Genomic DNA, 57,187 nt, shown 5'->3' on the forward strand with positions numbered 1-57,187 from the left:
CCTGGTCGAACTCGGCAAGTTCGACCGCATGCTGATCGACCCGCCGCGCGACGGCGCCATGGCCCTGGTGCAAGCCCTGGCCGCCCTGCGCCTGAGCCATCCCGAGATGCTGCCCAAGCGCATCGTGTACGTCTCGTGCAGTCCATCCACCCTGGCGCGCGATGCCGGCATCCTGACCCACGAGGCGGGCTACCAGTTGAGCAAGGCGGGCGTGGTCAATATGTTCCCGCACACCTCGCACGTGGAATCGATGGCCGTGTTCGACCTGGTGTAGCGGCCAGGCAGGGAAGGGGCGGCGCCGTTTGGGATAATAAGAATCATTCTCATTTCCGGCCGCGCGGCGCGCTGTTCCAGATCGACAAGGGGCTTGAATATACCAATGCCGCCAAGCTGTACGTGCAGGATGGCAGCGAGCTGCACCAGGGTGTGGAAGTGACGCTGGGCGGGCCGTTGACGCGCAAGCTGCGCCTGCTCGCGGGCGCGGCCTGGCTCAAGGCGCGGGTGGAGGAGACGGCCAACCTCAGCCTGATCGGCAAACGGCCGCAGGGCGTCCCGCCATGGCAGGCCAAGCTGTTCGCCGATTACGCGCTGGCGGCGCTGGCGCCGGGGCTCTCGCTGAACGGCGGTATTTACTACAGCGGCAAGAAGGCGGTCGACCTGCACAATACCTGGCTGGCCAGCGGCTACGTGCGTCTCGATGCCGGCCTGCGCTACGACCAGGCGCTGGCATCGGGCCAGCGCCTGGTGTACCGCCTCACGGTCGAGAACCTGGCCGACAAGCGCTACCTGGCCAATACCAATGGCGGCGCCTCGACCTTCGGCGCGCCGCGCAGCGCCAAGGCGTCGCTCGCAATCGATTTCTGAGTCGCGGCTACTCGCCCTGGAGTTTTTCGGACGTAAAAAAACCGGCCCGCAGGCCGGTTTTTTATTGACCGGGAAAACGCTTATTCGCGTTCGCCGCCCAGGCCCAGCAGGGAGAGCACGTACTGGAAAATCATGTAGACGTTCAGGTACAGGCTCAAGGTGGCGCTGATATAGTTGGTTTCACCGCCGTTGACGATACGCTGCACGTCGTACAGGATGTACGCCGAAAAGATCGCGATACCGATCACCGAGATGGCCAGCCACAGGGCCGGCATTTGCAGGAAGTAGTTGGCCAGGGTGGCGAGGATCAGTACCACGACGCCGGCGAACAGCCACTTGCCCATCATCGAGAAATCGCGCTTGGTCACGGTGGCGATACTTGCCAGAACGGCAAATACGCTGGCCGTGCCGCCGAAAGCCATCATGATCAGGGTGCCGCCGTTGGAAAAGCCCAGGGTGCGCGTAAGCAGCGGCGTGAGCCAGATACCCATGAAGAAGGTAAAGCCCAGCAGCACCACGACGCCCATGGCGCTGTGCTTGGTTTTCTCGATGCCCCAGATAAAACCCCAGGACAGGGCCAGGAACAGGCCGAAACCGAGCAAGCCGCGCGGCACCGGCAGGTTGAACATCACGCCGATGACGGCGCCGAGCACCGTCGGAATCATCGACAGGGCCAGTAGCCAGTAAGTGTTGCGCAATACGCGATGACGCACTTCCTGGCTTCCCGCCAGGGTGTAGTCTTGCATGCTGATTGACATAGTGCCTCCGATTGATAAAAAGTAATGCTCACTAAAAGAATAGCACGGCGGGAGAAAAGCGCGCAAAATCGCGCTTGCGCCCGCGTGTATTTGCTGGCGTCACTCTAACACTTCTGCGGGCGGCCGTGCAATATCCCTCAAAAAGGGGTGTTGTATGGTAAAATCGAAGGTTGATTGGGTCTCATCACCCAACATTAAACCTTTCTTTTTATTGGAGTTTTTACAAATGGCAATCGAACGCACCCTGTCGATCATCAAACCAGACGCAGTTGCAAAAAACGTCATCGGTCAAATCTACAGCCGCTTTGAAGGCGCTGGCCTGAAAGTGGTTGCTGCCCGCATGACGCACCTGTCGCGCGCCGAGGCAGAAGGCTTCTACGCCGTTCACCGTGAACGTCCATTCTTCAATGACCTGGTCGAATTCATGATCTCGGGTCCTGTCATGGTGCAAGCGCTCGAAGGCGAAAACGCCGTCTTGAAGCACCGCGACCTGATGGGTGCGACCGATCCGAAGAAGGCAGAAAAAGGCACGATCCGCGCCGATTTCGCCGATTCGATCGATGCCAACGCTGTTCACGGCTCCGACTCCGCTGAAAACGCTGCTGTGGAAATCGCTTACTTCTTTCAGAAGTGAACGCGTACTCGCGTTAATCAGTCATCCGTGACTGTTTGACCTGCATCACACCGCTTGTCCGGTTCGCCGGGCGGGCGGGACGCTGTTGAAGCATGCTTTTGAAATAACTTTGTCCTGACTTAATAAAGAATACATATGACGACTCTCACCAACCTGCTGGACTTCGATCCCGCGCAACTCGTCGCTTACTGCGCCGACTTGGGTGAGAAGCCGTTTCGTGCCAAGCAGCTGCAGCGCTGGATACACCAGTTCGGCGCCAGCGAGTTCGACACCATGACCGACCTGGCCAAGTCGCTGCGCGACAAGCTGGCCACGCGCGCGGAAATCCGCGCCCCGGCCGTGATCAGCGACCACACCTCGACCGACGGCACGCGCAAGTGGCTGGTCGACGTGGGCAATGGCAACGCGGTCGAAACCGTGTTCATCCCGGAAGAAAACCGCGGCACCCTGTGCATTTCCACCCAGGCCGGCTGCGCCGTAAACTGCCGTTTCTGTTCCACCGGCAAGCAGGGTTTCAACCGCAACCTGACCGTGGCCGAAATCATCGGCCAGCTGTGGATGGCCGAATTCGAGCTGCGCCGCACCAAGGGCATCGAACCCGGTCCCAAGGGCGAGCGCCAGATCACCAACGTGGTCATGATGGGCATGGGCGAGCCCCTGCTCAATTTCGAGCCGACCGTTACCGCCCTCAAGCTCATGCTCGACGATAACGCCTACGGCCTGTCGCGCCGCCGCGTGACCCTGTCGACCTCGGGCGTGGTGCCGATGATGGACAAGCTGTCGCAGGAAGTGCCGGTGGCGCTGGCCGTCTCCCTGCACGCGTCGAACGATGCGCTGCGCGACGGCCTGATTCCGCTGAACAAAAAATACCCGCTGCGCGAGCTGATGGCCGCCTGCCGCCGCTACCTCGAATTCGCCCCGCGCGACTTCATCACGTTCGAATACTGCATGCTCGACGGCGTCAACGACAGCGACGAGCACGCCCGCGAGCTGGTGGCGCTGGTGTTGGATCCGGCGGTCGGCGTCTCGTGCAAATTCAACCTGATTCCGTTCAATCCTTTCCCTGAGTCCGGCCTGTTGCGCTCGAAGAATCCGCGCATCAAGGCCTTCGCCCAGGTGCTGATGGATGCCGGCATCGTGACCACGATTCGGAAAACACGCGGCGACGATATCGACGCCGCCTGCGGCCAGCTGGCCGGCGAAGTGCAAGACCGTACCCGCGTACAGGAGCGCATGGAAAAAATGGCTGAATATCAGAAGAAGTTCGGCGCCGACTTCGGGCGCATCGTGGAGATTACTTCTTGAGCGCGCGCCTGCCGCGGCAATCGTCCCGTCCCTTGCGCAGCCTGCTGGCGCTTGCCGCCGCCGGCATGGCGCTGTCGGCCTGCGTGAGTACCACCAGCACCCGCAACGACACCGCCAGCGCCATCGGCCTGCAGGGCAGCAAGACGGAACTGAAAACCAGCTCGGACCAGACCAGCAAGGACAAGCGCGCGTCGATCCGCATGCAGCTGGCTATCGGTTACTACCAGGAAGGCAATTACACGGTTGCCCTCGACGAGATCAAGCAGGCAATCGCCATCGATCCCGAGATCGCCGACGCCTACAGCGTGCGCGCGCTGATCTACACCAGCATGGGCGAGATGGTGCTGGCCGAAGAGAATTACCAGCGCGCGATGCGCCTGGCGCCGCTCAATCCCGACCTGAACAACAACTATGGCTCCTTCCTGTGCCAGACCGAGCGCTACGCGGCGGCGATGGCCCAGTTCGAGATCGCCCTGAAAAACCCGCGCTACCAGTCGCCGGTCAAGGCCATGGTGAACGCGGGCGGATGCGCCATCAAGCAGAAAAATTTCGACGCGGCCGAGCGCTACCTGCTCGACGCCCTGCGTTTCGAGCCCGACTTGATGCCGGTCAATGCGGGTCTGGCGCGGATCTACTACGAGCGGCGCGACTACGTGCGCGCCGGTAATTATATCAACCGCGTGAAAACGGTCGCGAAACCGGAAGTCTTGCCCGCCGATGTGCTGTGGCTGGCGGTCCGCGTCGAGCGCAAGCTGGGCAACAAGGATTCGGAGACGAGCCTGGTGACCCAGCTGCGCCGGCGTCATCCCGGCTCGCCCGAATTCGCAGCCTTCCAGCGCGGTGCATTTGATGAGTGAGACAGGAACGACGATGAGTTCAGAGCGGGCAGAACAACCAGCAGCGGGCGCGAACGCGGGGGCGAACGCCGGAGCGAACCATGGTTTGCCGGGCAAGACCCTGGCCGCCCAGCGTGAAGCGATGGGCTGGACGGTGGAGCAGGTCGCCGACCAGCTGAAAATGGCGGTGCGCCAGGTTACCGCGCTGGAAGCGGGCGATTACGCCAACCTGCCGGGACCGGCCGTGGTGCGCGGTTTCGTGCGCGCCTACGCCAAGGTCGTCAAGCTCGACGCGGCGCCGCTGGTGGCCATGATTTCGCTCGACACCCCGGAACTGGCTGAGCCGGGCAGCCGCACCGTGCGGCGCGACAAGCCGGCCACCTTTTCCGAAGTGCGTTTTCCGACCAACGGCAAGCGCTCCAGCCTGCCGCTGGGCCTGATCGGCGCGGCCGTGCTGGTGGTGGCCGTCGCTGCCGGGGCCTGGCATTTCGGCCTGGTGCCGTCGGCGCTGCTCTCCAGCAGCGCCCCGGCTACCGCGCCGGCCGCCGCCTCCGGTTCGCAAGCGAGCGTGACGGTGCTGCCGGCGCCGGTGGTGGCCGACAAAGCGGTCACCGCGCCGCTGGAAACGACCCTGGTCAAGCCGGACGAACGCAAACCGGTCATCGCACCGTCGCCGCCGCTGGTGTCGGTACTGCCCCCGGCTACCGCGCCGGTCGCCACAGCAGCCGCCACCCCGGCCGCCACCCCGGCCGCGCCTCCCGGATCGAACACCCTGGTGCTGAACGTGCGCGCCGATTCCTGGGTCGAAGTACGGCGCGCCAAGGGTGCGCCATTGCTGTCGCGCCTGCTCAAGGCCGGTACCGTCGAAACGGTCGAAGTCGGCGAACCGGTCACCCTGATCGTCGGCAAGCCCGACGGCGTGAGCGCCACCCTGCGCGGCGATGCGGTGGCCATGCCGTCCACCAACGGCCGCGTCGCCCGAGTCAACCTCAAGTAATAGGTCTTTGTTCATGTCTTCTTCGAATCTGGCGATCCCCTCCGGGCCCCTCGCGCGGCGCAGCAGCCGGCGCGTGCTGGTGTCGCATGGCGAACGCAAAATCTGGGTCGGCGGCGACGCCCCCGTGGTGGTGCAGTCGATGACCAACACCGACACGGCCGACGTGATCGGCACCGCGATCCAGGTCAAGGAACTGGCCCGCGCCGGCTCCGAAATGGTGCGCATCACGGTCGACAAGCCCGAAGCCGCCGCAGCCGTGCCACTGATCCGCGAACAGCTCGACAAGATGGAAATCGACGTGCCGCTGGTGGGCGACTTCCATTACAACGGCCACACCTTGCTGCGCGACTTCCCCGAGTGCGCGCGCGCGCTGTCGAAGTACCGCATCAATCCGGGCAACGTGGGGCAGGGCGCCAAGCGCGACAGCCAGTTCGCCCAGATGATCGAAGCGGCCATCACGTACAACAAGCCGGTGCGCATCGGCGTGAACTGGGGCAGCCTGGACCAGTCGCTGCTGGCGCGCATCATGGACGAAAACGCCCAGCGCGCCGAACCCTGGAGCGCGCAGGCGGTGATGTACGAGGCGCTGATCACCTCGGCCATCGACAATGCGCTGCGCGCCGAGGAAATCGGTTTGGGACGCGACCAGATCATCCTCTCGTGCAAGGTGTCGGGCGTGCAGGACTTGATCGCGGTGTACCGCGAACTGGCGCGCCGCTGCGACTATCCGCTGCACCTGGGCCTGACCGAAGCGGGCATGGGCAGCAAGGGCATCGTGGCGTCGACCGCCGCGCTGTCGGTGCTGCTGCAGGAAGGCATCGGCGACACCATCCGTATTTCGCTTACGCCCGAACCGGGGGGCGACCGCACGCGCGAAGTCATCGTGGCGCAGGAAATCCTGCAGACCATGGGACTGCGCAAATTCGCGCCAATGGTCATCGCCTGCCCGGGATGCGGACGCACCACCTCGACCACGTTCCAGGAATTGGCCGACAACATCCAGACCTATTTGCGCGAGCAGATGCCTGAATGGAAAAAGTCGTATCCGGGCGTGGAAGGCATGAACGTGGCCGTGATGGGCTGCATCGTCAACGGTCCGGGCGAATCGAAGCACGCCAACATCGGCATCAGCCTGCCTGGCACGGGCGAGTCGCCCGCCGCGCCGGTATTCGTCGATGGCAAGAAAACCGTCACCCTGCGCGGCGATAAAATCGTTGAAGAATTCCAGGCGATCGTCCTCAATTACGTACAAACCACTTACGGCAAGAAGTTAATCGAACATGTCTGAAAATAAAAAAGAAAAAGCAACGAAGATCACGGCCGTCAAAGGCATGAACGACATCCTGCCGGCCGATGCGCCGCTGTGGGAATTATTTGAAAATACCGTGCACTCGGTCCTGAAGAGCTACGGCTATCAAAAGATCGTCACCCCGATCGTCGAAGACACGGCGCTGTTCAAGCGCGCCATCGGCGCGGTGACCGACATCGTCGAAAAGGAAATGTATTCGTTCAAGGATGCGATGAACGACGACGAACTGACCCTGCGCCCTGAAGGCACGGCCGGCGTGGTGCGCGCGGTCATCGAGCACAATCTTGTCTACGACGGCCCGCGCCGGGTCTGGTACGCCGGTCCCATGTTCCGCCACGAGCGTCCGCAGCGCGGCCGCTACCGCCAGTTCTTCCAGGTCGGCGCCGAAGCGGTCGGCTTTGCCGGTCCGGATATCGACGCCGAGCTGATCATGCTGTGCCGCCGCCTGTGGGACGACCTGGGCCTGGAAGGCATTCGCCTGGAAATCAATTCGATCGGCGACGCGGCCGAGCGCCAGCGTCACCGCGCCGACCTGATCACCTATTTCGAAGCGAACGCCGAGCTGCTCGACGAAGAAGCCAAGCGCCGCCTGCACGCCAATCCGCTGCGCATCCTCGACACCAAGAACCCCGCCATGCAGGACCTGGTGAACAATGCGCCGAAGCTGCTCGACTACCTCGAAGGCGAGTCGGTGGTGCACTTCGAAGGCTTGAAGCGCATCCTGGACCACAACAATATCCAGTACACCGTCAACCCGCGCCTGGTGCGCGGACTCGATTACTACAACCGCAGCGTGTTCGAGTGGGTCACCGACAAGCTCGGCTCGCAAGGCACCGTGTGCGCGGGCGGACGCTACGATCCGCTGATCGAAAGCTTCGGCGGCAAGCCGACCCCGGCCGTCGGTTTCGCCATGGGCATCGAACGCCTGGTGGAGCTGATGAAAGAGGCGGGAGAACCGAACGATCCGTCCGAATGCGATGTCTATATGGTGCACCAGGGCGAGGAAGCGCGCATGCAAGCCTTCGTGCTGGCCGAGCGCATCCGTGATGCCGGCCTGGATGTTGTGTTACATTGCGCCGCTGCGAGCGGTCCCGGCAGCTTCAAGAGCCAGATGAAAAAAGCCGACGGCAGCGGCGCGGCTTTCGCCGTGATCCTGGGCGACGATGAAATCGCCAAGCGCACGGCGGCGGTCAAGTCGATGCGCGGCGCCGAGGGCGAGCAGCAGGCCAGCGTGCCGTTCGACGACGTGGTCGACTACCTGGTCAACCAGATCATCGGCGCCCACGAGCATGACCACGAGCACGTGCACTACCATCACTAGACGCAAGGCGGCACCCCGCTCTACCCGATTAATCAGTATTTAACTACGTTGAGAATGACATGGCATACGATCTCGAAGAACAAGAACAACTGGCCGCGATGCAGGCCTTCTGGAACAAGTACGGCACCATGCTGATGGTGCTGCTGATCCTCGCCGCCGGTTCCTACTCGGGCTACACCTGGTGGAAGCGCCAGGAGCGCGTCAACGCCGCTGAAGCGTCGGGCCTGTACACGCAGATGCAAACCGCGGCCGCGGCCAAGGACAACGCCAAGGTGCAGCGCATCGCCGGCGACGTGCGCACCAAGTACGCCAAGAGCGCCTACGCGTCCATGACGGCGCTGACCGCCGCCAAGAGCGCGTTCGACGCCAACGACCTGAAGGCGGCCAAGGCCCATCTGCAATGGGTCGTCGACAACGGCAACGACGAGTACAAGTCGATCGCCAAGCTGCGCCTGTCCGGCGTGCTGCTCGACGAGAAAGCCTACGATGAAGGCCTGAAACTGCTGGGCACCAGCTTCCTGCCGCAGTTCAGCGGCGCCGTGGCCGACCGCAAGGGCGATATCCTGGTAGCGCAGAACAAGATCGCCGAAGCGCGCACCGCCTACCTGGCCGCGCTGGCCACGATGGACGACAAGCATCCGGGCCGCGCCGTGGTCCAGCTCAAGCTCGAAGCCATCGGCGGCAGCGTGCCCGAGACCAAAGCGGCCGCCTGAGCGGCCCGCTAGGTTCGTTCGGTCCGCATCAACAAGTTACCCAGAACAAGGTCAATGACTATGCGTATTACCCAGAAACTTATCGGTGTGAGTGTGCTGGCCCTGATGGCCGGCTGTTCCACCCTGAGTTCGCTTAATCCTTTCGCCTCCAAATCCAAGGGCAACGTGCCCGCGCCGCTGGTCGAGCTCAAGGGCACGATGGCCGTGCGCACCGCCTGGAAGCTCGACATCGGCAAGGCCGAGGATTATGTCTTCGCGCCGGCGCTGGTCAACCAGTCGCTGGTGGTGGCCGGTGCCGACGGCGCCATCGCGCGCGTCGACGCCGCCAGCGGCAAGCAGCTGTGGCGCATCAAGGCCGACACCGGCCTGACCGCCGGCGTCGGTACCGACGGCAACATGCTGGTCTTCGGCGGCGCCAAGGGCGGCGTGCTGGCCTACGACCTCGAAGGCAAGCTGCTGTGGAAAGCCCAGGCGTCCAGCGAAGTGCTGTCGAGCCCCGTGATCGGCGAGGGCGTGGTGGTGGTGCGCTCGGTCGACAACCGCATCGTCGGCCTCGACGCCAAGACGGGCGAGAAAAAATGGACCGTGCAGCGCGTCTCGCCGCCGCTGACCCTGCGCAATGCGCCGGGCATGGTGGTGGTCGGCAAGGATGTCATCATCGCCCAGCCGGGCGGCAAGCTGCTGTCGCTGAACCTGGCCACGGGCGCCGCGCGCTGGGAAGTGGCGGTCGGCGAAGCGCGCGGCGCGACCGAACTCGAACGGGTCACCGACATCGGCGGCACCCCGGTCGTGATCGACCAGGAAGTGTGCGCCGCGTCCTACCAGGGCCGCGTGGGCTGCTTCGACATCGCCACCGGCGCCGCGCGCTGGACCAAGGAACTCTCGTCCGACGTCGGCGTGACGGTCGACCAGCGCTTCGTGTTCGCCGCCGACGACAAGGGCGCCGTCTCGGCCTTTAACCGCGAAGGCGGCGTGAGCGCCTGGAAAAACGACAAATTGAGTTATCGCCGCCTGTCCACCCCCGTGTCGTATTCGCGCACGGTGGCGGTCGGCGACTACCAGGGTTTCATCCACTTCCTGTCACGGGAAGATGGTTCCTTTCTGGCGCGCGCCGCCACCGACGGGAGCGCCATCACGGCGCCACCGATGGTGGCCGGTTCGAACCTGATCTTTCAAACACAATCTGGGACAGTGACCGCCATCGCGGTCGAATAAAAACACCATGAAGCCGGTAATCGCATTAGTTGGTCGCCCCAACGTCGGGAAATCGACACTCTTCAATCGCCTCACCCGCTCGCGCGACGCGCTCGTGGCCGACTTGCCTGGCCTGACGCGCGATCGTCACTACGGCGAAGGCCGGGTCGGTGAACGCCCCTTCCTCGTCATCGACACGGGCGGCTTCGAGCCGGTCGCCAAGGAAGGCATCATGTTCCAGATGGCCCTGCAGACCAAGCAGGCCGTCGCCGAAGCGGACGTGGTTGTCTTCATCGTCGATGGCCGCCAGGGCCTCACGCCGCACGACAAGACCATCACCGACTTCCTGCGCAAGTCGGGCCGCAAGGTGATGCTCGTCGTCAACAAGGGCGAGGGCATGAAGTACAGCTCCGTCGTGGCCGACTTCTACGAACTCGGCATGGGCGACCCGTACGTCATTTCGGCCGCCCACGGCGACGGCGTGACCGACCTGGTCGAGGAAGCGCTCAACGAAGCCTTCGCCCAGCGTCCGGACGACCAGGAAGAACTGGAACCGGCCGCGCGCGGCATCAAGATCGCCATCGTCGGCCGCCCGAACGTGGGCAAGTCCACCCTGGTGAACACCCTGATCGGCGAAGAGCGCGTGATCGCCTTCGACATGCCGGGCACCACGCGCGACTCGATCGAAGTTCCGTTCGAGCGCGACGGAAAGAACTACACCCTGATCGACACGGCCGGTATCCGCCGCCGCGGCAAGGTGTTCGAAGCGATCGAGAAGTTTTCGGTCGTGAAAACCCTGCAGTCGATCTCGGAAGCGCACGTCGTCATCCTGCTGCTCGACGCCCAGCAAGACATTTCGGAGCAGGATGCGCACATCGCCGGCTTCATCCTGGAATCGGGCCGCGCGCTGGTGGTGGCCGTCAACAAGTGGGATGGCCTGCGCACCGACGAGCGCGACGAAATCAAGATCGACATCGACCGCAAGCTCGATTTCCTCTCGTTCGCCAAGACGCACTTCATTTCGGCCCTCAAGGCGCAAGGCATCGCGCCGATGATGAAGTCGGTCGACTCAGCCTACGCCGCCGCCACCGCCGACCTGTCGACGCCGCGCCTGACGCGCGCGCTGATCGAAGCGGTCGAGAAGCAGGAGCCGCGCCGCAAGGGCTCGATCCGTCCTAAAATGCGCTATGCGCACCAGGGCGGGCAGAATCCGCCGATCATCGTCATCCACGGCAATTCGCTCGACGCCATCGGCGAGCCGTACAAGCGCTACCTCGAAAAGCATTTCCGCGACACCTTCAATCTGGTAGGTACGCCGCTGCGGATCGAGCTGCGCGTGGGTAAAAACCCGTTCGCGCGCACGTCCAAGTAGGTGCGCACGTCCGACAGACAATTGCAAAACAGGTTACAGTAACTCAGGGACATCATTGACCTCACAGAATGATGGTCCCGGCACTTGAAAAACCAGCGAGTCGCCTCCAATTCTTTACTACAACAACATCACGGAGCTGTTATGAGCAACAAAGGGCAACTGTTACAAGACCCATTCCTCAATGCCTTGCGCAAAGAGCATGTTCCCGTCTCGATCTACCTGGTCAATGGGATCAAACTGCAGGGCCACATCGAGTCCTTCGACCAGTACGTGGTCTTGCTGCGTAACACGGTGACCCAGATGGTCTACAAGCATGCAATCTCCACCGTTGTTCCGGCACGCGCGGTTAATCTCAATCTTGATTCCGAAGCTGAGTAAGGCCATGGGCGCCGCCACCCCGGGTCGCCTGGCCCTGCAGGGAGGCCTATGCGCGCAGCACTAGTCGGCATCGATTTCGGCGCTGGCGACTTCAACGCGAGCGTGGAAGAGCTGTCCCTGCTCGCCCGTTCGGCAGGCGTCGACCCGATCACCACCATCACCGCCAAGCGTTCCAGTCCGGACGCTGCCTACTTTGTCGGCAGCGGCAAGGCCGACGAAATCGGCCTGGCCTGCGTGGACCAGAACATCGAGATCGTGATTTTCAATCACGCCCTGTCTCCGGCCCAACAGCGCAATCTGGAAAAACGCCTGAATATCCGCGTCCTCGACCGCACCAGCCTGATCCTCGATATCTTCGCGCAGCGCGCCAAGAGCCACGAGGGCAAGCTGCAGGTCGAACTGGCGCAGCTGCAGCATCTGGCCACGCGCCTGATCCGCGGCTGGACTCACCTCGAACGGCAAAAGGGCGGTATCGGCCTGCGCGGTCCGGGTGAAACCCAGCTCGAGACCGACCGCCGCCTGATCGGCGAACGCGTCAAGGCCCTGCGCGCGCGCCTGGCCAAGCTGCGCAAGCAGCACGAAACCCAGCGCCGTTCGCGCGGGCGCAGCCATACCTTTTCGGTCTCGCTGGTCGGATACACCAATGCCGGCAAGTCGACCCTGTTCAACGCGCTGACCAAGGCCGGCGTGTACGTCGCCAACCAGTTGTTCGCCACGCTCGACACGACCTCGCGCCGCGTCTACCTGGGCGAGGAAGTGGGCAACGTGGTCATGTCCGACACGGTCGGCTTCGTGCGCGAACTGCCGCACCAGCTGGTGGCGGCATTTCGCGCCACGCTGGAAGAAACCATCCACGCCGACCTGCTGCTGCACGTCGTCGATGGCGCCAGCCCGGTGCGCATGGAACAGATCGAACAGGTCAACCTGGTGCTCAAGGAAATCGGCGCCGATCATATTCCGCAAATCCTGGTGTGGAACAAGATCGACGCCGCCGGCCTGGAGCCTGCGGTCGAGCGCGATGAAGCGGGCAATATTGCGCGCGTCTTCATCAGCGCCCACACCGGCGCCGGCCTCGATATGCTGCGCGACGCCGTGGTCGAAGCGGCCAAGGCCGCGCCGGAACGCAGCCACCTTTTTGAAGAGCAGGACGATGCCGAACCGGTTGACGCGCCCGATGGCGACGACGCAGACGATGCGTCCGACCTTGATGATGCCCACGACGCAGACGATGCGGACCAGGCGCAGGACGCGCAACCGGCCGAAATTCTAACCTCCACCATTGTCGGACCTCGATAGCATGCTTGCTTCATTACTCAAACGCGTCGGCATCCGGCCGCCGCCCACTGTCCTGCTGCAGGACAGCAAACGTCCCGGTGACGGCCCGCCCGATCTCGACCAGATGTGGCGCGACTTCAACCAGCGCCTCAACCGCCTGTTCGGTCCCAAGGGACCGGGCGGCGGCGACACGGGCGGTGGCGGTTACCGCCCCGACATGAAGGGCGCCGGCGTCACGGTCGGCGCGGCGGCGGCGGTGGTGGCCTTCATCTGGCTCGCCAGCGGCGTCTTCAGCGTGCTCGAAGGCCAGGTCGGCATCGTCTCGACCTTTGGCAAATACGCGCGCACCACCGGTCCGGGCTTGAACTGGCGCATGCCGTATCCGTTCCAGACCCACGAAAAGGTCAACGTCTCGAACCTGCGTACCGTCGAAATCGGTACCAGCGGCACCGTGCGCGCCAAGAATCCGCAAGAAGCGCTGATGCTCACCGATGACGAGAACATCATCGAGATCCAGTTCGCGGTGCAGTACACGCTCAAGGATCCGAAGGCCTGGCTGTTCAACAATTACGACACCGACGACACCGTGCGCATGGTCGCCGAAACGTCGATGCGCGAAATCGTCGGCAAGAGCAAGATGGACTTCGTGCTCTACGAGGGCCGCGAAAAGGTCGCCCTCGACACCCAGCTGCTGATGCAGAAGATCATCGACCGCTACGCCCTGGGCGCGCAGATCAACAACGTCACCATGCAGGTGGTGCAGCCGCCGGAGCAGGTGCAGGGCGCTTTCGACGATGCCGTCAAGGCTGGCCAGGACCGCGAACGGGCCAAGAACGAAGGCCAGGCGTATGCCAACGACGTGGTGCCGCGCGCGCGCGGTAACGCCTTCCGCCTGATGCAGGAAGCCGAAGCCTACCGCTCGATGGTCACCGAAAACGCCACCGGTAACGCGGCCCGCTTCACGCAAGTGATGACCGAGTACCAGAAGGCGCCTGCCGTTACCCGCGACCGCATGTACCTCGACACCATGCAGCAGATTTTCACCAGTGCCAGCAAGGTCATGGTTGACGCCAAGTCCGGCAGCAACCTGCTGTACCTGCCGCTCGATAAACTGATTGCGCAGACTGCCGCCAACGACGCCGCCGTCGGCGCCAAGTCCGGGCCGGTGCAAGCCGCGCCGCTGCCGCTGCCGGCAGAGGTGATGCAGCCGCTCGAACAGGTGCGCCAGCGCGACAACCGCAGCCGCGAATCCTCACGTGATCGGGAGATCCGCTAATGAACCGCTTAGTTTCCATTCTTGTTGCGGGCTTCGTCGCGCTGATGCTGCTGTCGTCGACCGTGTTCGTGGTCGACCAGCGCACCTTCGCCGTGGTGTTCGCGTTCGGCGAAATCAAGGAAGTGATCAGCGAGCCTGGTCTGCACTTCAAGCTGCCGCCGCCGCTGCAAAACGTGATCTACCTCGACAAGCGCATCCTCACGCTCGATACGCCCAACGCCGACCGCTTCATCACCTCGGAGAAGAAGAACATCCTGGTCGATACCTTCGTCAAGTGGCGGATCATGGATCCGCGCCTGTACTACGTCAGTTTCAGCGGCAGCGAGAAAAGCGCGCGCGCCCGCATGGACCAGATCGTCAAGGCGGCGCTGAACGATGAAATCACCAAGCGCACCGTGCGCGACGTGATTTCCGGCCAGCGTGGCAGCGTGATGGAAGCGATCCACCGCAAGGTCGAAGCCGAGGCCAAGCAGATCGGCGTGCAGATCGTCGACGTGCGCCTGAAGCGCGTCGATTACGTCGAGCAGATCAACGCCTCGGTGTACGACCGCATGAAGGCCGAGCGCCTGCGCGTGGCCAACGAATTGCGTTCGACCGGTTCGGCCGAATCGGAAAAAATCCGCGCCGACGCCGATCGCCAGCGCACCGTGATGCTGGCCGAAGCGTTCCGCGACGCCGAGAAGATCAAGGGTGACGGCGACGCCAAGGCATCGCAGATTTACGCCGAAGCGTTCGGCAAGAACCCGGAGTTCTACAAGTTCTATCGCTCGCTGGAAGCGTACCGCGCGACCTTCAAGAGCCATGGCGACGTGATGGTGCTCGATTCGAATTCGGAGTTCTTCAAGTATTTCCGTAGTCCGGGCGGGGCTGCGGCGCCTGCCGCCGCCAAGAAGTAAGCACCGGCGGTTGGATGAATAACGGGCGGGTCTGCGTTGCAGGCCCGCCCGTTTGCTTTTGGGGGACGTTTGTAAAGCGGTCGCGCGCTGCCAACGGTTATCCACCGTTCTCAAGACCGTCGTTCCCGCGCAGGCGGGAACCCAAGTCCGCGGATCCGCCAGTGGCATTGGTGCGAACTTGGGTTCCCGCCTTCGCGGGAACGACGATGTAGTGGTGAGAACAACAGGGTAGTAGTCCTGGGATTGACTTGTACGTAACAAGCCCACAACTCCCTCCCACACATTTGTTGGCTCCCTTAAACCATTTTCCTGTAAAATCGCTGATTCGGCGCTACATTTAGCACGACCGTGCGCGCCATATTGTCCGATTTTTAACTATCTCCCGTTGCCCATGCCGAACTGGCTCCTGCCTGAAAATATCGCGGACGTGCTGCCGTCCGAAGCGCGCAAGACCGAAGAGCTGCGCCGCCTGATGCTCGATAACTTCCGTTCCTACGGTTACGAGCTGGTCATGCCGCCGCTGCTCGAATACGTCGAGTCGCTGCTGACCGGCGCCGGCCAGGACACCGAACTGCGCAGCTTCAAGCTGGTCGACCCGATGTCGGGCCGCATGCTCGGCCTGCGCGCCGACATGACCACCCAGGTCGCGCGCATCGATGCCCACCTGCTCAACCGCGATTCGGTCACCCGCCTGTGCTACGCCGGCAGCGTGCTCCATACCCGCCCGAGCGGCCTGCACGCGACGCGCGAACCCTTGCAGATCGGCGCCGAAATCTACGGCCACGCCGGCCTGGAAGCGGACGCCGAAGTGCAGGAACTGGCGCTGGCCTCGCTGGCCCTGGCCGGCTTCGGCGCCGACCAGGTGCGCCTTGACCTGTCGCACGTGGGCGTGCTGCGCGCGCTGCTGGCCGGCGACGGCGCGGCGCAAAAAGATGAAGCGGCCCTGTACACGCTGCTGCGCGCCAAGGACACCCCGGGCCTGGACGCGATCAGCGTATCGTATGCGCCGGCCACCCGCGCCGCGCTGCTGGCCTTGCCCGGCCTGTACGGCGACATCGATGTGCTGGCGCGTGCGCGCGAGGTCTTGCCGGCGCTGCCGGGCATCACGCGCGCGCTGGCCGAACTGGCCGCGCTGGCCGGATCGGCCCTGGGCCGCGCCGACGTGGCGATCGACCTGGCCGACCTGCGCGGCTACCAATACGAAAGCGGCGCGATGTTCGCGCTGTACGTGCCCGGCCTGCCGAATGCGGTGGCGCGCGGCGGCCGTTACGACCATGTGGGCGAAGCATTCGGCCGGGCCAGGCCCGCGACCGGCTTTTCGCTCGATTTGCGCGAACTGGCGCGGCTCTTGCCGACCGCCGAGCGCAAACATTCGATCCGGGCTCCGTGGGGCAATGCCCCCGAGCTGCGTGAAAAAATCGCTCAACTGCGCAAAGCAGGCGAGGTTGTGATCCAGAGTTTGCCGGGTCACGACAATGAGCAGGACGAGTTCGAGTGCGATCGCGTACTTGTCCTCGAAAACAGTAACTGGATTCTCAAAAACTTAGGCTAAGTGTGATGTCAAAGAAAAACGTGGCAAAGAACGTCGTTGTCATCGGCACCCAGTGGGGCGATGAAGGCAAGGGCAAGATCGTCGATTGGCTGACCGATAACGCGCAGGGCGTGGTTCGCTTCCAGGGTGGCCATAATGCCGGCCATACCCTGGTCATCAAAGGTCAGAAGACCGCCTTGCAGCTGATCCCGTCGGGCATCATGCGCGAAGGCGTGGCCTGCTACATCGGCAATGGCGTGGTCGTGTCGGTTCCCGACGTGATGCGCGAAATCGACAAGCTCCAGGCCATCGGCGTGGAAGTGGTATCGCGCCTGAAGATTTCCGAGGCGTGCCCGGCGATCCTGCCGTACCACGTCGCCATCGACGTGGCCCGTGAAGTGGCGCGCGGCGCCAACAAGATCGGCACCACCGGCAAGGGCATCGGCCCGGCCTACGAAGACAAAGTGGCACGCCGCGCGATCCGTATCGCCGACATGCTCAACGAAGAGCGCTTCGCCGAGAAACTGCGCGAAAACCTCGACTACCATAACTTCGTGCTGACCAATTACCTGAAAGCCGACGCGGTCGACTTCCAGAAGACCTTCGACGACGCTATGGCCCTGGTGCCACGCCTCAAACCAATGGTCGGCGACGTGTCCTCGCAGCTGTACGCGGCGCACAAGGCCGGCGGCAACCTGCTGTTCGAAGGCGCCCAGGGCTCGCTGCTCGACGTCGACCACGGCACCTATCCGTACGTGACGTCGTCGAACTGCGTGGCCGGCAATGCCGCCGCCGGCGCCGGCGTGGGTCCCAACATGCTGCACTACATCCTGGGCATCACCAAGGCGTACACGACGCGCGTCGGCTCCGGACCGTTCCCGTCGGAGCTGCCGACGGACGCCGGCGTTGGCCACCACCTGTCGTCGGTGGGCCATGAATTCGGCACCGTGACCGGCCGTGCGCGCCGCTGCGGCTGGTTCGATGCCGCGCTGCTGCGCCGCTCGGTCCAGATCAATGGCGTCTCGGGCATGTGCCTGACCAAGCTCGACGTGCTCGACGGCCTGGAAACGCTCAAGCTGTGCACCGGCTACAAGGTCGATGGGCGCGATGTCGACATCTTCCCGGTCGGCGCGGAAGACGCGGCGCGCTGCGTGCCTGTGTATGAAGAGATGCCGGGCTGGAAAGAAAGCACCGTCGGCGCCAAGTCGCTGGCCGAGCTGCCTGCCACCGCGCGCGCTTACATCAAGCGCATCGAAGAACTGGTCGGCGTCCCGGTCGATATGGTTTCCACCGGTCCCGACCGCGTCGAAACGATCGTCCTGCGTCATCCGTTCGAATAATAACAAGCTATAGGAATCATCATGACGACCCCTCCATCGACCGACAATGACCTCTGGGTGTCCTGGGACGAGTACCACCGCCTGATCGAGCGCCTGGCGCTCAAGGTCTACGAATCGGGCTGGAAGTTCGACCAGGTCTTGTGCCTGGCGCGCGGCGGCGTGCGTCCGGGCGACGTGTTCTCGCGCATTTTCGATGTGCCGCTGGCGATCCTGTCGACCAGCTCGTACCGCGAAGAAGCGGGCACCGTGCGCGGCGACCTGGACATCGCCAAGTACATGACGATGACCAAGGGCCCGCTGGCCGGCAAGATCTTGCTGGTCGACGACCTGGCCGATTCGGGCGTCACGCTCGACAAGGTCACGCGTCACCTGAGCGAGAATTTCACCGGCGTGACCGAAGTCAAATCGGCGGTGATCTGGGTCAAGGGCACGTCCTCGATCCGTCCGGATTACTTCCTGGAAGACTTGCCGCACAATCCGTGGATTCACCAGCCGTTCGAAGATTACGACGGCCTGCGTCCGCACCAGTTGTCGGCATGGATGAAGAAGTTCGACAAGCCGGCATAAGCGATCAGTTGTAGCTTGCCAACGGCGGGAGGATCGAGAGATCCTCCCGCCGTTTTTCATTGCGGCCACAGCTTGCACCGGAAATCTTGCGGCCGGTTTTTTTAAGTTTCCGCACCTGTCGGTCATTCTGGCGAGCTCATGATCGGCCACAAGGCGCGGCGACTCCGTGGCTAGGCGCGCCATCCCAAACTCCGTACAGTCGAAGACGTACCATTCCTTCACAACGAGGAGTTGATGATGACTACCATTAACGAAACGCCGGAGCCGGAACAGAATCAAGACCTGCAGGATACCAACCTTCAGAACGGCCCCGCTGACATTGGGGAACAGGACCCCGAGCAACTCGTGGGCGACGAGCTCACACCCGAGGAAATAGCCGCCCTCGAGCAGGGCGACACCGGTCCTGAAGGGGCGATCGCGGAGTTCGCCCCCGATGAACCTGGTGCCGATGAGGGGCCAAAAGGCGAAATCGGCAGAGAGCGCCGGCGTTGGTATCTTGCCCCGTGTCTCGGACGTTTGCTGTTCGAGGTTAACCGGCGCTGGCCGCGCCGGGACAAGACGGGCGACCGTACCCTTCTCCCGTCGAGCCGCGGCGACCACTATCCCAACAGCCGTGGTTCCGTCAATGCGTGCGACATCGACAAGGACGGTGTCAGGGTGATCGTCATTATACGGGCCGCCATCCGGCATCCCTCCTGCAATTACGTCATCTTCAACGGGATCATCTGGTTACGCTCGCGTAATTTCCGCCCATACAGGCTAAAAGGCTTCTTTCCAGCTTACACGACGCGCATTCACATCAGCATCATTGCGCGACGTACTGCCGAGCAGAGCCGGACACGCTGGGGAATCTGGCCACGCTCGCGCAGGCCGTAGGGTCATGCTGACGCACAGCGGGCAGTTGGTTTGACGCCGCGCGGCGGGAAGATCGAACGGTCTTCCCGCCGTTTTTCATTGCGGCCACACTTGCGCGGGAAATCTTGCGCCGCGTTTTCTTAAGTTTCCGGGGTAGCCGGTCATTTAAACGAGCTCATGATTGGAGACAGGCAGCGGCGACGCTGTGGGTAGGCGGCCGATCCGAAAATCCGTAGAGTGAAGGTCGCTGCATCCCTTTACACAAGGAGTTGATGATGACCACCGTTACCGGAACACTGGACCTTTCCCGGATTCCAGAAGAGCAGTTCGATCCGAATTTTCATTTGCGCGTTGCTGTCGTGTTCTACGATCAAGTGTTGGGTTCGGCAATATTGAAGCCAGTCAGTCGCACGACCCCACTCGCGTTTTCGGTGCCGTTCACGCCGGCGCTGTTCGGCTTTCGCCGCTTGCCGGCGGCGCTGACCGTGGTGGTCGGCGCCGGCGTTGTCGATTTCGATCTGCTGAGCACCGACACGCTCGAGCGCGAGGTGTCGCTCGCAGGCCTCGTCAACGCGTCCGCGGAGCAGTTGGTGATCCCGGTGGGCGACGTCAGGCCGAGCATTGCGCAGTATGGCCGGTGGCTGGTCAGCAGCGGATTTTTCCAACTCCCGGGCGGCCTGGCCTGCTTGCCGCCGGTGGCGGCGCAACGCCGTGGCGCCCGTGTCAGCGGTCACACCGACCGCCCCGGCGGCGCAACGCTGCGCCCGATCCGGATCGGCGACGGCGACCAGGACAGCGGCGCCGTTCAAGGTTTCGGCGGCGCCCAGCCTGGCGCGGGCGACATTCAGGGCGAGCACCGCGGCACCACCGCCACCGGCGACCAGGCCCCCCTGGTCGGTGCCGACATAAGCGATATGGAAAACCAGGAGCTCGACCCCACCGGGGACGAGCCCGGCGAAGCCGACGAGGCCGATGGCGCCCTTGACGCCGATATCGCCGAACTGGAAAGCGAAAGCGCCAGAAGCATCGACCTCACCATCGAGTTGGAAGACGACACCCCTGATGAATTCATCGGAGAAGAGCTCAGTGCGGAAGAGCAAGGCGCCCTCGAGGTGGCGGGCACCGAGACGGACGTCGCCGATGATCGCGGCTCCAGGGAAGTGCGGGTAGCCAGCTCCTGCAGTAAGCGGCCCTGGTATGTCGCGCCTTCGCTGCTGCGCTTGCGTGCCGAGCTCAACCGACGCTGGCCGCGGCGCGACAAGCGCTCCGACGGCGCCATTGGCGATGAGCGTCACTGTCGTGGGCCCAGTGATCACAACCCTAACAGGCGCAATTCCGTCAATGCGCTCGACATCGACAAGGACGGCATCGTGCCGATGATCGTGGTGCGTGCCCTCATGCGGCATCCTTCCACCAATTACGTCATTTTCAACAGGACCATCTGGTCGCGCCGGTATGGATTTCGCCCACACCGGTACACGGGCGCCAATCCTCACACGGCGCACATCCACGTGAGCATTATGCAGACCAGGGCTGCCGAGCAAAACAGGAGAGGATGGCGCATCTGGCCGATACCCAAGGCCACCACCATGCCTGGCGATGCCATGGCGTCCGTGGACAGTCTCCCGGCCGCGGCCGAAGGGAGCTTCAACGTCGGCCAGACTTATGATGCGATGGTGACGCAGGGTGGGAAGCAGTTCGAGGTCGCGCTCACGGTACTGCGCGAGTCGCCCGCGGGGCAGGTACTCGTCAGTTGAGGCCGCCCCAGTCGCCGGGGCCTGCCCGGCGGCTGGGGTATTATTTATTACCTATCTGTCTGGGGCCAGCTTGCGGCCCCGGACATTAACGCGGCACGATCGCGAACTGCGGCCGCTGGGTGTAGTCAGGCTTGATCGTGCGCTTGGCGAACACGTCCCACGCCGCGCGCGCGTTCGGGATGCCGGTGCTGGCCGCCATCGCCACCGCCGGCTGCATGTTGGCCGGGAAGCCTTCCGGCGAGCTTGCATAGCCCGTCATCTCGCCTGCCAGCCATGGCGTGCGGCCCGATTTCTTGTCGATTTCGAGCTGGGTGCGCCAGGCGGCCTGCAACTGGCTGCCGCACGGCTGGTCCACGTACCGTTTGCCGGTGCTGTTGACCAGGTCGGTATTATCCGCCGCGCGGAAGGTGGCCTGCCAGGCCTGGCCGAACGTCGTGAAGTACGGCGACGTCTCGGTGGCGCGCACCGACAGGGCGTATACCGCGCCATCCACCCAGCAATAGCCTGGCGCCGTCAGGCGGCCGACCGGGAAGCGTGCTTTCCAGTCGAGCAGCGTCTTGGACTTGGTGAAGCCCAGTTCGTACGCCTGGCCTATGCTGGACGTGAAGAAATCGTCCTGCCATGGCGCCATGCCAGTTTTCGGGCCGCCCGGACCGGTGTAGGCCACCGCCGCAAAGCCGCTGTTGTCGATGAAGCCCAGCTGGTTGCTGTTGGCGGTGACGTAGGTCGCGGTGTACCAGTCGACGTTATTGTCGACGATCTTGTTGAAGTAGCCCTTGAGCGGGTGATCGTCCGGCGCGATGTAGGCCGCCTGCGTCAGCGAGCGCAATGCCCACGCCTGTCCACGGACCTGGTGGCTCTTGACCAGGCCGGTGGCGTGCTTGCGGTAGCCCGGGTTCTGGTTGATCAGGTTCCAGTTGGCCCAGAAGTGCAGCTCGTCGAGGTGATAGGTGTCGCCGGTGACCAGGTAAGGCAGGTACGAGAACGATGGGTGGTGCGCCGTCTCGGGGGTGTATGGCGTCTTGCACTCGATGGCGGGAGTGCACTGCGGCATGTCTTCCCAGCGGTTGAGCGCCCGGTTGAAGCTGTCGCCGCTGATGCGCACGTCGCGGATGAACGGGTAGTCGACGATCGATACCGGCTGGCCGGTGACCCGGTCGCGGTAGTGCATCGGCCAGCTGCCGCTCAGGTCGCTCAAACCGACGGTGACTTCCTTGGCGCGCTCATCCATGCTGAGCAGGTACATCGCACCCCACGCGTGGTTCAGGCCGATATCCGGACGCCCGCCCGCCGCCGGCATGTATTTGTCGACCATGGCCATGCCCATCGGAGCCGGCTTGGCCGCGTCCCAGGTGGTTTTCATGGTGCTGAGCGCGGTCGGCGAAATGGTCAGGCTCTGGTCGTAGTTCGGCACCGCCTTGGAGGCGATCAGGTAGGCCGTGTCGTGCTTGATGTGGACCGACGGTTCGAGCTCGGGCCAGAACACCTTGCGCCAGCGCGCGTGGTGATAGTGCTGCAGGGCGGCGATGTTGTAGATGCTTTTGCCTCTGATCAGCACTTCGGCATCGTAGGTGAAGGTTTTCGGGGCCGGCTCGTAGGCCCAGTTGTTTTCGACCGTGACGTCGACCCGTACCTTGCCCCGGACATCGCTGCTGGAGCGGTAGGAGCGGATGGCGAAGCGCGCGCTCAGGTGCGGATGGTTCACGCCGGCAGCCGACTTGAACGGCGCCGAGACTTGCCACTCGTTGACCATCGGGCCGGACAGCCAGGTCTGGTACGCGGTGCCGCGCAGCAGTTCCGCCGCCGAGGCGGTGTACACCTGGCCCGCCAGGGTCAGCTTGACGGTCGAGTCGAAGCCGCTGGCCAGCAGGGCTTCCGGACCCGTCGCGGCGGCCGGCGGCGGGGCGGCGGCGGCGTTCAGCGCCAGCGTGCCGTTCTGGCCCGCGGCCATCTGCGGCAGGATCGCGGTGATGACGGCGTGACGCACCGATCCATCCGGGTGCTTGGCCTTGATGTTGACCTGCAAGGGCAGCTGGGCGCCAGCGTAAACACCCAGCAGGCCGGTTCCAGCGGGAAACGCTCCCGGTGCAAAGACTTGCCCGAAGGTGAGCGGGAGGTTGTATTGCTGGTAGATGGACTTGTTAATCAGCTGCAACGTCGTCAGGGTGGTACCGATCGGCGCCGGCAGTCCCAGCGGCGGGGCCGGGGTCAATGGATTGCTCGGCTTGAGCGAGCGCAGGGCGCTGCTTTCCGCCTGCGTGCCGACCTCGCCAGCAAGAGCGACAGGCGGGGCCGAGAGCGGTGCTGTGGGCGCCGCCGCGGAAACCTGGTCCGGTGCGCTGCCGCCGCCGCCGCAAGCGGCAAGCAGCATGGCACCGAGGCTGGCCACGCCCAATGAGGTATAAGCGCGGTAGTGAATATTTGACACGGTTAATCTCCTTTAAATGTTTTACTGAAGGCAACATTATGCTGCTGTGTTGAAATTGTCAACACGAAACATTGCGAAGATGGCGGCAGACAGGGGGTGTACTCAGCCGATGTTAGCGCGCACATTTCAGGCGTTTCATGGGGAGCGTGTTCAAAATCATGGCGGCTCGACACTATGTTCAATTGTCTGATTTTCGCCACGAATTCAGCACAACGGCGCAGGAGTTGGGCGGCAATTCGTCAGGCCGAATGACCCAAACTTTCATTCAAACCGACATGGTCGGCCACGCAAGGCATCGGACTGAACCTTTCACCATGGAGACGGAAGACGGACGCTCCCGATCAGCGTCGGCCACACCCATGACGTGATGCGCACGCCAGGCGGCGAGCGGTTCGAGGTCGCGCGCACGGTGCTGCGCCGGTCGACTGCGCAGCCGCTGCTTTGCAGTTGAGGCGGCACTGGCGGGTGCGCCGTGGAGCACCCGCTGGCAGGACTGATGCGCCGGGGGCCGGGGTCCGGCCCCGGACACTAGCGCGGCACGATGGCGAACTGCGGCCGCTTGGTGTAGTCGGGCTTGAGCGCGCGCCTGGCGAACACGTCCCATGCCGCGCGCGCGTTCGGGATGCCGGTGCTGGCGGCCATCGCCAGCGCCGGCTGCATGTTGGCCGGGAAGCCTTCCGGCGAGCTTGCATAGCCCGTCATCTCGCCGGCCAGCCATGGCGCGCGAGCCCGTTTCTCGTCGCGATCGCGCTGGGTGCGCCAGTCGGCCTGCAACTGGCTGCCGCACGGCTGGTCCACATACCGTTGGCCGGTGCTGTTGACCAGGTCGGTATTGTCCGCCGCGCGGACGGTTGCCTGCCAAGCCTGGCCGAACGTCGTGAAATACGGCGACGTCGCAGTGGCGCGCACCGACAGGGCGTACTCGGCGCCGTCCACCCAGCAATAGCCGGGCGCCGTCATGCGGCCGACCGGGAAGCGTGCTTTCCAGTCGAGCAAGGTCTTGGACTTGGTGAAGCCCAGTTCATACGCCTGGCCCACGCTGGACGTGAAGAAATCGTCCTGCCATGGCGCCATGCCGGTTTTCGGGCCGCCGGGGCCGCCGTAAACGACCGCGCTGCCGCCGCTGTTGTCGAGGAAGCCCAACTGGTTGCTGTTGCCAGTGACGTAGGTCGCGGTGTACCAGTCCACGTTATTGTCGACGATCTTGTTGAAGTAGCCCTTGAGCGGGTGATCGTCCGGCGCGATGTAGGCCGCCTGCGTCAGCGAGCGCAATGACCACGCCTGTCCACGCACCTGGTGGCTCATGACCAGGCCGGTGGCGTGCCTGCGGTAGGCCGGGTTCTGGGTGATCAGGTTCCAGTTGGCCCAGAAGTGCAGCTCGTCGAGGTGATAGGTGTCGCCGGTGACCAGGTATGGCAGGTAGGAAAACGATGGGTGGTGCGCCGTCTCGGGGGTGTATGGCGTCTTGCACTCGATGGCGGGAGTGCACTGCGGCATGTCTTCCCAGCGGTTGAGCGCCCGGTTGTAGCTGTCGCTGCTGATGCGCACGTCGCGCACGTACGGGTACTCGAAGATGGATACCGGCTGGCCGGTGTTGCGGTCGCGGTAGTGCATCGGCCAGCTTCCGCTCAGGTCGCTCAAGCCGACGGTGACTTCCTTGGCGCGCTCATCCATGCTGAGCAGGTACATCGCACCCCATGCATGGTTCAGGCCGATATCCGGACGGCCTCCCGTCGCGGGCATGTACTTGTCGACCATGGCCATGCCCATCGGGCCCGCCTTGGCCGTGTCCCAGGCGGTCTTCATGGTGGTCAGTGCGTCCGGCGATATGGTCAGGCTCTGGTCGTAGTTCGGCACCGCCTTCGCGGCGATCAGGTAGGCCGTGTCGTGCTTGATGTGGACCGACGGTTCGAGTTCGGGCCAGAACACCTTGCGCCAGCGCGCGTGGTGGTAGTGCGGCAGGGCGGCGATGTTGTAGATGCTTTTGCCTCTGATCAGCACTTCGGCATCGTAGGTGAAGGTTTTCGGGGCCGGCTCGTAGGCCCAGTTGTTTTCGACCGTGACGTCGACCCTTACCTTGCCCCGGGCATCGCTGCTGGAGCGGTAGGAGCGGATGGCGAAGCGCGCGCTCAGGTGCGGATGGTTCACGCCGGCAGCCGACTTGAAGGGCGCCGACACCTGCCATTCATTGACCATCGGGCCGGACAGCCAGGTCTGGTATGCGGTGCCGCGCAGCAGTTCGGCCGCCGAGGCCGTGTACAACTGGCCCGCCAGGGTCAGCTTGACGGTCGCGTCGAAGCCGCTGGCCAGCAGGGCGTCCGGACCGGTCGCAGCGGCCGGCGGCGGCGCGGCGGCGGCGTTCAGCGCCAGCGTGCCGTTCTGGCCCGCGGCCATCTGCGGCAGGACCGCGGTGATGATCGCGTGACGTACCGATCCATCCGCGTGTCTGGCCTTGATGTTGACCTGCAAGGGCAGCGCGGCGCCGGCATACACACCGGTCAGCCCGCCTGCCGCAGGGAATGCTCCCGGTGCAAAGACTTGCCCGAAGGTGAGCGGGACGTTGTATTGCGGGTAAGTGGATTTGTTAATCAGCTGCAAAGTCGTCAGGGTGGTACCGATCGGCGCCGGCAGCCCCAGCGGCGGCGCAGGGGTCAGCGGATTGGCAGACTGGAGCGAGAGCAGGGCGCTCCTTTCCGCTTGCTTGCCGACCTCGCCAGCAAGAGCGACAGGCGGGGCCGAGAGCGGTACTGTGGGCGCCGACGCGGAAACCTGGTCCGGTGCGCTGCCACCGCCGCCGCAAGCGGCCAGCAGCACGGCGCCGAGGCTGGCCAGGCCCCGCGATGTGCAAGCGCGGTAATGAAAAACAGACATGGTGGATCTCCTTTCATTGTTTTGTTATAAGCAACACTATGCTGCGTTTTTCAGCAAGTCAACAAGAAACACCGCGCAGGCGACGGCAGGCGGGCAGCAACCTCTGTCGATGTTAGCGCGTACATTTCAGGCGTTTCATGGGGCGCGTGTTCAACATCACCACCGGTCGGCGCGGACGGTTTGTTGTATGATTTTTGCCACGAATTCAGCACACTGGTGCATGTGCCGTGCGGCAAGTTATCATGTCGGATGACCCAAACTTTTATTCAAACCTTTATCCTGCTGATCCTGGTCACCGACCCGTTCGGCAACGTCCCGCTGTTCGTCAGCGCCATGGCCAACGTGCCGGCCGAGCGGCGCTGGAAAGTCGTGGTACGCGAGTGCCTGATCGCCTTCTTCGTGCTGCTGCTGTTCATGTTCTTCGGGCGCCATCTGCTGGCGGCCATGCAGCTGTCCGAAATCTCGCTGCGCATCGGCGGCAGCGTGATCCTGTTCCTGATCGCCATGCGGATGGTCTTTCCCCAGCCGGGCGGCATGTTCGGCGACACCGAAAAGGGGGGAGAGCCGTTCATCGTGCCGCTGGCCATTCCAGCCATTGCCGGACCGTCGGCGCTGGCGACCGTGCTCTTGTTTTCGTCGAATTCGACCGTCGAAGTCGTCGTTCACGTGGGCGCGCTGGTGGCCGTGGCGCTGGTCTGGCTGGCCGTGTTCCTGAGCGCCGAGCGATTGCAGGAAAAACTCGGCCCGCAAGTGATGACCGCTTTCGAACGCTTGATGGGACTGATTTTGAGTGCGATGGCGGTCGAGATGTTCCTGGCGGGCATCCGCGAGTTCATCAAGTCGCTCTGAAGTGTTGTGTTCGCCGCTCGCCTTGAATCCACAGGCGGGGCGCTGCCGTCTCCTGCGCGAAGGAGGAGACGGCGGTAAGGCGGGCGGCGGTGCCGGGGGGTGGCGCCGCCCGGCCTGTTTTTTTTACTTGCCCAGGATCGACACGACATTGTCGGTGCCTGGCGCGCCAAACGCCTGCTGCTTGAGGACATGCAGCTGGTCGCGCACCTGCGCGGCCTTCTCGAACTCCAGATTTTTCGCGTGGTCGACCATCAGCTTTTCGAGACGCTTGATCTCCTTGCCGATCTGCTTCTCGCTCATCGACTCGACCTTGGCGGTTTCCTTGGCCGCCTCCAGGGTGTCGCGCGCCTGCTGCGGGCTGTAGACGCCGTCGATCAGCTCCTTGATCTGCTTCTTGATGCCGACCGCGGTGATGCCATGCTCGATGTTGTACGCGATCTGCTTGGCGCGCCGGCGTTCGGTCTCGCCGATCGCCTTTTCCATGGAATCGGTGATGCGGTCGGCGTACAGGATCGCCACCCCGTTCAGGTTGCGCGCCGCGCGCCCGATGGTCTGGATCAGGCTGCGCTCGGAACGCAGGAAGCCTTCCTTGTCGGCGTCGAGGATCGCCACCAGCGACACCTCCGGCAAATCGAGGCCCTCGCGCAGCAGATTGATCCCGACCAGCACATCGAAGGTACCCAGGCGCAGGTCGCGCAGGATCTCGACCCGTTCCACCGTCTCGATATCGCTGTGCAGATAGCGCACCTTGATGCCATGGTCGCTCAGGTACTCGGTCAGCTGCTCCGACATGCGCTTGGTGAGCGTGGTCACCAGCACCCGTTCATCCTTCTTGACGCGGTCCTGGATTTCGGACATCAGGTCGTCGACCTGCGACAGCGCCGGCTTGACGATCACCAGCGGGTCCACCAGGCCGGTTGGACGCACCACCTGTTCGACCACATTGTCGGAATGCGTTTTCTCGTATTCGGCCGGCGTGGCCGACACAAAAATCGTCTGGCGCAGCTTGCCCTCGAATTCCTCGAACTTGAGCGGGCGGTTGTCGAGCGCGGACGGCAGGCGGAAACCATAGTCGACCAGGTTGGTCTTGCGCGAACGGTCGCCGTTGTACATGGCGTTGAGCTGCCCGACCAGCACGTGCGACTCGTCGAGGAACATCAGCGCGTCTTTCGGCAGGTAGTCGACCAGGGTCGGCGGCGGGTCGCCCGGCATGGCGCCCGACAAGTGGCGCGAGTAATTCTCGATGCCCTTGGTGAAGCCGATTTCGGCCATCATTTCCAGGTCGAAGCGGGTGCGCTGCTCGAGGCGCTGCTCTTCGATCAGCTTGTTCTCCTGGCGGAAGTACTCGAGCCGGTCGCGCAGTTCGAGCTTGATCGATTCGATCGCGCGCAGCACCGTGGAGCGCGGCGTGACGTAGTGCGATCCCGGATAGACGGTAAAGCGCGGGATCTTCTGGCGTATGCGTCCGGTGAGCGGGTCGAACAGCTGTAGCGACTCGATTTCGTCATCGAACATCTCGACCCGGATCGCCAGTTCCGCATGCTCGGCGGGGAAGATGTCGATGGTGTCGCCGCGCACGCGGAAGGTGCCGCGCCCGAAATCGATTTCGTTGCGCGTGTACTGCATCTGGATCAGGCGCGCGATGACGTCGCGCTGCGCGACCTTGTCCTTGGCGCGCAGGGTCAGAATCATCTGGTGGTATTCGCTCGGGTTACCGATACCGTAAATCGCCGACACGGTGGCCACGATGACCACGTCGCGCCGCTCCATGAGCGACTTGGTGCACGACAGGCGCATCTGCTCGATATGCTCGTTGATCGACGAGTCCTTTTCGATGAACAGGTCGCGCTGCGGCACGTAGGCTTCCGGCTGGTAGTAATCGTAGTAGCTCACGAAATATTCAACCGCGTTTTGCGGGAAGAATTCGCGGAACTCCGAGTACAGCTGCGCGGCCAGGGTTTTGTTCGGCGCGAACACGATCGCCGGACGGCCGGCGCGCGCGATCACGTTAGCCATGGTGTAGGTTTTACCCGAGCCGGTCACGCCGAGCAGGGTCTGGAACGAGAGCCCGTCGTTGATGCCTTCGATCAGCCCTGCGATCGCGCTCGGCTGGTCGCCGGCCGGTTCGAACGGCTGGTGCAGCTTGAACGGGGAATCGGGGAAGGTGACGACGGTCGGTGACGGGTCGTGTGCAACGGATAATTCAGCCATACGATCAGACCTTTGTTAGAATGGTGTCCCGCTTGCGGCCCAGGAAACACCCAATCAGTATATGGGTCGCTGTCTATACAACCCAGCCGACACTCAAGTTTACCACGATGACTTCAACAGCTTCCGCCACCATCTTCAGCGCCATCGACATGGCCCCGCGTGACCCGATCCTGGGCATCACCGAGGCGTTCAATGCGGACACCAATCCAGCCAAAATCAATCTGGGCGTGGGTGTCTATTATGACGACAATGGCAAAGTGCCGCTGCTCGCGTGCGTACGCAAAGCCGAGGAGCTGCTGATGGAGCAACTGGCGCCGCGCACCTATCTTCCGATCGAAGGCCTGGCTGCGTACGACGCCGCTGTGCAAGAGCTGGTATTTGGTGCCGGCAGCGCGATTATTCAAGAGAAGCGCGCGGTCACCGTGCAAGCCATCGGCGGCACCGGCGCGCTGAAAATCGGCGCCGACTTCCTGCAGCGCTTCGCTCCGGGGTCCAGCGTGTATATCAGCGATCCGAGCTGGGAAAACCACCGCGCCCTGTTCGAGAGCGCCGGTTTCACCGTCAACACTTACCGCTACTACGACGCGGCCACGCGCGGCGTCGATTTCGACGGCATGCTGGCCGACCTGAAAGCCATGCCGAAGGGCGCCATCGTGCTGCTGCACGCCTGCTGCCACAATCCGACCGGCGCCGACATCACGCCCGCCCAATGGGATGAGGTGATTGCCGCCATCGGCGCCGGCGGCCTGATTCCATTTCTCGACATGGCTTACCAGGGCTTCGGATCGGGCATTGCCGAAGACGGCGCGGTGGTGGGCAAGTTTGCCGCCGCCGGTGGTCCGCTGCTGATCTCGAATTCGTTCTCGAAGTCGTTCTCGCTGTACGGCGAGCGCGTCGGTGCCCTGTCGGTGCTTGGCGCCAGCGCGAAAGAAGCAGAGCGCCTGCTCTCGCAGCTCAAGCGCGTGGTGCGCACCAACTACTCGAACCCGCCGGTCCATGGCGGCAAGGTGGTCGCCACCGCGCTGACCACCCCGGAACTGCGCCAACTGTGGGAAGAGGAACTGGCCGGCATGCGCGTGCGCATCAAGGAAATGCGCAACACCTTCGTGCAAAAGCTCAAGGAAAAAGCGCCAGCGCACGATTTCGAATTCGTGCGCGAGCAGGTCGGCATGTTTTCGTATTCGGGCCTGACCAAGCAGCAGGTCGAGCGCCTGCGCCTTGAACATTCGATCTACGCCGTCGACACCGGCCGCATCTGCGTGGCGGCCCTGAATTCGAAAAATATCGACCGCGTGATTGACGCCATCGCCAAAGTCCTTTAATATCTTGCTTCTTCGAATTGATCGAAAGATGAAGTCGAAGAAGAGCATGGTGCTGCAGCGATTACTGCCAACAACTTGATGGTCTGATCATTACAGCATATAATGTTTCTTTTATTCCCTGATAGCTCAGTTGGTAGAGCGACGGACTGTTAATCCGCAGGTCCCTGGTTCGAGTCCAGGTCGGGGAGCCAGAATTGAGAAGAAAGCCACGCCTTTGCGTGGCTTTTTTCGTTGACGCTCGTGTGTTCCAGTGGTGAACTGTGCTGTCCGATGCGGCGCACATTTCTCCTGTCGGCATTTAGCGTTTCTCGCGCGTATGCCACACGCGCAGAATATAGACCGCGGATCCGGCTATTTCATAGCGCATCTCATAGTGGCCCACCAGAATTCTTCTGACCTCGCGCGGTTCAAATTCGTCGAGTTTTTCGCCCATGCGTGGATTTGCCACCAAACTTGCCGGGGCTGCCATGAGCGACTTCAACATGCGCGCCGCTGCGGGCTTATTCACGGCCGCAAGGAATTCATGCAGGCGGACCAGGTCAGCAAGCGCCTTGCTGGTCCATTGCGGCTGCATCAGGGCACCATGGGTGCCGGAAGCGGGTTGTCCGTGGCGAGGCTATCAGCCCAGCGCTGGATCGTTTGGTGATCGATGACGCGTCCCGCATCGACGTCGGCCAAGGCTTCACGCGTGAGGCGGCTGCGCTCTTCTTCCTGATCGACCCATGCGCTCAGGGCCTGTTTGATAACCCATCCCTGCGAACGCTCAAGCCGGGCGGCCAGCTCGTCAACCTTGTCTGCCAACGATAACGGAACGTGCGCGGTGAGCACTTTGGTTTCAGCAGGAGCCATCAGCCGGTCCTTTCATTCTGAACTTCGACAGGTAGGTCGCTGGAGTCAGCTATTGTTCCTGTGAAATTATACTTGTCATGCATCGTGGGTTTGATTATACCGGCGTTTGGAAAAGCGGTACGCGAGAACGCAGCCTGCTCCGCGCAGTGCCGTTGGTCACGCCGGGGAAAAATGGGCGGCTGACATTCGCCGCTATGCGTGCTCGTTTCGGCTTGCGAACGGCTTTGCGTCGCGGGATTTGCCGTCCTCGCTGTTGATGCAACGCTTGCCTGCGGTCAAGGGCGCCCGCACACGCTCGCTGCATCGTCATGCGCCGCACCGATGATGGCGTGTACGCGCCACTACCGCCGCACCACCTCGCATGCGGGTTGCGCGGCCAGCGCGGCCGGGCTCAGTTTGGTCCATTCCATTGCGATCGCAAAGCCGCCAACGGTCAGCATGCCGGTCAGCGCGATATTGAGCAGCAGTCGCCAGAAAAAGCCTGGGCGCCCATAATAGTCGTACATGACTTTAAAGCCAAAGAAGTGCCCGATCAGCGGGAGGCACAGCGCCAGTCCGAACAGGATCTGGTTATGTTCCGACAGCCCTGCCGCGTTCCCCGTGGTCGGATAACACCGGCCAATGAGCCGGTTCAGGATGTCGAAGGCCAGGATGAAAAAGCCGCAGACGACGGAAAAACCGGGCAGCAAGCCTGCGGTAACGGCCCAGAACAGAATACTGCTTTCATCGTTCTTGGCGCGGATGCGCGGCTCGGGAATCGGCGTCGGGCTCGGCGCATCGGTGGCGTATCCGGCCGCGCGAATGGCATGGGCGAGCAGGTCGTTCCAGTCGGCGACGGGAGTGTCGACCCCGATGCGGGCCAGGTACAGGGTGTCATTGTCCAGCCACACGGTCGACCCGTTGGAGCTGGATAGATTGTTTTGCCAGGTGTCGGAGGCGCGGCCAAGCTTGAGAATGAATACCGTGGTGATGTCGTTGCCGTTTTCGTTACTCACCCGCATAGACCGATGTTCAAGTTCGAGCACGGTGAACTGGTAGCCGCCGCGCGTGCCTTCGACAATCGACACGGCGCGCGTGCCGGTCATGCCGGCGGCGCGCCACAGCGGATTGCGGTAATGTCCGAGAAACCCCGGCGGGGGAGTTTGCCTAAGCGCCATGGGTGTCGAATTGTTCGAGGGCGCGGGCGTTGTTCGCGTTCTTCACTTCGGCGCGATAGGTGACCACGGTCAGGGTCGTACCGACCAGCATGACAAACCAGCCCGGGATGCCGTGCACCGCCAGCATCGCGATGCTGCTTACTGCAATAAAACCAATGCGCAGTTCCTTGCCCGGCAAGCGGCGCAGAATGAAGCGGAAGACGAACACGCCAATCGAGCACAGGACCAGGTAGTAAATGCTGCCGACAAACACGAACAGCATATATTCCCCGCCGTTTCCTTCGATTTCTTTGGCGAACATTTTGCTCACTAATAGGGTTGCGAGAAAAGAGGCGGGGGCGAAGGCGGCGGCGGACAAGGCGGGGGAAAGTTGGGGCATCCGTCAGTATGTACGGAGTAAGGGTTTAAAAGCAAGAATCAAGTTTATTCTGATAACGTTGGCGCGCGCCGTACCCCGGGGCGCGTCCGGGACGCGCTTGCAGCTGACCTCTCGCCCGCCTTGAGCGTATTCTCATCGAACCTGACGTGCAGCCGCAGAAACGTCCGTCGAACACGGGTACTGGACAGTCCCGTTTTTGCCCGATATAATGCGGCCTCTTTTCCCTGATAGCTCAGTTGGTAGAGCGACGGACTGTTAATCCGCAGGTCCCTGGTTCGAGTCCAGGTCGGGGAGCCAGAATTGCAGAAGGCCGCGTTGAACAACGTGGCCTTTTTTGTAAGTTGTTCGGATTCGCACTGTTTGTTACCTATAAACAACGATTTGCGGCATTCTTCCTTGCCTATTTGCAATCCCTGCAAGTATCATACTGCCTGGTAAATACGCAGCACTCCCGCGCGTTATCCGAACCTTACATCTAAAAATACCATGAAAAAAATTGCATTCGTGATCGCTGTTGCGATCGCATCCCTGAGCTCGGCCCAGGCACAAAACGCTCCCGCCGAAGGCAATCCGTTGCGCTTCGTTGTCGGCATGGGCCTGACCGGTGGTGGCGACAAGCTCGCTACCGCTGAATACGAGCACGGTGGTTCGGTCGATGTGCGCGCCGGCGGCCTGATCGCCTTCGTGGGCGGTGTCGACTATCGCATCAATCGCCAGTTCTCGATCCAGAGCACCGTGGGTTTTCACGTTGACCAGGCCAGCGCCGAAAACGGCGACGTGACCTTCAAGCGTTTCCCGATCGAACTGCTGGGGTACTTTCACCCGACCGAAAACTTCCGCTTCGGCGGCGGCGTGCGTTATGTGTCCAGCCCTAAGCTGAACGGCAAAGGTTTCGGCTCCGGCATCTACAAGGAGTTCGATAACACCGTCGGCGCCGTGGTCGAAGGCGAGTACTTCTTCGGCCCGAGTGTTGGCCTCAAAGTGCGTCTCGTGAAAGAAACCTACGATTACACCTACCGTGACCGTCGTTACGTCTTGCGCAACGGCGAGACCAAAGGCGACCACATCGGCATTTTCGGTAATTTCTACTTCTAAAATTCGCCTGAGGCCTATATAATACGGCCTCTTTTCCCTGATAGCTCAGTTGGTAGAGCGACGGACTGTTAATCCGCAGGTCCCTGGTTCGAGTCCAGGTCGGGGAGCCAGAATTTGAAAGGGCCTGCAAGCAATTGCAGGCCCTTTTTCATTGGCGTCGCGTTTTCGCACGGACTTCTCCCGTATTAGCCTGCCTCAAACCTTGTGCAAATACCCCGCGCATAATCGGCCTTCAAGCTGGTTTGGAGCTGAACATGGATGTGGCGCGCAATCTCCATAGCGGGGAGCTGGTCGAGGCGGAAGAATTATGGAATATGGACGTGGTCGATAAAGACGCCTATGTCTGCCGCGGCTGCGCCACCAGGGTATTTCCGGCATCGTACAACCCGGCGGTGAACAAGCGCCGCCCGTATTTCACGCTCGGTAAAGGGAATCATCACGCGCAGGGCTGCGACGTCGATGGCGAAAACACGATCGTCAGCCGCGCCCGGCAAGAGCGGGTCGGCGGCAGCGATGGCTTTCCGATGCCATTCCCCAGCAAGCTGAGCCTGAGCGACGCGCATCCGGCCGGCCCCGCCGGTCACGCCAGCGCCGCGTTCGGATCGGCCACGCTGGCCGCCGTCCATGCCGCCGCCCGCGGCGCCGCCAGGCGCCAGTACCACGGCCACACCGTCAAGACCATCCGTCCGCTGTGCCGCACCTACATCAACTTCCCCAACGACCGCGCCTACCTGCCGCTCGAGATCCCGGGTGTCTGGGGCAGCACCTACGCCCAGCTGTTCTGGCTCATCCCCAACAAAAAACCGGCCTTCTTCAAGAATCCGCGCCACCTGTTCCATGCGCCGATCCGCTGGAAAGTGGAACCGGTCGTCAGCGACACGCACTGCGAACTGACCCTGAGCGCCGGCCAATGGGACAGCGCCACGCGGGGCTACCTGAGCCTGTGCCGGCTGCGGGTCGACTGGTCGGGCTGGTCCGATACGCGCCGCCGCACCTTGTTGCACGAAATCGAGGCGGCGCGCGCGGAATCGGTCGAACAGGCCCGGCGCGACAGCCAGATCAAAGGCTGGCTGTTCTTTATCGGCACCCAGGACCGGACCGACCCCGGCCTGTTCCATGTCGACGATGCGCGCTTCATCTGTTGCCTGGCCGCCCGCATGACGTGGCCGGAACGTCAACTGGCGCCCGCCTGACTTGCATCATCCCCGCGCGGCATGACCGGGCTAGCCTGAGCACTTGATCACTGTGTGGAGGCGACCGGCATGAACCTGATCACATGGAATATCCAGCGCGGCCGTACGCCGGGCGGCGAGTGCAACATCGCGCATACGGCCGCAAGCCTGCGCGGCGTGGCCGATGCCGACGCAATTTGCTTGCAGGAAGTATCGTCCGGCTACACCGACATGCCCGGCTGCGATGGCGCCAACCAGTTTGCGCTGCTGGCCGCGCATTTTCCCGCGCATGTGCCGGTAACCGGACTGGCTTGCGACACGGCGGGGGAGGGGGGCCAGCGCCGCATGTTCGGCAACATGATCCTGTCGCGCTATCCGGTATGGCAAGTGATTCGCCACGCCTTGCCATGGCCGCCCGACCCGGATGTGATGAGCATGCAGCGCATCGCGCTCGAAGCGACGCTCGATACGCCGCTCGGCCTGGTGCGCGTCATCACCACCCATCTGGAGTATTTTTCACGCCTGCAGCGCAGCGCCCAGGTGCAGCGCCTGCGCGACCTGCAGCGCGAGGCGGCCGCGCACGCCGCCCGTCCCAGGGCCGGCGCCGCCGCCGGACCGTTTTGCGCCACCCCGCGCGCCGGCGCCGCCATTCTCGCGGGCGACTGCAATTTCCTGCCCGGTTCCTGGGAATATCATTGTTTGCAAGCACCGTTTGACGATGGCACGCCCGCCTGGGCCGATGCCTGGCGCCTGCGCCATCCAGATCGGGCGCACGCGCCCAGCGTCTGCCTGCACGACCATCCGGGGCGCCCGGCCGATCCGTTCACCTGCGACTTCGTTTTCGTCAGCGACGACCTGGCCCCGCGCCTGGCCGAGGTCGGCGTGGCGATGGACGACCTGGGCCCGGACCACCAGCCTTTGCTGGTCCGCCTGGACTGAGCGGCCCTGCGCACGGTTGGTTTTGTTGCATTCAAAACAGCTTGTCCTCATGTAAAATATAATTGAATTTATGTTATAGCAATACATATGATCGACGACAAATCCTATCCCTGTTCGGTACTGCTGATCGACGATGAGCCCTTCGCCGAGGACTTCATCGCGCATTGCCTTGAGGGTTGCTCCGACGTGGCGCTGCGTTACGCATCGCAGTCCGAGCGTGTCGTCGAGCTGGCCATCGAGGTCGATGCCACGGTGGTGCTGGTCGACTTGCGCATGCCGGGGGCCGACGGCTTCGACGTCATCCGCCTGCTGCGCCAGCATCGCGACACCGAGCATGTGCCGGTCATTTTGCTCTCGTCCGAGGAAGACGCCGAGATCAAGGCCCGCGCCTTTGCCTCGGGCGCCAACGATTACCTGGTCAAGTGGCCCGATGGGCGCGAACTGGCCGCGCGCGTGCGCTATCACAGCGGCGCCTACATCGCGCGCAAGCAGCGCGACGAAGCGTTCGTGTCGCTGCGGCGCAGCCAGGAAGAACTGGCGGCGAGCCAGTCGGCCCTGCACCAGGCCCAGAAAATGGAAGCGATCGGCCAGCTGACCGGCGGCGTGGCGCACGACTTCAATAACGTGTTGCAGATCATCGGCGGCAACCTGCAGCTGCTCAAGCTGCTCGGCGGCGTGAGCGACAGCGCCCGCACCCGCATCGATATCGCGCTGGCCGGGGTCGAACGCGGCGCCAGGCTGTCGGCCCACCTGCTGGCCTTCGCCCGCCGTCAGCCGCTGCAGGCGGTGGTGGTCAATCCGGCCGCGGTCCTGCGCGACATGGATGAAATGATGCGCCGCGTGCTCGGTCCGCGCGCCGTCATCGTCACCGACATCGAAGAGCAGCTGTGGAGCACCACGGTCGATCCGAGCCAGTTGAACAACGTGATCCTGAACCTGGCCATCAACGCGCGCGACGCCATGGCCGACGGCGGCACGCTCACCATCCGCGCGGCCAATGTGCCGGTCGGCTCGCCCATGCTGTCGGAACTTGCCAGCGGCGACTACGTGATGGTCGAAGTGGCCGATACCGGCTGCGGCATGCCGCAAGCGGTGTTGCAGCGCGCCTTCGAACCCTTCTTCACCACCAAGCCGACCGGGCAGGGCACGGGGCTCGGGCTGTCGATGGCGTACGGCTTCGTCAAGCAGTCGGGCGGCGAAATCCAGTTGAAGAGCGAACCGGGCGCCGGCACCAGCGTCAAGATTTTCCTGCAGCGCAGCGCCAGCGAACCGGAAGACGCCGAAGACCACGTGCAAACGCCCCTGTTCGGCGGCCTGGAAACGATCCTGGTGGTGGAAGATGAAGAGGATGTGCGCACCAGCACGGTCGAACTGCTGTCCGCGCTCGGCTACCAGGTGTTCGAGGCCGAAGACGCGGCCCATGCCGTGGAACTGATCGACTCGGGCGCCAGAATCGACCTGGTGTTTTCGGATGTGATCATGCCGGGGAAACTGAGCAGCCTGGAATTGAGCGAAGTGGTGCGCACCAAGCTGCCGTCGGCGCAGCTGCTGTTTACGTCGGGCTACGCCGAAGGGGTGCTGGCGCACGAAGGCAAGCTCGATGCCAAGGTCAACCTGCTGCAAAAACCGTATAACGCCGATGTGCTCAGCGCGCGCATCCGCCACCTGCTCAGGCGGCGCAAGCCGGCCGCCGTCACCTCGCACTGAGCGCGGCCGCGCCGCCCGGCGCCTATTGCGGCTTGACGTAGCGGTGCGACCCCGGCGGCGGCTCGTTGAGCACCGCCCAGAAAATCCCCAGGTCGGCGATCGCCCGCACGAATTCCTCGAAGTCGACCGGCTTGACCACATACGCATTGACCCCCAGCTCGTAACTGCGCAGCAGATCCTGTTCTTCCTTCGACGACGTGAGCATCACCACCGGCACGCTTTTCAGGTGCGCCGTGCCGCGGATTTCCTTGAGCACTTCCAGGCCATCGATTTTCGGCAGCTTCAGGTCGAGCAGCACCACGGTCGGATTGCCGACCTGGCGCGCGGCGTGATCGCCGCGGCAGAAAAGGTAGTCGAGCGCCTCGGCGCCGTCGCGCGCGATGATGACCTCATTGGCCAGCTGGCTCTTTTCGAGCGCGATCAGCGTCAGTTCCAGGTCGTGCGGATTATCTTCGACCAGAAGGATGGGCTTTAACATGTGTTACGTACCTTAGATATGAAGTTCTTTGGGGATGCTGAAGTAAAACGTGGCGCCTTCGCCCTGCACGCCGGTGGCCCAGACCCGCCCGCCGTGGCGCTCGATGATGCGGCGCACATTGGCCAGGCCGATGCCGGTGCCCTGGAAGTCTTCCATGCGGTGCAAACGCTGGAACACGCCGAACAATTTGTGCACGTAATCCATGTTGAAACCGGCGCCATTGTCGGCGATCGACAGCACCCATTCGGCGCCCTCGTCGCTGGCGCGGATGGTGATGACGGCGCGCTCCTTCTGGCTGGTGAACTTGAGCGCGTTCGACAGCAGGTTGTACAGCGCCAGCTGCACGAAGGTGGGGTCGGCGCGCATCGCCGGCAGCGGGCCGATGTCCCATTCGACCTGGCGCTGGCCGACGTCGAGGGTGAGCTTGTCGATGCAGGAGCGTACCAGGTCGCCCATCTGGACCAGGGTCGGACGCAGCGCGGCGCGGCCCATCTGCGAAAAACTGAGCAGGTCGTCGACCAGCTTGCCGGCCAGGCGCGCCGAATCCTTGATGTTGCGCAGGAAGCGCTGGCGCTTTTCCAGGTTTTCGCTGGTGGCTGGTTCCAGCAGCAGGTCGGAAAAGCCGACGATGTGGCGCAGCGGCGCGCGCAGGTCGTGCGACACCGAATACGAAAACGCTTCGAGTTCCTTGTTGGCGCGCCCCAGTTCCTCGGCCAGTTCGGCCATCTGCTCTGCGCGCTCGAGCGCGATGCCCAGGAGCGCCGTGCGAAACTCGCTGGCCAGCTCGATCTCGCCGCCGTGCCATGGCGCGCTGGTGCCGGTGATGGTCTCGCGCCAGGTGGCGAAGCTGGTGCGCGGCGAGAGCTGCGCCATGGGCGCGGCGTTCGCCCCATCCGCGTCTTTCTGGTGCGGGTTGCCGGCCCATTCGACCGTGCGCACCACCTCGGGCCGGAACCACAGCAGGTAATGTTTGTGGATGCGCGAGACCGGCATGGCCAACAGGCCCGCCGCGTTGCCGCACATGGCCGCCGCCGGCGGGTACAGCGCCGCCAGGTGGTCGGTGTGGAATACGTCGCCGTGGCAGTGCAGGTCGAGCCAGCCGACCAGGTCGCGAATCGCCTCTTCGCCGGGGGTGTCGCCGTAGGTCAGCAGGCGGTCGTCGAACAGGATGGCGGCGCCGCCGGCGCGCGCGAACTGCAGCAGGGCCGGGAATACGCTGGAGAGGTTATCGATGAAGTCGGCACTCTGGGTCAGCCCGGCCAGCATCGACACCATGATGCGGCGCACGTCGAGGCGGAACTGCAGCTCGCTGGCGTCTTCGCGCGACTCGACGCACATGGCCAGGATCTGACCCAGCTGCTCGCAGGCGGTGCGCTTGTCGAAAGCGACCGCGCAGGGCGTCGCGTGGTGGCACGAAATGAGCCCCCACAGCTGGCCCTTGACCATCAGCGACACCGACATCGAGGCCAGCGTGCCCATGTTGCGCATGTACTGCAGGTGGATCGGCGAGACGCTGCGCAAGGCCGCGAACGAGAGGTCGTTGGCGGTCCCGGTGACCGGATTGACGGGTGGGGCCAGGCGCGCCGGCGTGTAATTGGCATCCTGGATCAGGCGTATGCGGTTAAGCATGTACAGCTCGCGCGCCTGGCGCGGAATGTCCGACGCCGGAAAACGCTGCCCAAGGTAGGACGGGTAAGCGTCGTCGCGGCATTCGGCCAGCACGTGGCCGTGGCCTTCCTCGTCGAACTTGTACACCATGACCCGGCCGAAGCCGGTGACGCGCCGGATTTCCTGGGCCGCCAGCTCGCACATGGCCTGGGCCGTGGCGCTGTCGCTCACCTTGAGCAAAAAGTCGCCCACCTGGCGGTGCAGGTGGCGGAAGTCGGCCGCCGACGCCCGTTCGACCGCCTCGAACTCGAGGATCAGCAGGCCGTCGTAGCGGTGCGCCAGCACGTCGAAATGGCGCGCCGGACCGATTCCCAGGGTGCACAGATAGAGCGGGCGCTGGCCGATGCCGGCGGCATCGAGTTCGGGCCGCAGCTGCAGGCTGGCCTGCTCGCCGATCACCCGCTCGAGCGGCTGGCCGATGGCGCGCGCGGCGTCGGCCCCGATCATCTGTTCCAGATTCTCGCTCGCCTGCAGCACCTCCAGCGTGGGCGAGAGCGCCAGCAGGAAGCCGTGCGGCTGGATGCTGCCGGGCGTGCGGATCGGTTCCTTGTCGCAGCTCGACAAGTCCATTGGAGGATGTTCGGGATTGGCCTGGCTCATGGAGGGGTTCCTGGGCACGGGACGGGGCGCCACATTTCAAAAGCATAATTTTACTGCATACACTATGTCGGGCCACGCACGTTAGCTGTACTGAAAACAACTTTTCAGGTGTGCGGTTTGGCAACACGCAGACCCCTTGCGCGCGGGTGCGCATGCGACAATTCCGAATGACCAGACAACCCGATTATCAGGCGCTGTTTCGCGCCTCCCCCTATCCCTATTTGCTGATGGATCTGGAGCTCAACATCATCGGCGCCAACGACGCGTATCTGCACGCGACCGGCCGCGACGAAGGCGATCTGCTGGGCCGTTACGTGTTCGATGCCTTCCCTGAAAACCCGGACGATCCCGGTTCGACCAACATCGCCGAGGTGCGCTCCTCGCTGCAGCGCGCCATCGCCAGCGGCAAGCCCGATACCACGGCCTTCCTGCGCTATTCGGTGCCGCGCGCGCCCGATGCCGGCGGCGGCTTCGAGGAACGCTTCTGGAGCACCGTGCACACCCCCATCTGCGGCGCCGACGGCAGCACCGCCTTCGTGGCGCAGAACGCCATCGACGTGACCGAGTTGTACCGCTTCGACCGCCAGTCGCACGTGGCCTCGGTCGAGCCGTACACCAGGACCGATGCGGCCAATGACCATTTCGACCAGGCCCAGATGCACCAGGCGATGAACCGCATCCTGATGGTCGAGCGCGGGCATCTGCGCGACCTGTTCAACCAGGCGCCCGGCTTCATCGCCGTGCTGGCCGGCGAGCAGCATGTGTTCGAGATGGTCAACGAAGCCTACTACCAGCTGGTGGGGCACCGCGAACTGGTCGGCAAGCCGGTATGGGAAGCGCTGCCCGACGTGCGCGGCCAGGGCTTCGAAGCGCTGCTCGACCAGGTCTACCGCAGCGGCAAGCCGTTCGTCGGGCGCGGCCTGCGGGTGGCGGTGCAGCGGGTGGCGGACGGGCCGGTCACCGAGAGCCATATCGACCTGCTGTACCAGCCGCTGTTCGACAAGGAAGGGCGCCCCAGCGGCATCTTCGTGCAGGGCCACGACGTGAGCGATGCGCACGCCGCGCAGCTGGCCAGTGCCGACAGCGCCGAGCGCCTGTCCGAAGGCATGAACGCGGCGCGCATGGTGGTGTGGGACTGGGAAATCGGCTCGGGCAAGATGGTGTTTTCGGATAACGCCGAACTGGTGCTGGGGCGGCGCGATCCCGATATCGACACGCTCAGCGAATCGATCCACCCGGAGGACGTGGCGCGCATGCGCCGCGCGCGCGAGCGCGCCATCGCCGAAGCGGGCGGCTACGAAGAGATCGTGCGTTTCCGGCGCGCCGACGACGGGCGCATGCTGTGGCTCGACATCCGCGGCAAGGTGCGCTGCGGCGCCGACGGCGAGCCGTTCGCGGTGCGCGGCGTGACGCTCGACGTCACCGAACGCCTGCGCGCCGAAGAAGACTTGCGCGACGCCCACCGGCGCAAGGATGAATTCCTGGCGATGCTCTCGCACGAGCTGCGCAACCCGCTCGCGCCGATCAGCTCCGCTGCCCAGCTGCTCAAGCATGTGCGCCTGGACGACGGGCGCCTGCGCGAGACGACCGACATCATCATCCGCCAGACCGCCCACATCACGGCGCTGGTCGACGATCTGATCGACGTCTCGCGCGTCACGCGCGGCCTCATTTCCACCGACCAGAAACCGCACGACATGAAGCGCATGATCGGCGACGCCGTCGAGCAGGTGCGCCCGCTGATCGAAGCGCGGCGCCACCGGCTGGCGGTGCTGCTGCCGCCCGGCGTGGTGTCGGTGATGAGCGACCATAAGCGGGTGGTGCAGGTGCTGACCAATCTGCTCAACAACGCGGCCAAGTACACGCCCGACGGCGGCAATATCGTGCTCGAGCTGGGGCTGGACGGCCAGCACCTGGTGCTTACCGTGCGCGACGACGGCATCGGCATGGGTGCCGAACTGCTGCCGCGCGTATTCGACCTGTTCACCCAGGGCGAACGCAGCGCCGACCGCTCGCAGGGCGGGCTGGGCGTGGGGCTGGCGGTGGTGCGCAGCCTGGTCGAACTGCACGGAGGCCAGGTCGGCGCCGCCAGCGAGGGCGTGGGCAAGGGCAGCGTGCTGACCGTGCGCCTGCCGCTGCTGGCCGGCCAGGCGCCGGCGCCCGCCCCAAGCGCGCAACGGCCGGCCGCGCCGCAGCGTCCCCTGCGCGTGCTGGTGGTGGACGACAATCCCGATGCGGCGCTGATGCTGTCGATGCTGCTCGAAGCGTCGGGCTACGATGTGCTCACCGAAAACGGCTCGTACGCCGGACTGGCCAGCGCGGCGCGCCATGTGCCGGACGTGTGCATCCTCGATATCGGCCTGCCCGACATGGATGGCTACCAGCTGGCGCGCAAGATACGCGCGGCCGACGGCATGCAGGGCGCGACCCTGATTGCGGTGACCGGCTACGGCCAGGAGCAGGACCGGCGCCTGGCGCTCGCCGCCGGCTTCGACCATCACCTGGTCAAGCCGGTCGATTCGTCCGAGCTGGCGGCGCTGCTGCTGGCGCGCGCGGCGCGGCCGATGGAGGCGGGTGGCGCGTGATAAACTGGCGCACTCCGATTGGACCTGCCCGCCAACCATGCCGCCATCGACGACAACGCTGCGACTGATCCTGGGCGACCAGCTCAATCCTCTGCACAGCTGGTTTTCCGAAGCGCGCGCCGACGTCGTCTACGTGCTGATGGAAGTGCGCCAGGAAACCGACTACGTCCACCACCACGCCCAGAAGATCATCGCCATCTTCGCCGCCATGCGCGCGCTGGCGCGCCAGCTCGAAGGCGAGGGCCACCGCGTGCATTACCTGCGCATCGACGACCCTGCCAACCTGCAGGCGATCCCCGCCAACATCGACGCGCTGCTGGCCCATTACGGCGCCACCCGGTTCGAATACCAGGAGCCGGACGAATACCGGCTCGACCTGCAATTGGCCGATTACGCGGCGCGGCTGCCGGTTCCGGGGACGATGGTCGGCAGCGAACATTTCCTGACCGCGCGCGACGAGGCCGAACGCATCTTCGCCGGCCGCGCGCAGTGGCTGATGGAGTATTTTTACCGCCAGATGCGCCTGGTGCACGGCGTGCTGGTCGAAAAAGGCGGCAAGCCGGCCGGCGGCCAGTGGAACTTCGATCACGACAACCGCAAGCCGTGGCGCGGCGCGCCGCCCGAACCGTTTGATGCGCGCGTGCAGCACGATCATTCGGCGCTGTGGGACAGCATCGAAGCCACCGGGGTGGACAGCTTCGGCCGCCCCGACGCGGCGCGCATCGTCTGGCCGCAGGACCGCGCCGAAGCGCTCGTCCACCTGGACGCCTTTATCCAGCACGGCCTGCCGCACTTCGGCGACTACCAGGATGCGATGCACACGAGCGCCCCGCGCCTGTTTCATTCGATGCTCTCGTTCGCCCTCAATACCAAGATGCTGCACCCGCGCGAAGTGATCGCCGAAGCCGAAGACGCCTGGCGCGCCGGCCACGCGCCGCTGCACGCGGTGGAAGGCTTCATCCGCCAGATTCTCGGCTGGCGCGAGTACGTGCGCGGCGTGTACTGGGCCAACATGCCCGGCTACGGCGAGCACAATGTGTTCGGCCACACGACGCCGCTGCCATCCTGGTTCTGGGACGGCAAGACGAAAATGCGCTGCATGCGGCACGCCATCGGCCAGTCGCTCGACGATGCGCATGCCCACCATATCCAGCGCCTGATGATCATCGGGAACTTTTCGCTGCTGGCGGGACTCGAACCTAACCAGGTGCATCAGTGGTACCTTGGCGTGTATGTCGACGCCTTCGAGTGGGTGGAGATGCCGAACACGATCGGCATGAGCCAGTTCGCCGACGGCGGCCTGCTGGCGACCAAGCCGTACGTATCGAGCGCGGCCTACATCGACCGCATGAGCGACTACTGCAAGGGCTGCCACTACGATAAAAAAGCGCGCCTGGGGGAGACGGCTTGTCCGTTCAATGCGCTGTACTGGGATTTTTTCGAACGCAATGCGCAGCGCCTGTCGGGCAACCAGCGCCTGGGCATGGTGTACCGCAACCTGTTCAAGATGGATGACGCCGCGCGCGCCGCCTGCGGCGAGCAGGCGGCGGCGCTGCGCGCGCGGCTCGGGGAACTTTGACTTCGGTGTACAACTTTACGGGATCACGACCTTACGATGACATTACATATCGACACTCCACTTCTCGCTTCGTCGGCCATGAGCAAGCCGGGCCAGACGGTCTGGCTCAAGATGGAAGCCTTGCAGCCGACCGGCTCGTTCAAGCTGCGCGGCATCGGCCACGCCTGCGAAGAGTACGCGCGGCGCGGGGCGAAACGCTTCATCTCTTCGTCCGGCGGCAATGCGGGTCTTGCCGCCGCTTATGCGGGCCGTCAGCTGGGCTTGCCGGTGGTGGTGGTGGCGCCGGAAACGACCAGCGAGCGCGCGCGCGAGCTGATGCGGCGCGAGCAGGCCGAAGTGATCGTGCACGGCGCTTCCTTTCACGAAGCGAACGCGCTGGCGCTGTCGATGGTGGGCGAACACGACGCCTTCATCCACGCCTATGACGATCCGCTGCTGTGGACCGGACACGCGTCCATGATCGATGAAGTGGCGCATGCCGGCGTGATTCCCGACGCGGTGGTGCTGTCGGTCGGCGGAGGCGGGTTGATGTGCGGCGTGATCGAAGGCCTGCGCCGCAATGGCTGGGACAAGGTGCCGGTGTTCGCCGTCGAAACCGACGGCACCGATTGCCTGGCGCAGTCGATCGAGGCCGACGAGCGCATCGAACTTCCACGCATCGCCAGCATCGCCACCACGCTCGGCTCGCGCCAGGTGTCGCAGGCGGCGTTCGACTGGACCCGGGTGCATCCCATGAGCAGCATGGTGGTCACCGACCAGGCGGCGGTGGCGGCCTGCATCCGCTTCATGGACGACCATCGGGTGGTGGTGGAGCCGGCCTGCGGCGCCTCGCTGGCCGTGGCTTACGCCGGCCGTCCTGAATTGAGCGCGTTCAAAAACGTGCTGGTGATCGTGTGCGGCGGCGTGACCGCGACCGTGGCCCAGTTGCAGGCCTGGTCGCGCACGCTCAGCCCGTCATAATCCGTACAAAATGGCCGCGATCCCATCGTAGATCGGATACACGCGCGGCCCCTGCTTGGGCCAGCCGATCATGTCGAAGTGGTCGTAGGTCTTGTAATTCCGCAGGAAATTCCAGCTGCCGCGCACCGGCGTGCCATCGTAGTCGCGCGCTGGATGCCCCGCCGGCGCGCGCATGCTGACCGTGTTGACCACGCCATCGTTGGCGAACCAGTTGTGGTCGACCGGCACCCGGCCGGCGATGGCCAGCGCGTACGAGCCCATGCCGCGCTTGCCGGCCGACGGTATCACCCACTCGCCCGCATACGGCCGGGTCAGCGACGCCATGTCGGCGCGCGGATACTGGAAGGACGGGTTCTGGAGTGGGAAGAGCAGGCGGTCGGTGTTGTTGCAGCACGCGCTGCCGGCCTCGGTCGCCTGGTTGCTGATCGAGAAGTAATACACCGAGCGCGAGGTCTTGGCCCAGTCGTTGAAGGTGCGCGCGCCGTCGGGCGTCATTTCGGCCTGGGCCGAGTCGAAGTTGTCGCGGTTCGAGAACGGCGAGGCCAGCACGCGCTGGTGATAAGCCGCCGGCGGTTCGACCGAGGTGCTGCGCAGGCCGAACTGTTCGAGTCCGAAGTCGTGCACCGGCTGCGCCACGTTGCCGATGCTGGCGAAGGCCGCGATGCCGCTCGCCATTTGCGTGAGCGCCGATCCCGATTCGCCCATGGCGTCGCGCAGGCTGGTGCCGTCGTTGGGCGAGGAAATCGTCGTGGCGCTGACGACCCAGCCGGTCTTGCCGCCCTTGTACAGCTCGCCGCCGCCTTCGTCGCCGTGGGGCGAGCCGTTTTCGAGCAGTTCGATCAGGGCGCGGATGGTCTGGCCGCCCTGGCTGTGGCCGACCAGGTGGATCGGGTGGCGCGCATCCCAGGCCGGGTACAGCGCGGCCGGGTAGCCCTGCGGATTGTTGGCCGGATCGGCGGCCCAGCATTTGCCCTCCGGCTGGCGCAGCGCGCCGAAGCTGGCGAACTTGGCCGTGTGGCTGCTGCCGTAGTCGACGCAGCCACCCTTGATTTGGTAGTACAGTTCGGCCGCGCGGTCCCAGTTCGAGCTGATCGCCCCGACCGAGGCGGCCCACACCTGGTGCTGGCCCTTATGGGTGCGCATGTGGCCGACGATATCGTCGAACCCGCCCCAGTATTTGAAGCCGGTGCGGGTGTACTGTTCCGGGCCGAAGCCGAGGAAGCCGTGCACCAGTACGATCGGATAGTTGTTTGCTGCTGAGGCCGCTTGGAAGGCGCAGGAGAGGAAGAGAGCGGGAGCGAGGACTGCGCGGAGGATAGGTGACAACATGATTCTCTCCAGTCGAGAAAAAACGTCGGCACATTGTATATGCATTTAGCGCGCGCACGCACTCGTCACGCATTCGTCGCGTGGCTGTGGCTGTGGCGTCACATCAGAGGCTGCCGGTGCCCGCGCCGCCGCTGTCGGCAACAGTGCTGCTGGAGGCCAGCTTGCCTTGCCACACCACGTAGTCGTCGACCGAGTACAGCTGGCACGGCTGGCCGCTGGTGCGCGCGCAGGCGGCCAGCGCGCGCGCGTGCGGATCTTCCCCTTCCTCGGCCCAGCACCAGGCGCCGCTGGGCGAGACGGCGAAGGCGCGCGGGGTCATCTTGTGCAGATACTCGCGGTAGGCGGCGCGCCCTTTTTCGCTCAGGTAGGGCACGGCGGCGATATCGTCGACGCGCGCGAAATCGGTTTTCGGCACGGTCGGCGCGTCGGCCACGGCGACCACTTCGCTGGTCGGCATGCCGATCTGCTGCAGGAAGCGTTCGGTTTCGCGCCACCAGATGCCGGCGCCGTCGCGGCTGGCGATCATGCCGTGAGCGTCGCGCTTGAAGGCGCCGAATTCGACCAGGCGCGCCTTGCCGCCGGCACGCTCGAAGGCCGCGTGCATGCGCGCCACCAGGTCCGGCCCGAACAGCGAATCGTTCACGCCGTACATCCACAGGCTGGGAATCCTGTTGCCGGCGCCGTAGTTGGCGAAGGCTTGCACCAGTTGCGCGCGCCAGTCGCAGCGGTCGGCATCGTCACGCAGGCCGCCGGCAAAATTGATCAGGCCGCGCACGCCGGGAACGTCGCGCGTGCCGAGGGCGATGGTGGCCAGGCCGCCGTACGACTGGCCGGCGACGACGATGCGGGCGGAATCGACCCAGCTCTGGCGGCGCGCGAAGTCGATGGTGTCGAGCACATCGCTGGCCTGGGCGTGGCCGTTGGCGGTCATGTTGCAGCCATGGTCGGCGTAGTTGCCGGTGGAGCCGGCAAAGCCGCGCCGCATCGGTACCAGTACCGCATAGCCGCGCTTGACGAAGGCGGTCGCCATGTAGATGAAGCGCTCGCGGGTCTGCTTGCGCGGTTCGCCCGATTCCTTGCCGTGGTTGATGATCAGTAAGGGAAACGGGCCGGCGCCGTTGGGACGGAACACGGTGGTCTGCAGTTCCGACTGCCTGGACGGACCGGCGGGAACGGCGATCACCTGTTCGTTCAGGCGGTAGTCGAGCGGCAATTCCTGCTCGATCGCCACCGACGGCAGCAAGGTGAAGCCGGTCACCAGGGCAGTCAGGAGCAGGCGCAGGGCGCGGGGAAAAACGGTAGCGATGGTGGGCTCCGATGGATTGGATTGCCTAAAGGAATGATCTGATTCTATGCAGGTAGATACCCCTGAGCAATACCGGAATGGCAATATGGTGGAGATCGTGCGAAAAATAGTTATGAATTGCACGCCTTGTTGCCTGGATGGTCGTGGACCCCTGTTGATGCCGACTTACGAAGGACTATTTCTCAAAAGTAATTTACTCTCGCGATACCAGAGCGCAGGTGTTAGCATGCGCATGCTGTCAAATTCACGCCTTGCGCCCTTCGCCAACATGAAAAATCTCACTCCTGGAATCCGCCTGACGCGCGGCCATTTGACGCGCGAGCGTCCGCACCCACTGCGGCTGGCCCGGTGAACGCCCCGGCGCAGAAGGGACAAGCCGGGCCGGGCCGGCGCAGCGTCTGTGCGCATTGCGCGCGGCCTGTTGTGGCCTGCATTTGCCGCTGGATCAGTCCCGTCGAGAGCGCGGTGCGGCTGCTGATCCTGCAGCACCCCATGGAAGTGAGCAACGCCAAGGGCAGCGCGCGCCTGCTGCACCTGAGCGTGGCTGGCAGCACGCTGGTCGCTGGCGAGGTGTTCGATCCGGCGCAGCTCGGCGAACTGCTGGCGCTTGAAGGCCGGCGCGCGGTGCTGCTGTATCCCGACACGCCGGACGACAGGTCGTTGGCCATGCCGGCGCCCCCGCCACTGACGCCGGAGCTGTTGCACGCGCCTGAGCTGCTGCTGCTGGTGGTGCTCGACGGCACCTGGCGCAAAAGCCGCAAGATGCTTTATCTCAACCCCTTGCTGCATGCGCTGCCCCGTCTGCCGCTGAACGATATGCCACCATCGCGCTACCGCATTCGCAAGGCGCACGCGCCTGACCAGCTCTCGACGCTGGAGGCCGCTTGCCATGCTTTGGGCGAGATCGAGGGCGACCACGCCAGGTTCCTGCCGCTGAGCCGCGCGTTCGATGACTTGATCGATGCGTTTGTGCTGAATCAAGGCCGGCTTTGAACGCTGCTTGAACAAGCGGCAGCACCGACGTAGAATACTGTATGTTTATACAGTTAAATAGGTGCTGCGGTGACCGATCACGACAAGGACTTTGAAGAAAGCGTCATGCTCCCGCCGCGTCCGCTGGCGGCGCAGAAGGGGCGCGGGGCGGTGACCAACCTGCAGGGCCGCTACGAAGTCAACGCGCGCGAGCGGTTCGACGACGGCTGGGTGCATGAAGACGATGAGGACGACGCGCCGGCGCCGTTCCGCACCCAGGTCACGGACGAGTTCGCCAAAACCATCCTCAGCCGTAACAGCTCGCCCGACATTCCCTTCAATGTCTCGCTTAACCCCTACCGCGGGTGCGAGCATGGCTGCATCTATTGTTTTGCGCGGCCATCGCACAGTTACCTGGGTCTGTCGCCCGGGCTGGACTTCGAGAGCCGCCTGTTCGCCAAGGTCAACGCGCCCGATTTGCTGCGCCGCGAGCTGGCCAGGCCATCCTACATGCCCGAGCCCATCGCGCTGGGTGTGAATACCGACGCTTACCAGCCCTGCGAGCGCGGTCTGGGTATCACCCGGCGCGTGCTGGAGGTGCTGCACGATTGCGAGCATCCGGTGGCGCTGATCAGCAAGTCATCGCTGATCGAGCGCGACATCGACCTGATCGCGGCCATGGCGGCGAAAAACCAGGCGATTGCGGCCGTTACCGTCACCACGCTCGACCCGGAAATTTCGCGCACGCTGGAGCCGCGCGCGGCGGCACCGGCAAGGCGTCTGCGCACGATCAGGCGTCTGACGGACGCGGGCATTCCGGTGCGGGTCAGCGTCGCGCCGGTGATTCCCTTCATCACCGAGCCCGAGCTCGAACGGGTGCTGGAAGCGGCGCGCGACGCCGGTGCAGTGAGCGCGCACTACGTCGTGCTGCGCCTGCCGTGGGAGGTCAATCCGCTGTTTCAGGAATGGCTGCAGGCGCACTTTCCCGAACGGGCGCAGCGCGTGATGAACCGGGTGCGCGAAATGCGCGGCGGCAAGGACTACGACAGCGACTTCAGCAAGCGCATGCACGGGGAGGGCGTTTGGGCAGATCTGATACGCCAGCGCTTCGTCAAGGCGGTGGAGCGGCTGGGCATGAACGCCACCGGCGGGCGCTTTGCGCAACTCGATGCCTCACGGTTCAAGCGGCCGCTGGTGGTGCCGACGGTGCCGGCCAAGCAATGCGGCAACGCGACGGGGCAGCTTGATTTGTTCGGCTAGTGCCATTGGCTCGATAGGGGTGATTTTCGCTGCACCTTTTTGTGCCGTTGTTACTTTATGAGTTACTTTGTTATTCACGCATCTCAGTTAAATAGCGCTCGATCTCAAACACGTGTGCGTCCTCCATGCCCAGTTCTCGCAGCGCCTGCGCCAGGTCGAGCAGATAATCGCGGTTGGCGCCGCTCGGGCCGTGCGAGCGCGCGATTTGACTGGCAATATCGCGCTCGCTGGCCTCGCCGAGGAAGGCGGCATTGTCTTCGGTCGCGATGTACACCAGCCCCAGTTCGCTGCCGCCGTCCTCGAAGCGGATGTCGGTTGCCAGGCGCAGATAGCCGTTCTTTTCGCGGTGGTCCAGATGGGCAAACACTTCAGGCGTGATCAGGTAAGCCATGCCGGCGGTGACGGCGCCGGGCTGCGCGATCAGCGTGGCCACGCGCCCCGGCGCAGTCTCCGTGCCGCGGTGATCGTGTGAACCTTGCCAGAAGCGCCGGGTCCAATTGCTGATCGTTGCCGGTTTGCGCTCGATGAACGGAAAGTCCGGCTTGAAGATCAGCGAGCCATAGCCGAACAGCCACACGCGATGGTGGCCGTCGAATTGATCCATGCGCTGGTTGATGGCGATGGTGTTGTGTGACATGGGCAGAATCCGTTGGAGGCGAGCATGAATTATAGTGGCGGCGCGCTATCGGCGTAGCGACGGCGAAGCGCCTTGTCTACCGCGCCTCGTGAGCAGGTGCGGCTGACGGCGCCTCGTAGCATGCGTGAGCCGCGGAGTCTATTGAGCGTCCACAACCTACGGCGGCGTGTGATTGCCTGCGGATAGGGCCTGCTCGTGAGCGGCCGCGATTGGAATGTTCCAGTCATGCGACTCGACGAACTTGAACAGGAAAGCCATGAAGCTCTCGGCCGCCGGCGAGAGCGAGCGCTTGTCGCGCGTGTACACAAAAAAGCGCCGCGTCAGTTCCGGCTCGTGCAACTGGCGCATGTGCAACTGGTGCAGGCGAACCAGCGGTTCGGCATACGGCAGGCAGACGGTCACGCCCAGCCCGGCGCTGACCATGGCCAGCGCGGTCGTCATGAACGTCACTTCGTTGACGGGATTGAGCGGCACATCGCGCAGCGAATGGTGCATGTCGCTCAGCAAACGTTCGGTAAATTGCCCCTGCAGCGAGATGAACGGGTAGGCCGCCAGATCCGACCATGTCACGCGCTCCTTCTGCTCCAGCGCATGCTGCTGCGGGAACACCAGCACGAACGGCATCTCGAACAGTACCGCAGCCTCGATCTGCGCCGTCGGGTCGCGTTCGGGGCCGATGCCGCAGTCGACCTCGCCGCTGAACACGCGCGCGGTCACGTTTTCGACCCCGCAATCGACCAGGCGCACCTGTATTTCCGGATACGCCTTGCGGTAGGCGGCGATGACCTGCGGCAGCAAGGTGCACGACATCAACTGCGGGGCTGCAATCCGTACCACGCCTTTTTTCAGCCGTGTCTGGCTCGCGATGTCGAGCAGCGCGCCGTCGAGGTCGTCGATCATCTTGGAAAACAGGGGCGTCAGCTCACGTCCGACCTCGGTCAGGGCAATCCGGCGCGTGCTGCGGTCGACCACGCGCACGCCCAGGGTCAGTTCGAGCTCCTTGATCAGCCCCGACAGCGCCGATTGCGTCACGTGCAGATACTCGGCCGCCAGGGTAAAACTGCCGGTCTTGGCGAGCGCGACGAGCGCGCGCATCTGGCGCAAGGTGGGATTCATAGCTTAATCTGATAAGTCGCGTTGAAAATATTGTTTGAATGATAGTTCGTTTTGCACTCTAATAGGGGAATCAACAGGGGAGCACAGCATGAAAATCACCAGAATTCACCACGTAGCCTACCGCTGCAAGGATGCCAAAGAGACAGTCGAGTGGTACGTCAAATACCTCAACATGGACTTCGTGCTGGCCATCGCCGAAGACCAGGTGCCGTCGACCGGCGCGCCCGACCCGTACATGCACGTTTTCCTCGATGCCGGCATGGGCAATGTGCTGGCATTCTTCGAGCTGCCGAGCCAGGCGCCGATGGGCCGCGACGAGAATACGCCGGCCTGGGTCCAGCACCTGGCATTGGAAGTCGGCTCCATGGACGAGCTGCTGTCCGCCAAGGCGCGCCTTGAAGCGGACGGCATCGAAGTCATCGGCCCGACCAACCACACCATCTTCAAGTCGATCTATTTCTTCGACCCCAATGGCCACCGCCTCGAACTGGCCGTCAACACGGCCACGCCGGAAATGCGGCAGAAGCTCGACGCCGTCAAATGGGACATGCTCAACGAGTGGTCCGAGACGCGCAAGGCACCAAAACACGCGGCATGGATGCACGAGAAACCCCAAGCGGACCAACACTAAGGCACACATGAAACTTGCAACATTGAAATCGGGCGGGCGTGATGGCTCGCTGGTCGTGGTCAGCCGCGATCTGTCGCGTTACCAGAAGGTTCCCAAGATTGCCGCGACCTTGCAGTTCGCGCTCGACAACTGGGACGATGTCGTGGAACGCTTGCAGGCGGTCTACATTGCCCTGAACGACAACGGCACGTGGGACGCGCAGCCCTTCGACGAGGAGCTGTGCCACTCGCCGCTGCCGCGCGCCTATCAGTGGGCCGACGGTTCGGCTTATATCAATCACGTGGAACTGGTGCGAAAAGCACGCAATGCCGAGGTTCCTGCATCGTTCTACACCGATCCGCTGATGTACCAGGGCGGCTCGGACTCCTTCATCGGCCCGCGCGACCCCATCTACGCGCTGTCGGAAGAGTGGGGCATCGACCTCGAAGCGGAAGTGGCGGTCATCACCGGCGACGTGCCGATGGGCGCCAGTGTCGAGCGCAGCGCCGAAGCCGTGCGCCTGGTCATGCTGGTCAACGACGTTTCTCTGCGCAACCTGATTCCGAACGAGCTGCTCAAGGGCTTCGGTTTCTTCCAGTCGAAGGCGGCCAGCGCGTTTTCGCCGGTCTGCGTCACGCCTGACGAACTGGGCGACGCATGGCAGGATACCAAGCTGCGCCTGCCTCTCAATGTGCAGATCAACGAACGGCCGTTCGGCAAGCCGAACGCGGGCGACGACATGACCTTCAACTTCGCGCAACTGGTCGCGCACGCGGCCAAGACGCGCGAACTCGCGGCTGGCACCATCATCGGTTCCGGCACGGTATCGAACAAGCAGGGTAATCTGCACGGATCGAGCATCGATAATGGCGGTGTCGGCTACTGCTGCCTGGCCGAAGTGCGCATGTACGAAACGATCGAGCACGGCGCACCGAAAACGTCATTCCTGAAATTCGGCGACAGCGTGCGCATCGAAATGTTCGATGCCGCCGGTGCCAGCATCTTCGGCGCCATCGACCAGACAGTATCCGTGTATGAGGAGCGCCGGCCATGAAGCTGTACACCTACTTCCGCAGTTCCGCGGCCTACCGGGTGCGCATTGCGCTCAACATGAAAGGCGTGGGCTACGATTCGGTGCCCGTGCATCTGCTGCGCAATGGCGGCGAGCAGCTGGCGCCCGAGTATCTGGCGATCAACCCCAGCGCGTTGGTGCCCAGCCTGCAGGACAAGGGCACCACGCTGACACAGTCGATCGCCATCCTCGAATACCTGGAAGAGGTGCATCCGCAGGTGGCCTTGCTGCCGCGCGATGCGCTGGGGCGGGCGCGCGTGCGTTCACTGGCGCTGATGGTGGCCTGCGATATCCATCCGCTGACCAATCTGCGCGTGCTGCGCCATCTGGTGCAGGAGGTCGGTTTGTCGGAAGAAGCCAAAACCGACTGGTATGTGCACTGGTTGCGCGAAGGAATGGCCGCTCTCGAAGCGCACCTGGCGCATTCGCGAGACACAGGGCGTTTCTGCCATGGCGACATGCCGACCATGGCGGATTGCTGCCTGGTGCCGCAGGTGTTCAACGCGCGCCGCTTTAATGTGGACATGGCGCCATATCCGACCATTGCCCGCATCGATGCCGTGTGCGCCGCGCTGCCGCCTTTTGCCGACGCGCATCCATCGCGCCAGCCCGACGCCGAATAAGCAGCTGCCCGGGGCCTGCTGGTGTCCTCAGCGGGTGGCGAAAGCCACCAGGCCGAGCAGGGTGGCGATCAGCACGGCCACCCCGATCAGCCCGGCCATGATCACGTACACGGGGTTGAGGGCCGTGACGTCGCGGTCGAAGTCCGCTTTGCGGCGCAGGCCGACGAACGACCAGGCGATCGCCGCCAGGGTTGAAGAAAACGATCGCTCGGTGCCTTGAGTAAGATTCTTGTCAGACATGCTGTGCCCCTTTCGGTAAGTCCGGCGGGGCAAACGCCCCGAATCTCCTGAGCATAGCCGCCCTGGTTCGCACAAGACAGGAGCAGACCCATGCGCAATACCATATCAAAGCGGGGAACCATGCTGGCGCTGGCGTGTCATATAAACAGGTAAGCCATCTGCGCTCGCCGTGCTGAGGGGGGCGTATGACACTGCGATTCTGTCGAAAGGCATGCGATGCATAAGCGCATTTTGTTAATCCAGGGCCATCCCGATGCGGCACAGGGGCACTTGTGCCACGCGCTTGCGGCTGCGTACAGGGCGGGCGCGGCAAAGGCGGGGCACGAGGTGCGGCAAACGCAGGTCGCCGTGCTCGACTTTCCCATCCTGCGCAGCCAGGAGGAGTGGGAGTACGGCCCATTGCCGCCCGGTTTGCAGCAGGCGCAGGACGATATCCGCTGGGCCCAGCACATGGTGTTCTTCTTTCCGCTCTGGCTGGGGGATATGCCGGCCTTGCTCAAAGGCTTCCTGGAGCAGGTGGCGCGGCCGGGTTTTGCCTTTCCGGGCGACCGCATGCATCCGCTGGTCAAAAAGGGCTTGTCCGGACGATCCGCGCGCGTGGTTGTAACGATGGGCATGCCGGCGCTGCTGTATCGCTGGTATTTTCGGGCGCACAGCGTCAAGTCGCTCAAGCGCAATATATTAGGGTTTGTTGGTGTGGCGCCGGTGCGCGATACCCTGATCGGCATGGTGGGCGAACCGGAACGGCAGGCGGTGGACAAATGGGTTGGCGCGCTCGAAGCGATGGGGCGCAGTGCGGCTTGATGTGCTGCAAAGGGTTTTTGCGGTAGTGGGATGGCTGGCTTTGCCGATAGGCAGGCACGGCTGATTTTGCCGAGAGGCCGGCATGGTGCTGCATGTTGGCAGACGAGGCGCGGCCCCGTCTGCGGCGAACTTCAGCAGTGCTTAGTTTGCTTTTGCGGCACCATCAGTTGGCGACGAAATTTCTTGCAATGCTTCGCCGACGCCGTTGGTTTGCTTGGTCGCCATGTCGCCCAGCGACACGATGCCGACCAGCGAATGCGATTGCTGGTCAACGACCGGCACGCGGCGGATCTGCACGTCGCCCATCTGGGTCAGTACTTCATCGACCGACTGGGTCGCGTAGCAGGTACGCACTTCGGTGCTCATCACGTCGCCGACGCGGTGGCTTTCCGGCGCCTTGCCGGCGGCGGTGGAGCGCACGGTGATGTCGCGGTCGGTGATCATGCCGACCAGTTTCTCGCCATCAACTACAGGAACGGAGCCGATATTGAATTCTTTCATGATCTGTGCGGCGCGGTGAACGCTGTCTTCCGGCGAAACGCGTTGAACATCGCGGGTCATGACATTTTGAATGGTTTGCATGTGAGTCTCCAAAGCTGAATAGGTTAGTTGTTACTGCGTCATCCCAATCGGGTTGGCAGCATCATGCACGCTTTCCCAAAAAAGGGCCGCGTGGTTGAAATTGCATCACCCGGCATGCTGCCGGCGGGCCGCGTCGGCTACAATCCTCCCTTTTTTACCGGCAGGTTCCGATGTCCGTCCAACCTATTCCTCCCGCCATCCTCGACGCCGTCTCACGCGCGGACCCATCCTGGCAGCCGGTCCTGCGCCAGGGACTGGAAGCGGTCATGCGCGCCGAGCCCCTGTACCTGCCGACCCTTGCCGCCGACACCTATCTCCCGACGGAACAGCGCCTGTTCGCCGCCTTCGCCCTGCCGCTCGACCAGGTGCGCTACGTGCTGGTGGGCGAGGGGCCGTACCCGCGCGCCGAGAGCGCCACCGGCGTTTGCTTCATGGATGGGGCTGTCGGCAAGCTGTGGTGCGAGAGCGGGCTCTCCAAGCCGGTCAACAAGGCGACCTCGCTGCGCAATTTCATGAAGATGCTGCTGGTGGCCGATGGGCAGCTGCCGGCCGGCGACACCGGCGGTGCCGCCATGGCCCCGGTGGCGGCAGCGGCAGCGAACAACGGCA

The 57,187-nt window shown here is 63.8% G+C and carries 51 protein-coding genes, 3 tRNA genes and 1 pseudogene (2 of these 55 cut by a window edge); 39 read left to right on the forward strand and 16 right to left on the reverse strand.

Annotated features, from left to right (window positions below; genetic code table 11):
• Both rlmD and CR152_RS33070 read left to right on the forward strand, forming a co-directional pair.
• Positions 1-274, forward strand: partial view of a 23S rRNA (uracil(1939)-C(5))-methyltransferase RlmD gene (gene rlmD, locus CR152_RS17200; protein WP_099882422.1) — the end only. It extends 1,067 nt beyond the left edge of the window; 274 of the gene's 1,341 nt are visible here — the last part of the coding sequence; the start codon falls outside the window, past its left edge; it ends in the stop codon at positions 272-274.
• 122 nt (positions 275-396) lie between these two features.
• A complete protein-coding gene (locus CR152_RS33070) occupies positions 397-864 on the forward strand; it encodes a TonB-dependent receptor domain-containing protein (protein ID WP_157778561.1) in 468 nt (155 codons plus the stop codon).
• Positions 865-944: 80 nt separating this feature from the next.
• On the opposite strand, the gene CR152_RS17210 is transcribed toward CR152_RS33070, so the two are convergent.
• Complete coding sequence (locus CR152_RS17210) at positions 945-1,622, reverse strand: Bax inhibitor-1/YccA family protein (protein WP_099876374.1); 678 nt, start codon at positions 1,620-1,622, stop codon at positions 945-947.
• A 226-nt stretch (positions 1,623-1,848) separates the two neighbouring features.
• Between CR152_RS17210 and ndk the strand changes: the two are divergent.
• The 18 genes and pseudogenes from ndk to CR152_RS17300 all read left to right on the forward strand — a co-directional run bounded on the left by ndk (position 1,849) and on the right by CR152_RS17300 (position 21,178).
• Positions 1,849-2,273, forward strand: a pseudogene (ndk, locus tag CR152_RS17215) (nucleoside-diphosphate kinase).
• Between the two features lie 118 nt (positions 2,274-2,391).
• The gene (gene rlmN, locus CR152_RS17220) at positions 2,392-3,561 is read left to right on the forward strand and encodes a dual-specificity RNA methyltransferase RlmN (RefSeq protein ID WP_099876378.1); all 1,170 of its coding nucleotides are present in this window, start codon (positions 2,392-2,394) and stop codon (positions 3,559-3,561) included.
• Positions 3,558-4,418, forward strand: a complete 861-nt coding sequence (gene pilW, locus CR152_RS17225; protein ID WP_229413430.1) for a type IV pilus biogenesis/stability protein PilW — start codon at positions 3,558-3,560, stop codon at positions 4,416-4,418. The genes rlmN and pilW overlap by 4 nt, the downstream gene beginning before the upstream one ends.
• 13 nt (positions 4,419-4,431) lie before the next feature.
• Complete coding sequence (locus CR152_RS17230; protein ID WP_099876381.1) at positions 4,432-5,394, forward strand: helix-turn-helix domain-containing protein; 963 nt, start codon at positions 4,432-4,434, stop codon at positions 5,392-5,394.
• Positions 5,395-5,407: 13 nt separating this feature from the next.
• The gene (gene ispG / locus CR152_RS17235) at positions 5,408-6,682 is read left to right on the forward strand and encodes a flavodoxin-dependent (E)-4-hydroxy-3-methylbut-2-enyl-diphosphate synthase (protein ID WP_099882426.1); all 1,275 of its coding nucleotides are present in this window, start codon (positions 5,408-5,410) and stop codon (positions 6,680-6,682) included.
• The gene (gene hisS, locus CR152_RS17240; RefSeq protein ID WP_099876383.1) at positions 6,675-8,024 is read left to right on the forward strand and encodes a histidine--tRNA ligase; all 1,350 of its coding nucleotides are present in this window, start codon (positions 6,675-6,677) and stop codon (positions 8,022-8,024) included. The genes ispG and hisS overlap by 8 nt, the downstream gene beginning before the upstream one ends.
• 59 nt (positions 8,025-8,083) lie before the next feature.
• Entirely contained in the window at positions 8,084-8,737 is a 654-nt protein-coding gene (locus tag CR152_RS17245; protein WP_099876385.1) for a YfgM family protein, read from the forward strand.
• A gap of 60 nt (positions 8,738-8,797) precedes the next feature.
• On the forward strand, positions 8,798-9,952 hold the full coding sequence (gene bamB / locus CR152_RS17250; protein WP_099876387.1) for an outer membrane protein assembly factor BamB: 1,155 nt from the start codon (positions 8,798-8,800) through the stop codon (positions 9,950-9,952).
• A 7-nt stretch (positions 9,953-9,959) separates the two neighbouring features.
• On the forward strand, positions 9,960-11,303 hold the full coding sequence (gene der, locus CR152_RS17255) for a ribosome biogenesis GTPase Der (protein WP_099876389.1): 1,344 nt from the start codon (positions 9,960-9,962) through the stop codon (positions 11,301-11,303).
• Between the two features lie 141 nt (positions 11,304-11,444).
• Positions 11,445-11,681: an RNA chaperone Hfq gene (hfq, locus tag CR152_RS17260; RefSeq protein WP_026354376.1), complete on the forward strand. Its 237-nt coding sequence runs from the start codon at positions 11,445-11,447 to the stop codon at positions 11,679-11,681.
• Between the two features lie 48 nt (positions 11,682-11,729).
• Entirely contained in the window at positions 11,730-12,977 is a 1,248-nt protein-coding gene (gene hflX / locus CR152_RS17265; protein WP_099876391.1) for a GTPase HflX, read from the forward strand.
• Between the two features lies 1 nt (position 12,978).
• Positions 12,979-14,232: an FtsH protease activity modulator HflK gene (gene hflK / locus CR152_RS17270; protein ID WP_099882428.1), complete on the forward strand. Its 1,254-nt coding sequence runs from the start codon at positions 12,979-12,981 to the stop codon at positions 14,230-14,232.
• Positions 14,232-15,128 carry a protease modulator HflC gene (hflC, locus tag CR152_RS17275; RefSeq protein ID WP_099876392.1) on the forward strand — a complete coding sequence of 299 codons (897 nt, stop codon included), beginning with the start codon at positions 14,232-14,234 and terminating at the stop codon, positions 15,126-15,128. Before hflK ends, hflC begins: the two co-directional genes overlap by 1 nt.
• Before the next feature lie 391 nt (positions 15,129-15,519).
• Positions 15,520-16,680 carry an ATP phosphoribosyltransferase regulatory subunit gene (locus tag CR152_RS17280; RefSeq protein ID WP_099876394.1) on the forward strand — a complete coding sequence of 387 codons (1,161 nt, stop codon included), beginning with the start codon at positions 15,520-15,522 and terminating at the stop codon, positions 16,678-16,680.
• 5 nt (positions 16,681-16,685) lie between these two features.
• Complete coding sequence (locus CR152_RS17285) at positions 16,686-17,999, forward strand: adenylosuccinate synthase (RefSeq protein ID WP_099876395.1); 1,314 nt, start codon at positions 16,686-16,688, stop codon at positions 17,997-17,999.
• 21 nt (positions 18,000-18,020) lie between these two features.
• A complete protein-coding gene (locus CR152_RS17290) occupies positions 18,021-18,566 on the forward strand; it encodes a phosphoribosyltransferase (RefSeq protein ID WP_099876397.1) in 546 nt (181 codons plus the stop codon).
• 234 nt (positions 18,567-18,800) lie between these two features.
• Positions 18,801-19,442: a hypothetical protein gene (locus CR152_RS17295; RefSeq protein WP_099876398.1), complete on the forward strand. Its 642-nt coding sequence runs from the start codon at positions 18,801-18,803 to the stop codon at positions 19,440-19,442.
• A 251-nt stretch (positions 19,443-19,693) separates the two neighbouring features.
• Positions 19,694-21,178 carry a hypothetical protein gene (locus CR152_RS17300; RefSeq protein ID WP_157778562.1) on the forward strand — a complete coding sequence of 495 codons (1,485 nt, stop codon included), beginning with the start codon at positions 19,694-19,696 and terminating at the stop codon, positions 21,176-21,178.
• Positions 21,179-21,263: 85 nt separating this feature from the next.
• Here the strand turns inward: CR152_RS17300 and CR152_RS17305 are convergent, their stop codons facing one another.
• On the reverse strand, positions 21,264-23,606 hold the full coding sequence (locus tag CR152_RS17305; protein ID WP_229413431.1) for a hypothetical protein: 2,343 nt from the start codon (positions 23,604-23,606) through the stop codon (positions 21,264-21,266).
• Positions 23,607-24,134: 528 nt separating this feature from the next.
• Positions 24,135-26,477 (reverse strand): hypothetical protein, encoded by a 2,343-nt coding sequence (locus CR152_RS17310; protein ID WP_229413432.1) that lies wholly within the window; start codon positions 26,475-26,477, stop codon positions 24,135-24,137.
• A 249-nt stretch (positions 26,478-26,726) separates the two neighbouring features.
• Between CR152_RS17310 and CR152_RS17315 the strand changes: the two genes are divergently transcribed.
• Positions 26,727-27,326 (forward strand): MarC family protein, encoded by a 600-nt coding sequence (locus CR152_RS17315; protein ID WP_099876401.1) that lies wholly within the window; start codon positions 26,727-26,729, stop codon positions 27,324-27,326.
• A 123-nt stretch (positions 27,327-27,449) separates the two neighbouring features.
• On the opposite strand, the gene uvrB is transcribed toward CR152_RS17315, so the two are convergent.
• Complete coding sequence (gene uvrB, locus CR152_RS17320) at positions 27,450-29,537, reverse strand: excinuclease ABC subunit UvrB (RefSeq protein WP_099876403.1); 2,088 nt, start codon at positions 29,535-29,537, stop codon at positions 27,450-27,452.
• A 107-nt stretch (positions 29,538-29,644) separates the two neighbouring features.
• Between uvrB and CR152_RS17325 the strand changes: the two genes are divergently transcribed.
• On the forward strand, positions 29,645-30,859 hold the full coding sequence (locus tag CR152_RS17325) for an amino acid aminotransferase (protein WP_099876404.1): 1,215 nt from the start codon (positions 29,645-29,647) through the stop codon (positions 30,857-30,859).
• A 115-nt stretch (positions 30,860-30,974) separates the two neighbouring features.
• Positions 30,975-31,050, forward strand: a tRNA-Asn gene (locus tag CR152_RS17330).
• 107 nt (positions 31,051-31,157) lie between these two features.
• On the opposite strand, the gene CR152_RS17335 is transcribed toward CR152_RS17330, so the two are convergent.
• The 4 genes from CR152_RS17335 to CR152_RS17350 all read right to left on the reverse strand — a co-directional run bounded on the left by CR152_RS17335 (position 31,158) and on the right by CR152_RS17350 (position 33,166).
• Positions 31,158-31,433, reverse strand: coding sequence for a type II toxin-antitoxin system RelE/ParE family toxin (locus tag CR152_RS17335; protein ID WP_099876406.1), 276 nt, complete (start codon positions 31,431-31,433; stop codon positions 31,158-31,160).
• Entirely contained in the window at positions 31,433-31,708 is a 276-nt protein-coding gene (locus CR152_RS17340; protein ID WP_099876407.1) for a CopG family ribbon-helix-helix protein, read from the reverse strand. The genes CR152_RS17335 and CR152_RS17340 overlap by 1 nt, the downstream gene beginning before the upstream one ends.
• Positions 31,709-32,049: 341 nt before the next feature.
• Positions 32,050-32,865, reverse strand: a complete 816-nt coding sequence (locus tag CR152_RS17345) for a hypothetical protein (protein ID WP_099876409.1) — start codon at positions 32,863-32,865, stop codon at positions 32,050-32,052.
• Positions 32,855-33,166, reverse strand: coding sequence for a hypothetical protein (locus CR152_RS17350; protein WP_099876410.1), 312 nt, complete (start codon positions 33,164-33,166; stop codon positions 32,855-32,857). Before CR152_RS17350 ends, CR152_RS17345 begins: the two co-directional genes overlap by 11 nt.
• Before the next feature lie 299 nt (positions 33,167-33,465).
• Here CR152_RS17350 and CR152_RS17355 point away from each other — a divergent pair.
• From CR152_RS17355 to CR152_RS17380, 6 genes are all read left to right on the forward strand, one after another.
• A tRNA-Asn gene (locus tag CR152_RS17355) sits at positions 33,466-33,541 on the forward strand.
• A gap of 189 nt (positions 33,542-33,730) precedes the next feature.
• On the forward strand, positions 33,731-34,339 hold the full coding sequence (locus tag CR152_RS17360; protein WP_099876412.1) for an outer membrane beta-barrel protein: 609 nt from the start codon (positions 33,731-33,733) through the stop codon (positions 34,337-34,339).
• A 34-nt stretch (positions 34,340-34,373) separates the two neighbouring features.
• A tRNA-Asn gene (locus tag CR152_RS17365) sits at positions 34,374-34,449 on the forward strand.
• 144 nt (positions 34,450-34,593) lie between these two features.
• Entirely contained in the window at positions 34,594-35,532 is a 939-nt protein-coding gene (locus tag CR152_RS17370) for a hypothetical protein (protein WP_157778563.1), read from the forward strand.
• 69 nt (positions 35,533-35,601) lie between these two features.
• Positions 35,602-36,450, forward strand: a complete 849-nt coding sequence (locus tag CR152_RS17375; RefSeq protein WP_157778564.1) for an endonuclease/exonuclease/phosphatase family protein — start codon at positions 35,602-35,604, stop codon at positions 36,448-36,450.
• Positions 36,451-36,537: 87 nt separating this feature from the next.
• Entirely contained in the window at positions 36,538-38,157 is a 1,620-nt protein-coding gene (locus tag CR152_RS17380) for a response regulator (protein WP_099876417.1), read from the forward strand.
• A 22-nt stretch (positions 38,158-38,179) separates the two neighbouring features.
• Here CR152_RS17380 and CR152_RS17385 read toward each other — a convergent pair whose 3' ends face one another.
• Both CR152_RS17385 and CR152_RS17390 read right to left on the reverse strand, forming a co-directional pair.
• Positions 38,180-38,635 (reverse strand): response regulator, encoded by a 456-nt coding sequence (locus CR152_RS17385; protein WP_099876418.1) that lies wholly within the window; start codon positions 38,633-38,635, stop codon positions 38,180-38,182.
• A 12-nt stretch (positions 38,636-38,647) separates the two neighbouring features.
• Entirely contained in the window at positions 38,648-40,903 is a 2,256-nt protein-coding gene (locus tag CR152_RS17390; protein WP_099876420.1) for an ATP-binding protein, read from the reverse strand.
• Between the two features lie 167 nt (positions 40,904-41,070).
• On the opposite strand from CR152_RS17390, the gene CR152_RS17395 reads away from it, so the two are divergent.
• The 3 genes from CR152_RS17395 to CR152_RS17405 are packed head-to-tail and all read left to right on the forward strand — an operon-like array spanning position 41,071 to position 46,027.
• Complete coding sequence (locus CR152_RS17395) at positions 41,071-43,488, forward strand: PAS domain-containing hybrid sensor histidine kinase/response regulator (protein ID WP_167399904.1); 2,418 nt, start codon at positions 41,071-41,073, stop codon at positions 43,486-43,488.
• Between the two features lie 37 nt (positions 43,489-43,525).
• Entirely contained in the window at positions 43,526-45,067 is a 1,542-nt protein-coding gene (locus tag CR152_RS17400; RefSeq protein ID WP_099882434.1) for a cryptochrome/photolyase family protein, read from the forward strand.
• 36 nt (positions 45,068-45,103) lie between these two features.
• Entirely contained in the window at positions 45,104-46,027 is a 924-nt protein-coding gene (locus tag CR152_RS17405) for a pyridoxal-phosphate dependent enzyme (RefSeq protein WP_099876423.1), read from the forward strand.
• Here CR152_RS17405 and CR152_RS17410 read toward each other — a convergent pair.
• Positions 46,022-47,356, reverse strand: coding sequence for an esterase/lipase family protein (locus CR152_RS17410; RefSeq protein WP_157778565.1), 1,335 nt, complete (start codon positions 47,354-47,356; stop codon positions 46,022-46,024). The genes CR152_RS17405 and CR152_RS17410 overlap by 6 nt on opposite strands.
• A 103-nt stretch (positions 47,357-47,459) precedes the next feature.
• Positions 47,460-48,614, reverse strand: a complete 1,155-nt coding sequence (locus CR152_RS17415; protein WP_229413433.1) for a dienelactone hydrolase family protein — start codon at positions 48,612-48,614, stop codon at positions 47,460-47,462.
• Positions 48,615-49,010: 396 nt separating this feature from the next.
• Between CR152_RS17415 and CR152_RS17420 the strand changes: the two genes are divergently transcribed.
• Complete coding sequence (locus CR152_RS17420; RefSeq protein WP_099876426.1) at positions 49,011-49,655, forward strand: tRNA-uridine aminocarboxypropyltransferase; 645 nt, start codon at positions 49,011-49,013, stop codon at positions 49,653-49,655.
• A 105-nt stretch (positions 49,656-49,760) separates the two neighbouring features.
• Positions 49,761-50,894 (forward strand): PA0069 family radical SAM protein, encoded by a 1,134-nt coding sequence (locus CR152_RS17425; protein WP_099882438.1) that lies wholly within the window; start codon positions 49,761-49,763, stop codon positions 50,892-50,894.
• Positions 50,895-50,964: 70 nt separating this feature from the next.
• Here the strand turns inward: CR152_RS17425 and CR152_RS17430 are convergent, their stop codons facing one another.
• Both CR152_RS17430 and CR152_RS17435 read right to left on the reverse strand, forming a co-directional pair.
• On the reverse strand, positions 50,965-51,531 hold the full coding sequence (locus CR152_RS17430) for a gamma-glutamylcyclotransferase (RefSeq protein ID WP_099876428.1): 567 nt from the start codon (positions 51,529-51,531) through the stop codon (positions 50,965-50,967).
• A gap of 156 nt (positions 51,532-51,687) precedes the next feature.
• Complete coding sequence (locus CR152_RS17435) at positions 51,688-52,647, reverse strand: LysR family transcriptional regulator (protein WP_099876429.1); 960 nt, start codon at positions 52,645-52,647, stop codon at positions 51,688-51,690.
• A gap of 88 nt (positions 52,648-52,735) precedes the next feature.
• Here CR152_RS17435 and CR152_RS17440 point away from each other — a divergent pair, with 88 nt between their 5' ends.
• From CR152_RS17440 to maiA, 3 genes are read left to right on the forward strand one after another with little or no spacing between them, the layout of a single operon-like run.
• Positions 52,736-53,278, forward strand: a complete 543-nt coding sequence (locus CR152_RS17440) for a VOC family protein (protein WP_099876431.1) — start codon at positions 52,736-52,738, stop codon at positions 53,276-53,278.
• A gap of 7 nt (positions 53,279-53,285) precedes the next feature.
• Positions 53,286-54,311 (forward strand): fumarylacetoacetate hydrolase family protein, encoded by a 1,026-nt coding sequence (locus CR152_RS17445; protein ID WP_099876432.1) that lies wholly within the window; start codon positions 53,286-53,288, stop codon positions 54,309-54,311.
• Positions 54,308-54,952, forward strand: a complete 645-nt coding sequence (gene maiA, locus CR152_RS17450) for a maleylacetoacetate isomerase (protein ID WP_099876434.1) — start codon at positions 54,308-54,310, stop codon at positions 54,950-54,952. The genes CR152_RS17445 and maiA overlap by 4 nt, the downstream gene beginning before the upstream one ends.
• A gap of 27 nt (positions 54,953-54,979) precedes the next feature.
• Here the strand turns inward: maiA and CR152_RS17455 are convergent, their stop codons facing one another.
• A complete protein-coding gene (locus tag CR152_RS17455; RefSeq protein ID WP_099876436.1) occupies positions 54,980-55,192 on the reverse strand; it encodes a DUF2970 domain-containing protein in 213 nt (70 codons plus the stop codon).
• Positions 55,193-55,408: 216 nt separating this feature from the next.
• Between CR152_RS17455 and CR152_RS17460 the strand changes: the two genes are divergently transcribed.
• Positions 55,409-55,996: an NAD(P)H-dependent oxidoreductase gene (locus CR152_RS17460; protein ID WP_099876437.1), complete on the forward strand. Its 588-nt coding sequence runs from the start codon at positions 55,409-55,411 to the stop codon at positions 55,994-55,996.
• A 141-nt stretch (positions 55,997-56,137) separates the two neighbouring features.
• On the opposite strand, the gene CR152_RS17465 is transcribed toward CR152_RS17460, so the two are convergent.
• Positions 56,138-56,578 carry a CBS domain-containing protein gene (locus CR152_RS17465; RefSeq protein WP_167399905.1) on the reverse strand — a complete coding sequence of 147 codons (441 nt, stop codon included), beginning with the start codon at positions 56,576-56,578 and terminating at the stop codon, positions 56,138-56,140.
• A 170-nt stretch (positions 56,579-56,748) separates the two neighbouring features.
• On the opposite strand from CR152_RS17465, the gene CR152_RS17470 reads away from it, so the two are divergent.
• A protein-coding gene (locus CR152_RS17470; protein WP_099876439.1) for a uracil-DNA glycosylase family protein crosses the window boundary here: on the forward strand, positions 56,749-57,187 show its 5' portion. It continues 338 nt past the right edge of the window; 439 of the gene's 777 nt are visible here — the first part of the coding sequence; its start codon is at positions 56,749-56,751; the stop codon falls past the right edge of the window.

Source organism: Massilia violaceinigra (assembly GCF_002752675.1).
In the GTDB taxonomy this organism is placed as follows: Bacteria; Pseudomonadota; Gammaproteobacteria; order Burkholderiales; family Burkholderiaceae_D; genus Telluria_A; species Telluria_A violaceinigra.

Excerpts from the sequence above, each read along its gene's own strand:
- CR152_RS17210 (WP_099876374.1), bottom strand. The coding sequence starts at position 1,622 with ATGTCAATCAGCATGCAAGACTACACCCTGGCGGGAAGCCAGGAAGTG.
- rlmN (WP_099876378.1), top strand. The coding sequence starts at position 2,392 with ATGACGACTCTCACCAACCTGCTGGACTTCGATCCCGCGCAACTCGTC.
- CR152_RS17230 (WP_099876381.1), top strand. The coding sequence starts at position 4,432 with ATGAGTTCAGAGCGGGCAGAACAACCAGCAGCGGGCGCGAACGCGGGG.
- ispG (WP_099882426.1), top strand. The coding sequence starts at position 5,408 with ATGTCTTCTTCGAATCTGGCGATCCCCTCCGGGCCCCTCGCGCGGCGC.
- hisS (WP_099876383.1), top strand. The coding sequence starts at position 6,675 with ATGTCTGAAAATAAAAAAGAAAAAGCAACGAAGATCACGGCCGTCAAA.
- CR152_RS17245 (WP_099876385.1), top strand. The coding sequence starts at position 8,084 with ATGGCATACGATCTCGAAGAACAAGAACAACTGGCCGCGATGCAGGCC.
- bamB (WP_099876387.1), top strand. The coding sequence starts at position 8,798 with ATGCGTATTACCCAGAAACTTATCGGTGTGAGTGTGCTGGCCCTGATG.
- der (WP_099876389.1), top strand. The coding sequence starts at position 9,960 with ATGAAGCCGGTAATCGCATTAGTTGGTCGCCCCAACGTCGGGAAATCG.
- hfq (WP_026354376.1), top strand. The coding sequence starts at position 11,445 with ATGAGCAACAAAGGGCAACTGTTACAAGACCCATTCCTCAATGCCTTG.
- hflX (WP_099876391.1), top strand. The coding sequence starts at position 11,730 with ATGCGCGCAGCACTAGTCGGCATCGATTTCGGCGCTGGCGACTTCAAC.
- hflK (WP_099882428.1), top strand. The coding sequence starts at position 12,979 with ATGCTTGCTTCATTACTCAAACGCGTCGGCATCCGGCCGCCGCCCACT.
- hflC (WP_099876392.1), top strand. The coding sequence starts at position 14,232 with ATGAACCGCTTAGTTTCCATTCTTGTTGCGGGCTTCGTCGCGCTGATG.
- CR152_RS17280 (WP_099876394.1), top strand. The coding sequence starts at position 15,520 with ATGCCGAACTGGCTCCTGCCTGAAAATATCGCGGACGTGCTGCCGTCC.
- CR152_RS17285 (WP_099876395.1), top strand. The coding sequence starts at position 16,686 with ATGTCAAAGAAAAACGTGGCAAAGAACGTCGTTGTCATCGGCACCCAG.
- CR152_RS17290 (WP_099876397.1), top strand. The coding sequence starts at position 18,021 with ATGACGACCCCTCCATCGACCGACAATGACCTCTGGGTGTCCTGGGAC.
- CR152_RS17295 (WP_099876398.1), top strand. The coding sequence starts at position 18,801 with ATGATGACTACCATTAACGAAACGCCGGAGCCGGAACAGAATCAAGAC.
- CR152_RS17300 (WP_157778562.1), top strand. The coding sequence starts at position 19,694 with ATGATGACCACCGTTACCGGAACACTGGACCTTTCCCGGATTCCAGAA.
- CR152_RS17310 (WP_229413432.1), bottom strand. The coding sequence starts at position 26,477 with ATGTCTGTTTTTCATTACCGCGCTTGCACATCGCGGGGCCTGGCCAGC.
- CR152_RS17315 (WP_099876401.1), top strand. The coding sequence starts at position 26,727 with ATGACCCAAACTTTTATTCAAACCTTTATCCTGCTGATCCTGGTCACC.
- uvrB (WP_099876403.1), bottom strand. The coding sequence starts at position 29,537 with ATGGCTGAATTATCCGTTGCACACGACCCGTCACCGACCGTCGTCACC.
- CR152_RS17325 (WP_099876404.1), top strand. The coding sequence starts at position 29,645 with ATGACTTCAACAGCTTCCGCCACCATCTTCAGCGCCATCGACATGGCC.
- CR152_RS17335 (WP_099876406.1), bottom strand. The coding sequence starts at position 31,433 with ATGCAGCCGCAATGGACCAGCAAGGCGCTTGCTGACCTGGTCCGCCTG.
- CR152_RS17340 (WP_099876407.1), bottom strand. The coding sequence starts at position 31,708 with ATGGCTCCTGCTGAAACCAAAGTGCTCACCGCGCACGTTCCGTTATCG.
- CR152_RS17345 (WP_099876409.1), bottom strand. The coding sequence starts at position 32,865 with ATGGCGCTTAGGCAAACTCCCCCGCCGGGGTTTCTCGGACATTACCGC.
- CR152_RS17350 (WP_099876410.1), bottom strand. The coding sequence starts at position 33,166 with ATGTTCGCCAAAGAAATCGAAGGAAACGGCGGGGAATATATGCTGTTC.
- CR152_RS17360 (WP_099876412.1), top strand. The coding sequence starts at position 33,731 with ATGAAAAAAATTGCATTCGTGATCGCTGTTGCGATCGCATCCCTGAGC.
- CR152_RS17370 (WP_157778563.1), top strand. The coding sequence starts at position 34,594 with ATGGATGTGGCGCGCAATCTCCATAGCGGGGAGCTGGTCGAGGCGGAA.
- CR152_RS17375 (WP_157778564.1), top strand. The coding sequence starts at position 35,602 with ATGAACCTGATCACATGGAATATCCAGCGCGGCCGTACGCCGGGCGGC.
- CR152_RS17380 (WP_099876417.1), top strand. The coding sequence starts at position 36,538 with ATGATCGACGACAAATCCTATCCCTGTTCGGTACTGCTGATCGACGAT.
- CR152_RS17385 (WP_099876418.1), bottom strand. The coding sequence starts at position 38,635 with ATGTTAAAGCCCATCCTTCTGGTCGAAGATAATCCGCACGACCTGGAA.
- CR152_RS17390 (WP_099876420.1), bottom strand. The coding sequence starts at position 40,903 with ATGAGCCAGGCCAATCCCGAACATCCTCCAATGGACTTGTCGAGCTGC.
- CR152_RS17395 (WP_167399904.1), top strand. The coding sequence starts at position 41,071 with ATGACCAGACAACCCGATTATCAGGCGCTGTTTCGCGCCTCCCCCTAT.
- CR152_RS17400 (WP_099882434.1), top strand. The coding sequence starts at position 43,526 with ATGCCGCCATCGACGACAACGCTGCGACTGATCCTGGGCGACCAGCTC.
- CR152_RS17405 (WP_099876423.1), top strand. The coding sequence starts at position 45,104 with ATGACATTACATATCGACACTCCACTTCTCGCTTCGTCGGCCATGAGC.
- CR152_RS17410 (WP_157778565.1), bottom strand. The coding sequence starts at position 47,356 with ATGTTGTCACCTATCCTCCGCGCAGTCCTCGCTCCCGCTCTCTTCCTC.
- CR152_RS17425 (WP_099882438.1), top strand. The coding sequence starts at position 49,761 with ATGCTCCCGCCGCGTCCGCTGGCGGCGCAGAAGGGGCGCGGGGCGGTG.
- CR152_RS17430 (WP_099876428.1), bottom strand. The coding sequence starts at position 51,531 with ATGTCACACAACACCATCGCCATCAACCAGCGCATGGATCAATTCGAC.
- CR152_RS17435 (WP_099876429.1), bottom strand. The coding sequence starts at position 52,647 with ATGAATCCCACCTTGCGCCAGATGCGCGCGCTCGTCGCGCTCGCCAAG.
- CR152_RS17440 (WP_099876431.1), top strand. The coding sequence starts at position 52,736 with ATGAAAATCACCAGAATTCACCACGTAGCCTACCGCTGCAAGGATGCC.
- CR152_RS17445 (WP_099876432.1), top strand. The coding sequence starts at position 53,286 with ATGAAACTTGCAACATTGAAATCGGGCGGGCGTGATGGCTCGCTGGTC.
- maiA (WP_099876434.1), top strand. The coding sequence starts at position 54,308 with ATGAAGCTGTACACCTACTTCCGCAGTTCCGCGGCCTACCGGGTGCGC.
- CR152_RS17455 (WP_099876436.1), bottom strand. The coding sequence starts at position 55,192 with ATGTCTGACAAGAATCTTACTCAAGGCACCGAGCGATCGTTTTCTTCA.
- CR152_RS17460 (WP_099876437.1), top strand. The coding sequence starts at position 55,409 with ATGCATAAGCGCATTTTGTTAATCCAGGGCCATCCCGATGCGGCACAG.
- CR152_RS17465 (WP_167399905.1), bottom strand. The coding sequence starts at position 56,578 with ATGCAAACCATTCAAAATGTCATGACCCGCGATGTTCAACGCGTTTCG.